The sequence below is a fragment of the Stenotrophomonas maltophilia group sp. Smal13 genome, assembly GCF_030236855.1.
Lineage (GTDB): Bacteria > Pseudomonadota > Gammaproteobacteria > Xanthomonadales > Xanthomonadaceae > Stenotrophomonas > Stenotrophomonas maltophilia_A.
This window is the reverse complement of the sequence record NZ_JASJSQ010000003.1, coordinates 1-56,785: the sequence shown is the minus strand read 5'-3', so window position 1 is coordinate 56,785 and position 56,785 is coordinate 1. Positions and strand designations below refer to the sequence as shown.

Below are 56,785 nucleotides of genomic sequence, written 5' to 3'. Positions count from 1 at the left end.
CGGCGCTGTCGCCCTTGTCGCTGCCGAACCAGCCCTTGCGCTTGGCCGGCTTCGGCTTGTTCTTGGCGATGTAGTCGGCGGCATCGATGAAGGCGGCGCGGTAGCCGGCCACGTTGCCCATGCGCGTGGCTGGGGTCACGCCCTTGCCTTCGCCATAGACCCGCTTGGGGTTCTCGCCGCAGGCCATTTTCAGGCCCCAGGGTGCACCGGGGAACTTCATCGCCTGGTAGGTCACCGCGGGTACGTTCTTGAGGGTCACGCCGCGGCCACCCACCAGATTGGCCGAGCCCGGCAGCACCTGCATGCTGGTCACGCCGCCGGCCAGCGCGGTGGCGAAGCCCGGGTCCTGCGGCCACACCGAGTGTTCGGCCCAGACGTTGGCGGTGACCGGTGCGGTCATCTCGTTGCCGTCGCTGTGCGCGCCGACGCCGGGGCTGGGGTACACGCCCAGGTGCGAGTGCACGTCGATCAGGCCAGGGGTGACCCACTTGCCCTGCGCATCGATGCGGGTGACACCGGCATCGGCCTGCAGTTGGCGGCCGACGGCGACGATGCGGCCCTCGCGCAGCAGCACGTCGGCATTGTCCAGGCGCTGGCCGGTGCCGGTCAGCACGGTGGCGTTCTGGATCAGCACCGGCGCATCGGGATGCGCCTGGTAGGTGCTGGGGTAGGGATCGGCGACGAAGCGCGAGGCGCCCACCGCCGGAGCCGTGCTCAATGAAAGCAGTGCCAGGGCTACCCCGGCGCGCAACAACGTCGATGCCATGCAGTTCCCCTTGCAGCTGGTCCAACCGCCGACGCTAGCCCGGAGGCGGCGGGCTTGCCAAGTGACCTTCTTCACAGGCCTGTCGACGGTGGCTCGACGGCACCGGCCGGGTGGCTGAAAATACCCGGTCCCCCGCCGTACCGGACTGCCCATGAAGAGCAAGCAGGAAATCGTCGACAACTGGCTGCCGCGCTATACCGGCGTACCGCTGGACCAGTTCGGCCAGCACATTCTGCTGACCAACTTCGGCGGCTACCTGCATACGTTCTCCGAGCTGACCGGCGCGCCGGTCATCGGCCTGGACCGGCCGATGGCCAGTGCCACCATCGATGGCATCACCATGATCAACTTCGGCATGGGCAGTCCCAATGCCGCGATCATCATGGACCTTCTGTCGGCGGTGATGCCCAAGGCGGTGCTGTTCCTGGGCAAGTGCGGTGGTCTCAAGCGCAAGAACCAGCTGGGCGACCTGGTGCTGCCGATCGCTGCGATCCGTGGCGAGGGTACCTCGGGCGACTACCTGCCGCCGGAAGTACCGGCGCTGCCGGCCTTCGCGCTGCAGCGTGCGGTTTCGACCATGATCCGCGACCTCGGCCACGATTACTGGACCGGCACCGTCTACACCACCAACCGCCGGGTCTGGGAGCACGACGAGGCCTTCAAGGAGCGGCTGCGGGCGATGCGCTGCATGGCCATCGACATGGAAACGGCCACGGTGTTCGCCGCCGGCTTCGCCAACCACATCCCCAGCGGCGCGCTGCTGCTGGTTTCGGACCAGCCGATGATCCCGGACGGGGTCAAGACCGAGGCCTCCGATGCCAAGGTCAGCTCCCAGTTCGTGGAAAACCATATCCAGATCGGCATCGAGGCGCTTAAGCTTATCCGGCGCAACGGCAAGTCGGTCCGCCACCTGCGCTTCGACGAATGATGATGAAGGCCGGGCGCGGGGCGTCCGGGCCTGGGAGTAGGTAATGGACGTTGCCGCGCAAGTGGTGGAATTCTGGAAGGAGGCGGGCCCTGCGAAGTGGTTCGCCCGCGACGACGCGTTCGACGCGCAGTTCCGCCAGTTGTTTCTGGATGAGCATTTCGCCGCCGCTTCGCGCGGGCGCGAGCATTGGCTGGGCAGTGCCGAAGGGGCGCTGGCCCTGATGCTGCTGCTGGACCAGTTCCCGCGCAACTGCTTCAGGGGCACTGCCCATTCCTACGCCACCGATGGCCTGGCCCGGCATTACGCCATGCGTGCCATCGAGGAAGGCCTGGACCTGCAGCTGGTGCCGAAGCTGCGCGCCTTCATCTACCTGCCGTTCGAGCACTCCGAGGATCCGCTGGACCAGGACCGCTCGGTGGCGATGTTCGACGTGCTGGGTGACAAGGAATACCTGCAGTACGCCGAACTGCACCGCGACATCATCCGCCGTTTCGGGCGCTTCCCGCATCGCAACGCCGTGCTGGGCCGCATCCCCACGCCGGAAGAACTGGATTACCTGGCCGAAGGCGGGTTCGCCGGCTAAGAAAAAGGGGACGGAGGGGATTAAGTCGTTTATGGCAAAAACGACTTAATCCCTCCGTCCCCTTTTTCAGTGCCGATCAGTACTTCGGCACGCCGTTGTCCACGTCTTCCGACCAGGCGTTGATGCCGCCGGTGACGTTGAACACCTTGGTGAAGCCGAGGGCGCGGAACTGCTCGGCGGCCTGCGCGCTGCGGCCACCGTGGTGGCACATGAAGGCCAGTGCGGTGTCCTTCGGCAGGGCTTCCAGCGCGGCGCGGCCGTTGCCGTCGAAGCTCTTGAACGGTACGCCGACGGCTGCGATGGCGCGCTCGTCGGCCGGGCGCACGTCCACCAGGGTGATGTTGCCGGCGCGCACCAGGTCGTCGGCATCGCGCACGCTGATTTCCTGTACCGGCTTCGGCGCGTTCGGGTTGTCGATGGCCAGGCCCTTGCCGCGGATGTCGTCCACCCAGTCGATGGTGATGCCGTTGGCGCGACGGGCGCTGGCCAGGTCGAACTGCACGCGCAGGCCGTTGGACTCGGCGGCAATCGCGCCTTCGTCGTGCGGGGCCAGCTGGAAGTTCGGCTGGAAACCGGCGTCGATGGACAGCTGCAGGGCCGCGCCCGGGGCATCGGCCAGCGCGCCCTTGAGCATTTCCACGGCTGCCGGGGTGACGGTGATGCTCGGCGGGGTACGGTCCGGCGCAGCCAGGCCCAGCACGCTGCTCAGCTCGCCGCTGGCGGCCATCTGCAGCACGATGTCGCTGCCGCCGACCAGTTCGCCGTCGATGTACAGCTGCGGGATGGTCGGCCAGTCGCCGTAGGCCTTGATGCCTTCACGGATTTCCTGGTCGGCCAGCACGTTGACGTGGGCGAACTCGACGCCGAGGTCCTGCAGGGCGCCCACGGCCTTGGCCGAGAAACCGCACTGCGGCATCGACGGCTGGCCCTTCATGAACAGCACGACGCGGTTGGCGTTGAGGATGGATTCGATGCGCGAACGCAGGGCGGGATCGAGGGACATGGACGTCGGGGTTCCGGGAATTCGAATCATCAATTCTAACCCCCATGGCATCATGGGGGATGAGCAACGCAGGAACATTGCATCGCATCCCGGCCCGCCCCTGGCGCTGGCTGCCCTGGCTGGTGGCGTCGCAGCTGGTCGTGATCCTGGTCTGGGCCCTGGACGGCTGGCAGTGGGGGCTGCCGCTGATGGTGGCCAGCCACGCATTGTTCATGGTGCCGGTGTTCCTGCCCAACAGCCGCTTCTATGCGCCGGTGCTGAGCCGACTGCCGGAGGCCGGTAACACGGTATGGCTGACCATCGATGACGGCCCCGGTCCGGAAACCCGCGCCGTGCTCGACCTGCTGGACCGCCACCAGGCACGCGCCACCTTCTTCCTGGTGGGGGAACGTGCGCTGGCACAGCCGGAACTGGTGCAGGAGATCCTGCGCCGTGGCCATGACCTGGGCAATCACAGCCACAGCCATCCGCAGGCACGCTTCTGGCGGCTGGGCCCGGCGGCGATGCGCGCCGAGATCGAGGGCTGCCAGCATGCCCTGCAGGCGGTAAGCGGCCAGCCGGTGCGCTGGTACCGCTCGGTGGTGGGCATGACCAATCCGTTCGTGGCGCCGGTGCTGCAGCGGTTGGGGCTGGTCCGGGTGGGCTGGAGTGCGCGCGGCTACGACGGCGTCGGCTGCACGCCGGACGGCGTGCTGGCACGGCTGCTGCCGGATCTGCGCCCGGGCGCGATCGTGCTGCTGCACGAAGGTGCCGCCCATGGGCACAACCTGGTGATCATCGAGCGCGTGCTGCAGGCGCTGCACGAGCGCGGGCTGAAGGCGCAGCTGCCGGCCGGATAACCGGTAGCGCCGGGCCATGCCCGGCGCTACCGGATGCGGTGCGCCACCAGCAGCCAGCTGTTGAACGGGGTACGCCCGTGCAGCGGCCGGGGCGACGTCACCTGCAATCCGGCCTCGATCAATGTCGCCTGCAGCACCTGCGGATCGGGATAGTGGCGCGGTCGTGTGCCCATCCAGCCGATCAGCCAGGCCAGCCGGTCGGCCACCCGTGTGGTGCGGTCGCGGCCATCGCCGGTGGCCAGCGGTGTACGCAGCAACAGGCAGCCGCCGTGGGCCACCTGTGCGCTGGCCGCGCGCAGCAGGGCCTGCTGTGGGCCCGCGTCCAGATACTGAAGCACGTCCAGCAGCAGGACGTGCCCGGCCTGCGCCGGCAGCGGCGCCTGCACATCCACGCAGTCGAAGCGCACGTCCTGCAGGTCGGCGGCAGCACGTTGCGCGCGGGTGATCTTGCCGGCATCCACGTCCACGCCCAGGTAATGCTGGGTACCGCCGCGCTGGCGCAGCACATGGGCGAACAGGCCCAGCCCGCAGCCCAGGTCCAGCACCGGCTGCCCATCGTCAGGCAGATGCTGCAGCACGCCGTCGTACAGCGGATCGCTGCCGAGCTTGCCGCGGGTGTAGTAGTAGTCGCGGCGGCTGCCCCAGGCCTGCGCTGGCCGGAATGCTTCTGCGATCAAGCGGGCCTGCGGGGCGGTCAGGGGCGTGCAGGGCAGGGGCGGGCCGTTCCGTGGCGTGCCGTCCATCACCTCAGTCCGTGCCGCCAAGCAGATGCGCGGCCACCGGCAGGGCGCGCGCGCTCCACAGCGCGTACATCCGCGCCGAAGGATGCAGGCCGTCCTCGGCAATCATCGTCGGGTCTTCGCCCTGCGCGCGGCTGATATCGGTGATGTCGACGAAGGCCACGCCCTGCTGGGTGCTGATCACCTCGGCAGCCGCATTGAATTCGTCGGTCTCGATCTCGATCGTGGCCAGGTCGCGGCCACTGCCGGCGCCGAACGGGGTCGCACCCCAATCGGGGAAGGACAGCACCAGCACGCGGCCGGCATCACCGCCAGCGAAACCGATGGCCCGCTGCAGCAGCGCCTGGAACTGGCTGCGGTATTCGTCCAGCGGACGCCCACGGTACTGGTTGTTGACGCCGATCAGCAGGCTGACGAAATCGAACGGCCCCTGCGGCGCGGCCGCATCGATGCCCGCATCGAGTTCGTCGGTGGTCCAGCCGGTAGTCGCAATGGTCTGCGGATCGGACAGCTCAGTGCCCTGTGCACGCAGCGCGGCAGCCAGCTGGTGCGGCCAGCGGCCTTCGACTGCAACCGCTTCACCGATGGTGTACGAATCGCCCAGCGCCAGGTAGGACAGGGTCACAGGTCAGGCCACCGAACGGCGCGGCTTCAGCGGCACGACCTTGGTCGCGTCCTCGGCACGCCGTGCCAGCACGCGGTCGATGCGCGCGAACACATCGCGCATCACCGAGGCTTCCGGCATCAGGGTCACGCGGAAATGGTGGCGGTAGGGCACGTTGAAGCTCGAGCCCGGCACCACCAGCACGCCCTCGTTGTTCATCAGGTCCAGCGCGAAGTTGTGGTCGTCGAAGCCCTTTGCCGCAGCGCCGACCACGGCCGGGAACGCGTACAGCGCACCGGCCGGCGCGACCAGCGACAGGTGTTCGCTGGCTTCGCAGGCTTCGATCACCGCACGGCGGGTTTCGTACAGGCGGCCGCCCGGCGTGCACAGCTCGGAAATGGTGTCCGGGCCGTTCACTGCGGCCTCGATGGCGTACTGGCCCGGCACGTTGGCGCACAGGCGCAGCGCACCGAGCAGGTCCAGCGCCGCGCGGAAGTCACCCAGGCGGGCATCGTCGCCGCTGAGGTGGGCCCAGCCCACGCGCCAGCCGCAGGCGCGGTGCACCTTGCTCAGGCCGCTGAAGGTCAGGCACGGATGATCACCGGCCAGCGGTGCGACCGGCTGGAACACCGCGTCGTCGTACAGGATCTGGTCGTAGATCTCATCAACCAGCAACAGCAGGTTGTGGCGGCGCGCGATCTCCACCACGCGCTCCAGCAGTTCGCGCGGGTAGCTTGCGCCGCTGGGGTTGTTCGGGTTGATCAGCACGATGGCGCGGGTGCGCGAGGACACCAGCGTCTCGATCTCGCTCGGGTCCGGCTGGAAGCCGTTCTCCGGTGCGCAGCGGTAGTACACCGGGCGGCCATCGTTGAGGATGGTCGAGGCCGACCACAGCGGGTAGTCGGGCGAGGGCACCAGCACTTCGTCGCCGGGATTGAGCAGCGCACGCAGCGACAGGTCGATCAGCTCGCTGACGCCATTGCCGAGGAAGACGCGGTCCGGGTGCGCATCGGGCGCGCCACGGCGGGCGTAGTAGCTGGCGATCGCTTCACGCGCGACCGGCAGGCCCTGCTGGTGCGTGTAGGGGTCGGTGCGGCCCATGTCGTCGGCGATCGCACGCTGAAGGTGCTCCGGCGCGCGGAAACCGAAGGCGCCGGGATTGCCGATGTTGAGCTTGATCAGCTTGCGGCCCTGCGCCTCCAGCTCCCGGGCTCGCCGCGCCAGTTCTCCGCGGATTTCGTAGCGCACTTCGGAAAGGCGCTCGCGGATGGCCAGGGGCTTGGGCGAGTTGGTGGACATGGGAGCTGGGCCGTCAAAAGGCATGGGGCTTCCATCCTACCGGAATTGCTGCAATGCATGGCAAGGGCTCCGGGCCCGTCATTGCTGGGCTGGCAGGGCGCCGGCACAGGTAGAATGGCGGCGATGACCCAGACCCCCGATTTCATCGCCCTGCAGACCATTGGCTGGCCCTGGCCGGGCCCGGCGCAGCAGGCCGACTGGCAGGCCGCGATGGCCGCACATCCGCAGGCCCGCCCGGCACGGGTGATCGAACAGCACCGCACCCACTACGTGGTGGCTGATGGCCCGGATGCGTCGATCAAGGCCGAGTCCCTGCCGGAATGGCAGCGCCCGCGCTTCCCCAGCCATGAACGGCCAGCGGTGGGTGACTGGGTGCTGCTCGATGGCATCCGCATCGTCGCCCTGCTGCCGCGGCGTACCGCGATCAAGCGCGGTGCGGCCGGCGAGCATTACCACCAGCAGGTGATCGCCGCCAACATCGATACGGTGTTCATCGTCTGTGGCCTGGATGCCGACTTCAATCCGCGCCGCATCGAACGCTACCTGCTGCTGGTCGGTGGTGGCGGTGCAGAACCGGTGGTGGTGCTGACCAAGGCCGACCAGACCGAGTACAGCGAAGACGCACTGGCGGTGCTGGAAGAGCTGGAGATGCAGGGCATCGCGCTGCATGCGATCAACGGCCTGGATGCCGACAGCGTGGCGGTGCTGCAGCCGTGGCTGGGCCCGGGCCGCACGGTGGTGCTGGTCGGTTCTTCCGGTGCCGGCAAGTCCACGCTGACCAACACCCTGCTCGGCGAGCAGCGGATGAAGACCAACGCAGTGCGCGCCAACGATTCGCGTGGACGCCACACCACCACGCACCGCGCGCTGATGCCGCTGCCGACCGGCGCCTGCCTGATCGACACCCCCGGGATGCGCGAGCTGAAGCCGACCGGCGAAGAGACCCTGTCCGAGGGTGGGTTCGCGGACATCGAAGCGCTGGCCGCACAGTGCCGTTTCAACGACTGCAAGCACCAGCAGGAACCGGGCTGTGCCGTGCGTGCAGCGATCGAGGCCGGCGAGATTGAAGAGAGCCGGCTGCTGAACTACTTCAAGCTGAAGGAAGAAGTGGCCGCCGCTGCCGCCAAGCTGGCGGTCCGCCAGGCCGAAACCGCGCAGGAACGCGGCGGCAAGAAGGGCAAGGGCCAGCAGTTCCGCCCGGCTGGCAAGCCGCGTAGGCGCTGATCGGTATCGCGGGGTCGGATCCCATTGCACCGCAATGGGCTCTGCCCCCTGCAATGAACCTGCGTCTGCCTGCTTCGGGTGGGTGCCAACTGCCCGTTCCTGGTAGGTGCCAACCTTGGTTGGCACGGATGTATCCGACGCCCGCCTTCGGCGGATGCCAACCAAGGTTGGCAGCTACCCGATCCATTGCACCTACCAACGTGCGGGCAGGGCGCTATAGTCCGCGCATGGAACCGACTGCGACGCTGGACCGTGACGTGGCCCACCATGCAGCGCTCGATGCGCGCCTGGTCGAGGCCGTGGGAGGCATCCGCCTGCTGGGCCTGACCAGCTGGCCAGCCACGGTGCAGGCACCGTTCCTGGACAGCGTGGCGCGTGGCCAGCCGGTACTGCCGAAGGTGGATTACCCGAAGCTGGATTTCAGCGAGGAACGTCGTGCGCTGGCCGCGATTGCCGCCGACTGCGACGACAGCCATCCACTGGGTCACTACGTGCGGCAGTCAGCGCAGAGCTGGGACCTGGCCGCACAGCTGCTGGAAGGGTTGGGCACGGCTGCGGTCGACTCCTGTTCGGTGCAGCTGTTCGGCGCCCCTGAGCAGCCGTTGCCGGGCAATGGCCCGAGCACGCGCGAAGCGGCGCGCCACTTCATCCAGATCGCCGCCGAGCTGGACCACGAACTGCTGGCACCGGAAGAACAGGTGCCGGTCTCGGCCATCGCGCTGCAACTGCAGCTGCAGAACGATCTGGACGCGTTCTTCGAATCGCGCATCATCCAGGTACAGCTCGACCCGGAGCTGGTGTCCAAGGCCGCCGCCGGCCCGACCCGCATCCGCCTGCGCACCAGTGCACGCTTCAGCGCCTACGACCGCGCGCAGCTGTTCCACCATGAAGCGCTGGTGCATTCGCTGACCGCCCTGAACGGCCGCGAGCAGCTTGTGCTGCCCAGCCTGGCACTGTCCTCGCCGCGGGTGACGGCAACCCAGGAAGGGCTGGCCACCTTCGCCGAGCAGATCACCGGCAGCATCGACATCGAGCGCCTCAAGCGCATCAGCCTGCGTACCGAAGCGATTGCGATGGCCCGCGAAGGCGCCGATTTCATCGAGGTGTTCCGCTACTTCTGCGATGCCGGGCAGAACGCCGAAGAGAGCTTCGCTTCGGCGCAGCGCGTGTTCCGTGGGGTACCGCCGAGTGGCGGCCTGGCCTTCACCAAGGACACGGTGTACCTGCGCGGCCTGGTGTCGGTGCACACGTTCTTCCGCCACATGCTGGCCGAGGACCGCCTGCAGGTCTGCCGTTGGTTGTTCGCGGGCAAGATGAGCCTGACCGATGCGATCGCGTTCGCGCCGTTGTTCGAGTCCGGTGTATTGAAGCCGCCGCGTTGGCTGCCGCACTGGATGAGCCGGGCGAACGGCCTGGCCGGCATGCTGGCGTTCTCGCTGTTCGCCAACCGGATACGGATGGACCAGCTGGCGCCGGAATGAAATGCGTTGGCGGACCCGCCAGCGCCTGCCTGCTATCGGTGGGGAGGAGGCGGGGCACCCTGGCCAGGACACGCAAAAGCCCCTCCATGGTGCTCGATGGCGCCTTGCTCGCGTGCGCTGTCCTGCGCACACGGCAAGACCGGGGTTGGGCGTCCTGCCCAACCCGCCAGTCGCATGCGACTGGCCCATGGCGCCAACGGTCCTGGCCAGGGTGCCCCGCCTCCTCCAGACAGTTTTCTGCGGGCGCGGTAGCAGGTCCACCAGAGGGATTGCGCTTGAAAAGCAAAGAGCCGGGCAATGCCCGGCTCTTTGCTTTTGCTCTTCTTTGCCCTCCGCACCGTGGCGCGGGAAACCGTCGAGCAGGGTTGGATGGGCCGGCGCAGGACCGTTGGCGCCATGGATGGCGCCATCGAGCCCCATGGATGGGTTCACGGCGTGTCCTGCGCCGGCCCATCCGGCCCTGCCCCCCGACGACAATCAAGACGCCGCGGGGCAACGCTTCTGACTTAGAACTCCGCCGCCACCGTCATGAACAACTGCCGCGGCGCGCTCGCATGGATCGCATAGCGCTTGCCCTCCGGATCGGTCGGTGCGAACGAACTCAACTGGCCCGCATAGCGCTTGTTGGTCAGGTTGGTCGCGTTCAACGACACCCGCACATTGCGCAGGCCCAGGCCCGGGCCGAAATCGTAGCCCGCACCGGCGTCGAAGGTGGTCACGCCCGGCACCGACTGGTCGTTGGTGTAGGTGTAGTAGCGCTTGCCGGTGTACTTGGCACGCAGGCTGGCGAAGAAGCCATCGCGGTTCCAGCTGATTTCACTGGAGGCCATGCGCTGCGGCGTATCCACGGTGATCTTGCCGGCCACCGGCACCACCGCGCCGCCGGACAGGTAGTCGTCCTCGTAGGTGGTCTTGTTCCAGGACAGCGCGTTGTACCACTGCAGGCCGTCGATCGGCTTGAGGATGAAGGTCAGTTCCGCGCCGTAGCTCTTCACCGAACCGACGTTGATGAAGCGCGTCACGCACTCCGGACGCGTGCCGACTTCGATGCTCGAGCACGGGTTCAGCGACAGCAGGCGGTTGTCGAACTTCACGTTGTAGCCCGCGATCGACGCCTGGTACTTCTCACCGAAAGTACGGAAGCCGGCTTCCAAGCTCTTGGACTTCTCCGGCTCCAGCCCGGCGCTGGCCGCGAACGATTCCGGCGACACCTGCAGCGGGCCGCCGCTGCCACCACCGACGAAGGCGGCGATGTTCTCGGCGTAGGAGGCGAACAGCTCGTTGTTGGCGTTGAGCTTGAAGCCCAGGCCCAGCTGCGGCAGCACCGATTCCTTGGCGGTCAGCGTGCCCGAGGCGATGCTGGTTTCCACGCCGGGGTTGGCGGTGGCGCGCATGCGGGTGTTCGGGCTCTTGATGCCCACATCCACGGTCAGGCGCTGGTCCAGGAAGCGCATGCGGTCCTGCACGTAGAACTGGCGCGTGCGGATGTCGAAGTCCTGGTTGAACAGCAGGCGGTCCGGGTTCTTCAGGTACAGGTCGTCCAGGAACGGGCCGCTGATGTAGTAGAAGTTGCGCGAAACGTTATGGTCGTTCTGCTCGTACCACAGGCCGGCTTCCAGTTCGTGGATGCCCACCGTCCACGACAGCGCGGCGGTCAGGCCATCGCGGTTGATCGTGTAGTTGGTGCTGCGGATCGAAATCGGCAGCATCTTGTCGGTGCCGGGGTAGGACGGCTGGCCCGGTGCCCACCAGTGGCCCTGGCCACGGTTGTCGTGGTGATAGGCCAGCAGCTTCAGGCGACCCTGCTCACCCAGGCGCAGGTCAGCATCGACCGAATAGAGGTTGTCGTCACGCAGTGCACGGCTCTGGTAGTACGCATCGTCGATGCTGGTGACGCCACCGCTGAACTTGCACTTGCTGCGGTCCAGAGTTCCCGGCGCGCAGTACGCAGCAGCCACGGCTCGATCCCAGTCCGGTGCGTAGATGTTCCAGTCATAGCCCAGGCCGCGGGCCAGCATGTCCTTGGACAGGTAGGCGTAGTTGGCCTGGCTGGCGCGCGAGGTGGCCACGAACGCACCGAAACGATGGTCGCCCACGTTCCACACCGCCTTGGCGTTGAACTGGCGAGTGGTCTGGTTCTGGTACGGCGCAGCCCACATGTCCTGGTCCTGGTGCACGCCGGACACGTAGGCCGAGAAGCCGTTGATGTCGCCGGTATCCACGCGCAGGTAGCCACGGCGCTGGCTGTTGTCGCCAACGGTGACGCTGGCGCGACCGCCGAATTCGGTGGACGGGTCCATCGAGAAGTACTGGATGGTGCCGCCCAGGTTGCTGGTCGAGGCCACGCCCAGCGAACCGATGCCCTGCGACAGCTCGGCACCGGCCAGGTTCTCGGCGATGATCGCGCGGGCGATGCTCAGGCCGTTGTAGTTGCCGTAGCTGTTGTCGCCCAGCGGGATGCCGTCCAGCGTGTAGCCCAGGCGGCTCTTGTCGAAGCCGCGCAGGCTGATGGTCTGCGATTCTTCGTTGGCGCCGAAGGCGTCGTTGGACTGCACCGACACGCCCGGCAGGCGATCGAGGATCTTCTGGCCGCTGGTGCCCGGCGGCAGCACCTGCTTGTCGACGGCGGTGATGCGCTGCACCTGGCGGGTCTCGCCCTGGCCGATCACGGAGACGGTATCCAGCGTCTGCGCGCTCAGCGCGGCATCGGTGCTGGTGCCGGCATCGGCGGCGGTGGCGGCATGGGCGCTGGCGGCGGCGGAGAGCGCGATCGCCACGGCGATCGTCAGGTGTCGGGTCTGCATGGTGGTCCGTTGCATTGGGGGTGGTCACCGGCACGCGTGCGCGGTGCATGGCCACTATGCGAACGGAACATGAAACCTTCTTTACGGAAAACCAACGAACGATGCGGGGCAGTGGTGTGCGTCCTGCAACATTCTTGTCATGGCGGCGATGCGTCTGCCGGCTTGAGGATCACCTCCGCGACGCACGTGTGATGCAATCCGGGAAAGAGGTAGCTCACCCATCGGTCCGGGGCCGGGTAGCTCAACGTCAATGCCTGCTCCGGGGCGTGGCCTGAAGGAGGAAGAACATGCGCTGGCGCGGCCTGGCGCTGGACGATCTGCCGACGCGTCACACAGACGCCTCCGACATCCAGGCGCACGGAGTGCACGTGCTGGCGATCGGCCTGCAGCAGGACTATGCCGCCGGTGATCCGAAGCGGTGGGGACAGGGCCACCGGCGGCAGCGTGATGCCCGGCAACGCATAAGGTGTTTCGATGACGGCCGCTGTCGCCGGCAGCATGGCGCGAAGGTCTTCCAGACGTGCCGCGCGTGGCAATGGTGCGCCCCAGCTGTGGGTCAGTTCGACCAGACGATCGGCCTGCACATCGTCAGCCATCGGCAACTGGTCGGGTGCGGCCGCCGCACACAGTGCAGGCAGCAGGATCGCAAGGTTTCCCCACCACAGACGCTGCATGGGCGAAGTCCCGGTGCACGGATGCTGCCGGTATAGCACGCAGCCGGTACAGGCAGAAAAAAGATGGGGCCGGATCCCCCTCGCAAGCGAAGGTTCACCGGCCCCGCGCACTCCGTGGGGGAGGCGGTCCACGCGCTGCCTGGAGACGGGCTCAACCCATGTACAGGCCACCGTTGACCGGATAATCGGCGCCGGTCACGTACGAGGCTTCGTCCGAGGCTAGCCACGCGCACAGGCCGGCTACTTCCTCCGGGCGGCCGAGGCGGCGCACGGGCACCGAGGCGGCCAGCCGGTCCAGCACATCCGGCGGGAAGCTGCTGATGGCCTGGCTGGCGATATAGCCCGGCGACAACGTGTTGACGGTGACCCCGCGTGAGGCCACTTCGGCGGCCAGCGCACGGCTGAAACCATGCATCGCGGCCTTGGCGGTGGCGTAGTTCACCTGGCCGATCTGGCCCTTGTGGGCGCTGACCGAACCGATGTTGATGATGCGGCCCCAGCCCCGCGTGGCCATGCCGTCCACCACCTGCTTGGTCAGGTTGAACAGCGCATTGAGGTTGGAGGCGATCACCGCGTTCCAGTCTTCCACCGTCATCTGCCGGAACAGCAGGTCGCGGCTGCCACCGGAGTTGTTGACCAGCACGTCCACTTCACCGACTTCGGCGCGGACCTTGGCAAACGCCGCGCTGGTCGAGGCCCAGTCGGTCGCGTTGCCTTCGGAGGCGATGAAGTCGAAGCCCTGTTCGCGCTGCTCGCGCAGCCAGTTGGCCTTGCGCGGTGAGTTCGGCGCGCAACCGGCAACCACGGTGTGGCCGCTGCGGGCCAGGCTCTGGCAGATGGCAGTACCGACACTGCCCATGCCGCTGGTGACGTAAGCGATTCGAAGCGTCATTGCAGAAGGCTCCTTGGTAAGGGGTCAGGCCGCGAGCGGGTACAGGCCGAACAGCAGGCTGCCGACCATCAGCAGCATCGAGATGGCGATGGCCCACTTCAGGGTGAACTTCTGGTGATCGGCGAACTCGACCTTGGCCAGGCCAACCAGCAGGTAGGTGGACGGCACCAGCGGGCTGAGCAGGTGCACCGGCTGACCGGCCAGCGAGGCGCGCGCCATTTCCACCGGGGTGATGCCGTAGTTGCCGGCGGCTTCGGACAGGATCGGCAGCACGCCGAAGTAGAACGCGTCGTTGGACATGAAGAAGGTGAACGGCATCGACGCTACTGCGGTGATCACCGCCAGGTACGGGCCCCACGATTCCGGGATCACCGCCAGGAAGCTGTGCGACATCGCTTCGACCATGCCGGTGTTGTTGAGGATGCCGGTGAAGATGCCAGCGGCGAAGATCAGCGACACCACCGACAGCACGTTGCCGGCGTGGTTGACCACGCGGCGGCGCTGCTCGGCCAGGTTCGGGTAGTTGATCACCAGGGCGATGGCGAAGCCGACCATGAACAGCACCGGCATCGGCAGCACGCCGATGATCAGCGCGGTCATCAGCGCCACGGTCAGGGCCAGGTTGACCCACAGCAGCTTCGGACGCTTGATGTCCTCGGCGTCTTCCACGGTCGGCAGCGGGTTGCTGTCGTCGGACACGCTGTTGTCCATCCAGCTGCCACCCTTGGGCAGGGTCACCACGCCAAGGCGACGGCGTTCCTTCAGGCCCAGGTACCAGGCCAGCAGCAGCACGCCGGCACAGGCGATCACCATCGACGGGATCAGCGGCACGAACACATCGGCCGGGTCCACGTGCAGCGCGGTGGCCGCGCGGGCGGTCGGGCCGCCCCACGGGGTCAGGTTCATCACGCCGCCGGCGAGGATGGTCACGCAGGTCATGTTCAGTGCGTTCATGCCCAGCCGCTGGTACAGCGGCAGCATCGCCGAGACGGTGATCATGTAGGTGGTCGAGCCATCACCGTCGAGCGAGATCAGCATCGCCAGCACGGCGGTGCCGAGCACGATCTTCATCGGATCGCCCTTCACGAAGCGCAGGATCACCCGCACCAGCGGATCGAACAGGCCGGCGTCGATCATCACCCCGAAGTAGAGGATGGCGAACATCAGCATCACACCGGTCGGCGCGATCTTCTTGATGCCCTCCAGCATCATCTCGTCGATGTTGGCGCCGAAGCCGCCGATCAGCGCGAACAGGATGGGGATGGTGATCAGGGCGACGAGCGGCGACAGGCGTTTGCTCATGATCAAGTACATGAACGTAATGACCATGCCAAAGCCGAGGATGCTCAGCATCATCTGCGGACTCCTTGCGAAAACAGGACGTGGGGGAGTGGAAGGGGCCCGGGCGGCATGCCCGGAATATCAGGTCTAGAAGTCGTACTGCAGGCGGCCGGTGACCGCACGCGTGCGGTCCACCGTGATCCCGGCGAGGCGGTCGCGGTTGCGGCTTTCGATCACGTTGAGCATGAAGCGCAGGTTGTCGCGCAGGTACCAGTTGCCACCCAGCGTCCACGCTTCGGTGCTGCCGCGGCGCAGGTCGGCTGCACCGTCGAGGTGCTGTGCGCCCCACATCTGGTCGTAGCGCAGTGCCACTTCGAAGGCACCGGCCTTGTGGCGGATGTCCTTCACCCGCGCGAAGCGGCCGGTCTTGCGGTCGTAGGCGCGGCTTTCGCCGGTGACGAACCAGCTGAGCATGCCGTAGGCGGCCATCACGTCACCGCGCTGCGCGCCGTCATCGAAGGTGGCACCACTGAACTCGCCCTGCCACGACAGCGGGCCGCGCACCTGCGCGTATTCCAGCGACCACTTGTTGACGTCGGTATCGCGGCCAGCGGAGAAGTCGACCAGGGTCAGGCGGCTCTCGTCGGACAGGTGGCCGGCCGGGCGCGGGCGGATCTTCAGGCCCGGGACGCCGTTGGCGCCCGGGTTGTCATAGGCCTCACGGGCCAGCGACAGGCCCAGGTGCAGCACGTCGCCATCGCTGGGCGAGGGCGCCCAGGTGACGCGGCCACCGGCGGCACGGCCCTTCACCTGCCAGGCGTCGATGCTTTCCAGGCTGTAGATGCTGGCCGCCCAGGTGAAGTCGCCGGGGTTGGCCTGCCACGATGCGCCCAGGCGATACAGCGGCGCCAGCGTGGTGCCGGCGTTGCCGCGCTCCAGGAAGCTGCCGTAGTTGGAGCTGGTGCGGTCATCCAGCGAGAAGTACTGCTTGAACTGGCCCACGGTGAGCTTGCCGGCCTTGCCGAAGCTGCGTGCCAGGTACACGTCCTTGGCCTCGACGCGGTCGCCGGAGAAATCGGCTTCCAGCTTGTAGTCGACCACGAAGAACTTGCCGGACACATCGACCCAGGCACGGCGGATCTCGGTGTCATCCTTGTTCGGCGTACCGCGGTTGTCGTTGTCGAAGGTGGCGAAGTCCAGGTGCAGGCGGCCTCCGAGCGAAGCCGTGACCGGACGATCGTCTTCGGCGGCAAAGGCCGGCGCCGACAGGGCAGCCAGCGCCATCATGGCGGCAGGGCGCCGCCAGGCAAACGTGAATTCCACAAACCCTCCCAGGTGCGCGCCAGGCGCGCGGCAATCGTGGGCACCGGACGGTGCGCGGCCGCAGTCTGGGTTGCCGTAGCTGTCATCGTCCTGTCAACGGATTGTGCGGTGCAGCGTAAAACCGGCCACTGCGCTCACTGGGCCACGCCCGGCAAGCGCGGCGGCGGCATGCGGTAGCATTCGTTTCCCCTCCCACCCCCGTGCCCATGCGCCTGCTGCTGGTCGAAGACAACCCGGATCTGGCCGATGCGATCATCCGTCGCATGCGTCGCAGCGGCCACGCCTTGGACTGGCAGGCCGATGGCCTGGCCGCCGCCAGCGTGCTGCGCTACCAGAGCTTCGACCTGGTGGTGCTGGATATCGGGTTGCCCAAGCTTGATGGCCTACGCGTGCTGGCCGGCATGCGCGAGCGCGGTGACAGCACACCGGTGCTGATGCTGACCGCGCGTGATGGCATCGAAGATCGCGTGCAGGCGCTGGACGTGGGTGCCGACGACTACCTGGGCAAGCCGTTCGATTTCCGCGAGTTCGAAGCGCGCTGCCGCGTGCTGCTGCGACGCGCGCGCGGCCAGGCCAGCGAAGTGGTGCAGATCGGCGGCTTCCAGTTCGACAATGCCGCGCACCGGGTCAGCCTCGACGGCGAACCGATCGAACTGCCGAACCGCGAGTACCGGCTGCTGGAGATCCTGGTCGGTCGTCTCGGCCAGGTGGTCGGCAAGGATGAGATCGGCAACGGGCTGTTCGGCTTCGATGATGAGGCCGGTCCGAATGCCATCGAATTGTATGTGGGGCGCCTGAGAAAGAAGCTGGCCGCCGCGCCGCTGCGCATCACCACGGTGCGCGGCGTCGGCTACCTGCTGGAAGCCAGTGACGGCAACACCGATGCCGATGGCTGACGCCCGCGCTGCGAACGCCGCACCGGGCTCGCTGCGGCGCACGCTGCTGCTCTACCTCGGCGCGTTGCTGGCGGTGTTCGCGGTGGCTCTGCTGTTTGCCGCGCGCGGCTATGGCCAGCGCGCCGCCAACCGTTCCTACGATCACCTGTTGGTGTCCTCGGCGTTGTCCATTGCCGATTCGGTGGCCCTGGTCGATGGCCAATGGCAGGTCGATCTGCCCTATGCGGCGCTGGACCTGCTGGCGATGGCCCCGGAAGACCGCGTGTTCTATCGGGTCGCCGACAGCCGTGGCAACCTGATCACCGGCTATGGCGACCTGCCGGCGCCGCCGCGCCGGCCCGGCACGCAACCGCAGCTGTTTGATGCGGCGTACAGTGGCGAGACCGTGCGCTTCGTGGTGGTCGGCCGCAGTTTCGCCGCCGCCTCGGCGCAGGGCGAAGTACAGGTGCAGGTCGGCCAGACCCGGCGTGCGCGTGAAGCGGTCGCGCAGGACATGGTCAACCGCGCACTGCTGGCGATCGGTGTGCTGTCCGGCCTGCTGCTGGCGCTGGTGGCCTTTGGCGTGCATCGCGCATTCCGGCCATTGGTGCGGGTGGAACGCGAGCTGTCACGCCGCGAGCCCTCTGACCTGAAGCCGCTGGATGCCCGTGTACCGCGCGAGATGGACCAGATGGTGGCGGCGTTGAACCGCTTCATGGAACGCCTGTCCAGCAGCAACGAGACCTTGCGTGCGTTCATGGCCGAGGCCGCGCACCAGATGCGCACGCCGTTGGCGGCATTGCGTGCGCAGGCACAGCTGGCGCTGGATGACGACGATCCCGAAGACATGCGGCGCAGCCTGCAGGCGATCGAGCGCAACGCCACCCACATGAGCCGGTTGTTGAATCAGTTGCTCAGCGATGCCAGCGTGATCCATCGTTCGCATCTGCAGCGCTTTGCTGCAGTGGATCTGGCCGAGACCGTGCACCAGGCCCTGCATGAAGCACTGCCGCAGGCCGGCCCGGCACCGCGCGTGCAACTGGCGATGACCGCCGAGCCGGTACAGGTGCATGGCGATGCACTGCTGCTGCGCGAGGCGATCAAGAACCTGGTCGACAATGCACTCAAGTACGGCGGCGACGGTCCGTTGCAGATCGCATTGACCGTGGAAGGCGGGCAGGCCGTGCTGACCATCGCCGACCACGGTGCCGGCATTGCCGCCGCCGATGCCGAACGCGTGTTCGAGCGCTTCGCCCGTGGCGAGGGCGCGCCGTCCGGCGGCGCCGGGCTGGGCCTGGCCATCGTCAAGCGCGTGGTCGACAGCCATGGCGGCCGCATCGATCTCAGCAATCGTCCTCAGGGCGGGCTGATCGCCACCATCCGCCTGCCCCGGAGCAGTCCATGATCCGCCTGTTCACTGCTGGCGTTGCCTTGCTGCTGGCCCTGCCGGTGCTGGCCGCGCCCGGCGATGTGCGCCGTTTTCCCGCACAGGCAAAGACCACGGCGCAGCTGCGCATCCACGGCACCACCGACATCGAAGTGTTCGCGGTGGTCATCGCCGACTACCAGCGGCTGCACCCGGGCACCGAAGTGGTGTACGAGGACATCATCACCCAGGACCTGTACGCGCGGTACCTGCACGACCGCGGCGGACCGGCATCGCCGGACCTGCTGATCTCCAGTGGCATGGACCTGCAGACCAAGCTGGTCAACGATGGTCATGCACTGCCGCACCGCTCCGCGCAGACCGCCGCGCTGCCGGCTTGGGCGCAGTGGCGCAACGAGGCATTCGGCATCAGCTACGAGCCGGTGGTGATGGTCTACAACACCCGCGCGCTGACGGCTGCGAGTGTGCCGCACACGCGCCGGCAACTGCTGGACCGGTTGCGCGCCGAAGGCGCACCCCTGCGGGGCAGGGTCGGCACCTATGACATCGAACGCAGCAGCGTCGGCTACCTGCTGTCTACGCAGGATGCGCAGCGTGGCAGCATCGCCGGTGCGCTGCTGGGCGCGCTGGGCGACAACGATGTGGTGCGCGAGGAGCGCACCGGCGTGCTGCTGGACAAGGTGGCCAGCGGACAGCTGTCGCTGGTCTACAACGTGCTCGGCTCTTACGCGCAGGCGCGCATCGACGCGGGTGCTCCGCTGGCGATTGTGGAGCCCGAGGACTACACGCTGGTGGTACTGCGTACCGCGGTGATTCCACGCACCGGCCCACACCCGGAAGAAGCCCGGCGCTTCCTCGACTACCTGTTGTCGCCGCGTGGCCAGCAGGTGCTGTCACGCGAGGCACGGCTGATGCCGATCGTCACCGGCAGCGCACGTGGCGACGATGCGCCCGGCCGCAGCCGCCGCCCGATCCAGCTGGGCCCGGGCCTGCTGGTGTACCTGGATGCACTCAAGCGCCGCCAGTTCCTCGATGCCTGGCGCAGCAGCGTGGAGCCGGCAGGGCGCTAAACCTAGGTGCCATTCCCGCCGATATCCTGTTTCCAGTCGTGTGAGGAATGATCATTGGGAAGGCTGAAGGACAACTTCGAAGACGTGGAAATGATTGGCTCAGGGGTCATGCGTAGCATTCACTGGGCCCGTACAACGGCGGTAAGGCGAGTCCTTCTAGTTATAGGCTCCTCGGTGGTTATGGTCGGCCTGTACCTTTTGCTAATCAATCATCTGAGCTCGTATCAATTGGAGCGAAGTGACTATCGAGCCAAAGCGGCTAGCCAGGACTATGACGCGATTCAATATGCGGAGTTGCTGGACCTGATCGATGAATGCCTGGCTCCACGTAATGCTGCGCTGGCGGGATTTGCCTGCAGGGCAGCGGACCTGAAGTACTCCGAGGTCCAGCGGGGATCGGCTGTGGTAAATCGAAAAGAGGTTCTGGAGAGAGGTGACTACCCTCGGATGCGGATTGACGTCCGGTCGGCGCAGCGATTGTTGGATCTTCAGCGCATTGGTAGCGTTCCTTCAACCCTGCGTGAGGATCTGTACGAGGTGATGCGCAGTACGTATGGCAAAGTTGGAACAGCCCTACTGATCGGTGTCCTGTATCTGACGATCTGGTTGGTGCCGCATTTTCTTAATTACAGAGAGTCTACACAGCAGTCGCGGCAGCCCTTTCTGGGGCATCGACTGGCCGGCGAAGCAAATGAAGAAGGTATTCCCTTTGGTGACATGCCAAACTTGCCCCATGAGCGAATACACCATCCTGATCGCCGATGACCACCCGCTGCTGCGTTCGGCGGTGGTGCAGTCATTGCGGCAGAGCCTGCCGCTGGCGCAGGTGCGCGAGGTCGCCAGCGCCGAGGCATTGGCCGAAGCCCTCGACGCGCACCCGGACGTGGACCTGGTGCTGCTCGACCTGACCATGCCTGGCGCACACGGTTTTTCCGCGCTGCTGCACGTGCGTGGCTCGCATCCGGACATTCCGGTGGTGATCCTCTCGTCCAACGACCACCCCCGTGTGATCCGCCGCGCCCAGCAGTTCGGTGCCGCCGGTTTCATTCCGAAATCTGCCCCGGCGGAGACCATCGGCGAGGCCGTGCAGACTGTGCTCGATGGTGGCCTGTGGTTCCCGGCGATGGCCGCCGAACGCTCCGAGGCCGACGCCCTGCTGGCCAGCCGCCTGGCGCAGCTGACCCCGCAGCAGTTCCGCGTGCTGCTGTGCCTGGCCGACGGGCTGCTCAACAAACAGATCGCCTACACGCTGGGGCTGGCGGAAAACACGGTGAAGGTGCATGTCACCGCGATCCTGAAGAAGCTCGAATGCCATAGCCGCACGCAGGCGGCAGTGCTGGTGAAGGCGCTGGAGCCGGAAGGCGACGCGGGCATCGGGTTGTAGTTTCCAGCCAACGGCGCAGCCCCTCGTGGGTGGACACGTAGAGCAGTTCATGGGTGAGGCCGGGCAGGTGGACTGCGCAGGGGCCGCTGCAAGTACGTCCATGTAAGCTCGGTCGCCGCTTGCTCGTGTGCGCAGTCCTGCGCACACGGCAAGACCGGGGTTGGGCGTCCTGCCCAACCCGCCCGAGGCATGCCTCGGGCCCATGCGGCTCACGCCCCTGCGCAGCCCACCTGCCCGGCCACGGACAGGTTCCGTGCGCATTCATCCACGGAAGAGAAAAGAAGATCAAAAGCAAAGGCAGCCTGGCAGGCCGCCTTATGTAGAGCCGAGCCCACGCTCGGCTGCTTTGCGGCCGGTCCGCGAAGCCGAGCATGGGCTCGGCTCTACACGAGCAAGCGCAGCGCGCGATCCGCTTTTGATCTTCTTTTTCTTCTCCGTGGGTGGCAGGCCACCGAAATCTGTCAGAGGCCGGTCGGGTTGGGTTCGCGGGGGTGTCAGCCGCATGGATGCGGCTGCCAAGCCTCCAGGGATGGATTCACGGCGTCCCCCGCGCACCCAACCCGACCGGCCCACCCACGGCTTCTGCTTTCCACGACCAACCAGGCACCACCCACGAGGGGCTGCGCCGTTGGCTGGAATCACCCGCGATGCCGGATCAGCAACTGACTCATCAGCGCCCGCAGCGCCGGCGGTTTCACCGGCTTGGCCATCATTCCCCAGCCACGCTCGGCAGCCATCTCACGCAATCCCGCATCGCGCTCGGCAGTGACCAGCACCACCGGCGGTCGGGCCCGCCACAGCTCTGCCAATGTCTCGTACAGCACCGGGCCGTGGTGGTCACCCATGCGCACATCCAGCAGCACCAGCTCCGGCACGGTTGCCGTCATGGCCAACTGCAGCGCTGCCTGCGGGCCATCGGCCAGCAGCACCTCGCAGCCCCAGCGCTCCAGCAGCGCGCGGCTGGCCGCGCACACGTGCGGATCGTCATCGATCACCCACACCCGGCGCCCTCGCAGCGGGTTGTCCGCTGCCGGTTCCTGCGCCAGCACCGGCGCGGGCGCGGTGGCGGGTATCGCGCTGGCGTCGCCGAACGGCACGCCCACGGCGAACACGCTGCCCTGGCCCAGCTGCGAGCGCAGTCGGATCGGGTGTCCGAGCAGGCGGCCGATGCGGTCGACGATGGCCAGGCCAAGCCCGGCACCGCGCTGCTGGCCATCATGCAGGCGGCGGAATTCCTCGAAGATCTCGCCCTGCAACGCATCGGGGATGCCGGGGCCCTGGTCGTGCACTTCGATCCACAGCAGGCCTTCGCGGCGACGGCAGCCCAGAAGCACGCGACCGCGCTCGCTGTAGCGCAGCGCGTTGGACAGGAAATTCTGCAGGATGCGGCGCAGCAGCGCTTCATCGCTGACCACCACCGCATCGGTATCGACCCAGTCCACCACCAGGCCACGTGACTGCGCGGCGATGCCGAATTCGCGCGCCAGTGTCTGCAGCAGCGGCCCGAGCCGGAACGCCTGCACACGGGTCGGCAGGCTGCCCGATTCCAGCCGCGCGATATCCAGCAGACTGTTGAGGATCGCATCCTGCGCGGCCAATGCAGCGTCGATGTGATCGCTGGTCTGCTGCTGCGCCGGGTCGCTCAGCTTGCCGCGCAGCACCGAGACGAACATGCGTGCTGCGTTGAGTGGTTGCAGCAGGTCGTGCACGGCCGAGGCGACGAAGCGGGTCTTGTAGCGGTTGGCCTGTTCGGCCTCGCGGCGTGCTTCGTCCAGGTCGTGGGTACGTTCGGCGATGCGGTGTTCCAGTGCATCGGCCAGCGAGCGCAGTTCGCGTGCAGCATTCTTGTAGCTGGTGATGTCGGCGTAGCTGGTGACGAAACCGCCGTCGGGCAGCGGGTTGCCGCGGATCTCCAGCACCGTACCGTCGTCCTTCTCACTTTCGCGCATGTGCGGACGGCCGCTGCGCAGGTGGTTGAGGCGACGCTCGATGGCCTCGTCGACCGGGCCGGGACCGAGCAGGCCACGGCGTGCGTTGAAGCGGAACAGTTCCTCGATGGGCCGCCCCACGCGCACCAGGTCCAGCGGGAAACGGAACAGTTCCAGGTAGCGCGAATTCCATGCGACCAGACGCAGGTCCCGGTCGATCACCACCACGCCCTGCGGCAGGTGTTCAAGGCTGCGGCTTAGGCCGCTGTCGGCATCGGTGGCGGCCTGCAGCAGGCCATCCTGTGCGGTGCGCAGTTCCTGTGCATGCTGCTTGAGCAGGGTTTCCAGCTCGCGGCGGCTGCGCAGGCGATGCTTGGCCAGGCGCCGGCGCTGCTGCACGAACAGCACCAGGAAGCCCAGCGCCAGCCACGCAGCACCTCCGGTAAGCGCGGCCGCACGGCCGGCGGCGGTGGCGGCACTGGCGTCGTGCAGCAGGTGCAGGTTCCAGTCTTCGGCCGGCAGCGCAAGGCTCTGCCACAGCATCGGCTGCGGCAATGCCGGATCCAGCAGGCGCACCATGCGGCCGCCATCGGCCAGTACATCCTCGGTACGTGCGCGCAGTGGCTGCAGGGTGCGATCGGCGTACTGGCGGGCGTCCAGCATTTCGCGGCGCTCATCGGCGCCCAGCGGTCGCAGCAGGCGGTAGCGCCAGCTGTCACGGTTGGCCAGGAACACCACGTCGTGGTCGTCACTGGCCAGCACCACGTCAGGGCTGCTCAGCCACTCCTGCTCCAGTGCCGACAGCTCGACCTTGATCACCACCACGCCGAGCCGCTTGCCGTCTTCCTCGATGGCCTGCGACAGGTAGTAGCCGGGCACACCGGTGGTCATGCCGATGCCGTAGAAGCGGCCGCGGCCCTGGGCCAGCGCCTGGCGGTAATAGGGACGATAGCTGTAGTTCTCACCGACGTTGGTGGTCGGCTGGTCCCAGTTGCTCGCCGCCACCGCCACGCCATCGTGACCGACCAGGGTCAGGGTCGAGGCACGGGTGACTTCATTGGCGCGTTGCAGCTTGAGGTTCAGCCGCTGCCGTTCGGTGGGCGAGGGCTGCACACGCAGGGCGTGCAGAAGATCCGGATCCAGTGCCAGTACCTGCGGCAGCGTGCCGAAGCGGTCGATGCGCTGCTGCAGGCCCTGGCCATACAACTGCAGCTGGCGTTGTACCTGGCTGCTTTCCTCACCGAGGGCGCGCCGCCAGGCGTAGTGGCCGGCGGCGACCGCACACAGCACGGTGCCGCCGACCATCACCGCGATGGTCAGCAACAGCATCCGGTGGCGGCTGAGCCAGTACATGGCGGCAGTCTACGCAGGGCCGGCGGGCGTGGCGTACACGCCCGCCGGGATCTGACGTGGAAGGGGTCAGAAGTGCATCTGCGCGCGCAGTTCGAAGATCTCCGGCGTGCTGTGCACGCCGCGACGGCTGGCGTCGACCTTGACGTAGTTGGCCTGGAACTTGAAGTGGCTGGTCAGGTACCAGTTCGCACCCAGAGTGAGGTCGTGCTGGCGGCCGCCGAGGATGCTGCCATCGTCGAGGTCCATGCGGCTGTAACGGGCCACCAGTTCCACCGCGCCGTAGTCGTGCGCCGGCTTGATGTTGGCCACCGCACCGGCGTTGTACGGGCGCGATTCGCCGGTCAGCACCCAGCTCGCCATCGCGTACTGGCCGCTGCCGGTGTAGTCGGGCTTGCCGTCATGGCGGGTGACCGTGGCGCGCAGGGCTTCGGCCTGCACCGAGAACGGGCCGCGGATCCAGATGCCTTCCAGGCCGGTGCGGCGGATCTGGTCGGCGGTGACCAGCGCGCCGGAATCGACATAGCGGATGTCGGTCAGGCCGGCTTCCGGACGTGCGCGCAGGCGCGCGCTGGCCTCGTGGTGCACGTCGCGGCCATCGCTGTAACCGCGCGGATTTTCCTGCGAGTAGGCCAGGCCCAGGTGGATCACGTCACCCGGCGCCTTCACCGGGGTCCACACCGCACGCACGGCCTGGGTGGTGCCCGGGTTGTCACCCTGCAGGTCCTTGCCGCCATAGGCGCCGGCCTGCAGCAGGTACTGCGGGCGCTCCAGCACCCATTCCACACCCGTGCGGCGGCCGGCGTAGAAGGCCTGCACCGGCAGTGCGGTTTCCAGGAAGCTGCCGGCGCGCGAGGACGTGTTCGCGTCCAGGCCGACCGGGGTCTTCATGTAGCCGAAGCGGAAGCGGCCGATGTCGCGGCCGAAGAAGGCCTTGCTTTCGAAGCGCACGAACACGTCCAGCCAGGTATCGGACTGGAAGTCGTAATAGACCATCGCGTCGTAGACGCCCTTCTTCTTCAGCGTCGCACCGAACTCCTTGCGGCGCACGGCGTCGTCGTCCTCAAGGCCACTGCCCGAGGAGAAATCGTTGTAGTCGTAGGCGATGTTGGCGGTAGCGGCCAGCTCGGTGCCGTCGCCGAAGGCGTACTTGGTCGGCCAGTTGTCGAAATCGGCAGCCGAAGCGAAGGCGGGAAGCGCGGCCAGCGACAGGGCCAGCAAGGTGGGAATCGGGCGCATGTTGGGTGCGGCTCTCTCAGATTGCGTGTGGACAGGACAACAACGGCCGCAAGGGCCGGAACTTTCGCAATGACGCGCCCGGCCGTTCAGCTCGGGCCACCGGCCTCCCCGTGATCGGGCGGTGCGGCGCCAGTGTAGGCACCGCGGCCACCTGAACCGGGGGGCTAGTACCAATAGGTTATCTGCGCCAGCGTGCCCGACGCGTACAAAGGCGTCCATTGGTCGCACCCCCTGCGCGTGCTGCACAGGGCCTGCGGTCAGTTTCCACGGTAACGGTTCCCGTGCAGTCCCGGGGCCGTACGTGCCTGAAAATGCCCCTTCCGGAGTCCGCCATGCACATCCCGACCGCAGCACCGGTGCCTGCAAAGCCGTTGCCGATCTATCGCCAGCTGTACTTCCAGGTGATCGTGGCGATCGTCCTGGGCGCCATCCTCGGCCACTACGAACCGTTGATCGGCGAGAAGATGAAGCCGCTCGGCGATGCCTTCATCAACCTGGTGAAGATGATCATCGCACCGGTGATCTTCCTGACCATCGTCACCGGCATCGCCGGCATGACCCACCTGCGCACGGTGGGCCGCGTATTCGCCAAGGCGATGGCGTACTTCCTGTTCTTCTCCACGCTGGCGCTGATCGTCGGCATGATCGTGGCGCACGTGGTGCAGCCCGGCGCCGGCATGAACATCAATCCGGCCGAGCTGGACCAGACCGCGGTGCACAGCTACGTCGAGAAGTCGCATGACCTGACCCTGGTCGGCTTCCTGATGGACATCATCCCGAAGACGCTGCTCAGCGCGTTCGTCGATGGCAACATCCTGCAGGTGCTGTTCGTGGCCGTGCTGTTCGGCATCGCGCTGGCATCGGTGGGCGAGAAGGGCAAGCCGATCGTGAACTTCCTGGAGGCGCTGGTCGCCCCGGTGTTCAAGCTGGTGCACATCCTGATGAAGGCCGCGCCGATCGGTGCCTTCGGCGCAATCGCCTTCACCATCGGCAAGTACGGCGTTGGCTCGCTGATCAACCTGGCCTGGCTGGTGGGTTCGTTCTACCTCACCGCCTTCCTGTTCGTGGCGGTCATCCTGGGCCTGGTCTGCCGCCTGTGCGGCTTCTCGGTGTTCAAGCTGGCGCGCTACCTGAAGGCCGAACTGCTGCTGGTGCTGGGCACCTCCTCGTCGGAGTCGGCGCTGCCGTCGCTGATGGAGAAGATGGAACGCGCCGGCTGCAGCAAGTCGGTGGTGGGCCTGGTGGTCCCGACCGGCTACTCGTTCAACCTGGACGGCACCAACATCTACATGACCCTGGCCGCGCTGTTCATCGCCCAGGCCACCAACACCGAACTGACCCTGGGCCATCAGATTGCCCTGCTGCTGGTCGCCATGCTCAGCTCCAAGGGCGCGGCCGGCGTCACCGGCGCCGGCTTCATCACCCTGGCCGCCACCCTGGCCGTGGTGCCGGAGGTGCCGGTGGCCGGCATGGCGCTGATCCTGGGCGTGGACCGCTTCATGAGCGAATGCCGCTCGCTGACCAACTTCATCGGCAATGCCGTGGCCACCGTGGTGGTCTCGCGCTGGGAGGGGGCGCTGGACCGCAACCGCCTGAAGCTGGCGCTGGATGGCCGCGAAAGCGAACTGCCGCCGCTGATCGATGCCGTGCCCGAGGCGCTGCCGGCCAGGGGCTGATCCAGGTGTGTGGTACCGCGGGGCCGATCACGACAGTGGTACGGCCCCGCGGCGTTTCAAGGCGTCCCATGGCTGTCATGGGACGCACCGAAGCTGGTGTCGCGGTACCGTCGCATACGGCACGGAATTGTGCGGTCGCAGCATGCCTGCGACAGGATAGCGACAGGTCCAGACGCTCCAACGGGGGTATCATCCCCTGTCCCTTCTGCCCATTCATGTAACCCACATCGATGTCCAACGAAGATTTCAAACAGGCCGCCCTCGATTACCACCGGATGTCCCCGCCGGGAAAGATCAAGGTTTCCGCTACCAAGCCCATGCTGACCCAGCGCGACCTGTCGCTGGCGTATTCGCCGGGCGTGGCGTACGCCTGTGAAGCGATCAAGGCCGACCCGCAGCAGGCCAGCGAGCTGACCGCCCGCGGCAACCTGGTGGCGGTGATCTCCAACGGCACCGCGGTGCTGGGCCTGGGCAACATCGGCGCGCTGGCCGGCAAGCCGGTGATGGAAGGCAAGGGTGTGCTGTTCCAGAAGTTCGCCGGCATCGATGTGTTCGACATCGAAGTGGATGAAACCGACCCGGACAAGCTGGTCGACATCATCGCCTCGCTGGAGCCGACCTTCGGCGGCATCAACCTGGAAGACATCAAGGCACCGGAATGCTTCGTGGTCGAGCGCAAGCTGCGCGAGCGCATGAAGATCCCGGTGTTCCATGACGACCAGCACGGCACGGCGATCATCGTCGGCGCAGCGGTGCTCAACGCCATGGCGATCACCGGCAAGAAGATCGAGGAAGTGAAGCTGGCGACCACGGGCATGGGCGCGGCCGGCATTTCCTGCGTGAACATGCTGGTGCAGCTGGGCCTGAAGCCGGAGAACATCCTGGCCTTCGACCGCGAGGGCGTGATCCACACCGGTCGTACCGACCTGGACCCGGAAAAGCAGCGCTATGCGCGCGACACCGACAAGCGCACCCTGGCCGAGATCGTCGACGGCGCGGACATCTTCCTGGGCCTGTCGGCGCCGGGCATCCTGACTGCCGACATGGTCAAGACCATGGCGCCGGATCCGGTGATCTTCGCGCTGGCCAACCCGACTCCGGAAATCATGCCGGAGCTGGCGCGCGCCGCCCGTCCGGACGCGATCATCGGCACCGGCCGTTCGGACTACCCGAACCAGGTCAACAACGTGCTGTGCTTCCCGTACCTGTTCCGTGGTGCGCTGGACGTGGGCGCGACCGCGATCAACGAGGAAATGAAGATCGCCTGCGTGCGCGCCATCGCGGCGCTGGCGCGTCGTGCGGCCACCGACATGGGTTCGGCCTATGGCGGCGAGACCCCGAGCTTCGGTCGTGAATACCTGATCCCGCGCCCGTTCGACCGCCGCCTGCTGGTGGAGCTGTCGGCCGCCGTGGCCCAGGCCGCGATGGACTCGGGCGTGGCCTCGCGCCCGATCGACGACATGGGCGCTTACCGCGACAAGCTGGCCCAGTTCGTCTACCGCACCAGCCTGATGATGAAGCCGGTCTACGACCGCGCGCGCAGCGACAAGCAGCGCGTTGTGTATGCCGAGGGCGAAGAGGAAGTGGTGCTGCAGGCGGTGCAGAACGTGGTCGATGACGGCCTGGCGCACCCGATCCTGATCGGCCGCCCGGAAGTGATCGAGTCGCGCATCGAGCGCCTCGGCCTGCGCCTGAAGATCGGCGAGAACGTTGAAGTCACCAACATCAACGACGACCCGCGCTTCAACGAATACTGGCAGTACTACCACGGCCTGACCGGCCGTCGTGGCGTGACCGTGGCCGCGGCGAAGAACCTGATGCGTTCGCGCCCGACCCTGATCGCTGCAGTGATGGTGGCCCGTGGCGAAGCCGATGCGATGCTGACCGGCATCGTCGGCCGTTTCCACAAGAAGCTGGGCTACGTGCGCAGCGTGCTGCCGCTGGAGCCGAAGGTCACCTCGACCTCGGCGATGACCGGCGTGATCAACCAGCAGGGCGTGTTCTTCTTCGTCGATACCCACGTGCAGGAAGACCCGACCGCCGAGCAGCTGTGCGAAGCGACCCTGCAGGCGGCCTACCGCATGAAGCTGTTCGGCATCGAGCCGAAGGTGGCGCTGCTGTCGCACTCCAACTTCGGCAGCCACGATTCGAAGGACGCGCTGAAGATGCGCCAGGTGCGCGAGCTGCTGCTCAAGCGCAACCCGCGTCTGAACGTGGACGGCGAAATGCAGGGTGACACCGCATGGGACGAAGCGCTGCGCCAGAAGCTGCTGCCGGGCTCGACCCTGCAGGGTCGCGCCAACTTGTTCGTGCTGCCGAACCTGGAAGCGGCCAACATCGCCTACAACCTGGTGCGTGTGTTCACCGACGGCGTGGCGATCGGCCCGATCCTGATGGGCGTGAACAAGCCGGTGCATATCCTGACCACCAGCGCGACCTCGCGCAGGATCCTGAACATGACCGCCATTGCGGCGGTGGATGCGCAGATCCGCAAGCAGCTGGAAGCGGAAAAGAAGGCGTAAGCCTTCTTTCCGATTCCAGCTGCAGAAGCGCGCCCCCCGGGCGCGTTTCTGTTTCCGCAAAGCGGAAACGGGTAGTGCCGGCCGCTGGCCAGCAACCGCAATCATGTCCACCACTACCGCAGCCGGCCAGCGGCCGGCTCTACCGCCCGCCGGCCTGTGCCACACGCGCTACGCCGCCCGGTCATGTCCCTGCAACGCCGTTGCGGCCCAATACGCCCACGCGGCCCGGCCGTGGGAAGGGACCGGACCGGCCTTCCCACCCTGGGCCCGACCAACTTTTCATGGGCGAGGGTGTCATGCGCAATCGAGTGACGCGGCGGTACTTTCAGCAGCTGTTCGCGCTCTACGCCGGCTTCGTGCGGTCGCGCTGAGGCAGCGATGTGGTAGCGCCGGGCCATGCCCGGCGAGCGCGCAGCGTGGCGAATCAGGCATTTCGCCGGGTGTGGCCTGGCGCTACTGAGCGAACGTGGCAACCAAGGTGTGCCGCAGTGGTAGCTATTGAGCTACCGAAATATCTCCGATGGTCACCCTTCCTCCGCCACCATATCCCCGGCTACATTGCAGGCCTTGCCGCAGTAGAATTTCCCAACCGACGCTGCGATTGCTGTGCCACCCAGGCACGCGACCACGATCATCAGCCAGCGATTGCGTTTCGACTTTCCTTTCATTTCATTTCTCCTTTTCTTCGATTCGATATCTCGATATGCCATCGGTTCGATTCCCGTTGCTGGTCCGGTGAGAGTTGGCTCCAGAGCCGCTCGGCATAGCGAAGCCCCTTGCCGCCACTGGCCTGGCTGAATGCGCGCGCATAGGCGTGTGCGCGTGCTGCATCGCGAGGCACATGCAGGCCATCCTCAAAGGTGGCCGCAAGAAGCATCAGGGCATTGCTGTCACCCGAGTCCGCGGCTTCGTTGAGGAATCTCACTGTCGCTTCCTTGAATCGCTTGACGAGCTCTTCATCGAACATGGAGTGCTCATCGTCGAACTGATGAGACGCCAGTCCCGAGAACATCAATTTCGCAGTGGAGTCGCCGTCTGACGCCGCGTAGTAGGCGAGGTCATAGATGGAGTGTTCTGATTCAAGAGCGGAGCAGTCTGAGTCACCCAGAACGTTTTCCCGGAACTCACGCTGCTGGTCGGGAGTCAGTCCCGTCGGAATGTCTGTTCCCGCCAAGCTTGCGGCGTTTGTGCAACGCGCTATGTCCTGCGCCAGCAGAAGGGCCTGCTGGGGCGACAACGTTCGGCGAATTGCAATCAACTGAGTCCCGGCGGCGGCAACGCTTGCGGCCTGCGTCGTCTCGATCGCAGCATCTTTTCCGTTGATACGAACCCGTACGGTCTGCTGCTCTTGGGGGGGCAACAGCGAGAACGCTCGGCGTGTTGCTTCTCGTCCAGATCGCGGTCGTGATCAGTGCAATGGCTGCTCCTGTCACCAGCACAACGACCGCTTTGCGCCTACCGACCTTGGTTCTGATTTTCATGCAAGCAAGGTTAGCGACCCTCGCTCAGTCACGATGTCGGTTGCTGCCGCGTGCTGTTGTGAACAGGCGCCTATCCGACTTGTCGGATTACTCCGCGTGAGATCGTAATGAGATCCCGTTGGGCAGGTCATGCCGGGCCATGCCAGGCGGGCGCGCAGCGCGGCGAAACAGGCGTTTCGCCGGGCAAGCCACGGTGCTACCTGCGGTCAGCGCTTGCCGCGCCGTGCCGGCGCCGGTGCATCCGAACGCGGCTTGGCGTACTGCGCCCACAGCGCCGGCAGTGCCTTGCCGGTGTGCTTCTGCCACAGCGCCGGTGCATAGCGGCCGTCGCGCAGGGCCTTGTCCAGTGCCAGCACCAGGCCGGGATGTTCCGCCTCCGCCCACTTCAGGAACGCACCGGTCACCCGGTAGCCGCTGTCGACGTTCTGCCCCTTCTCGACCTTCACCGGCAATGCCCAGCCAGCGGCGGCGTTGTCCATGCCGTAGCGGTCGCGCGCGTAGTCGGCGATGCCTTCCACCAGCCAGCCCGGTACCCGTGCATCGCCGTAGCCGGGATACCCCTGCACGATGTGCATCGCCTCGTGGGTGACCAGGTCGATGTCGTTCGGATGCTGCGCCAGCCAACCCGGATTGATGGTGATCGTCGCTGCCTGGTCCTTGTCGCCGACGAAGGCGATGCCGGTGTAGGCCGGATCGATCACGATGCGCACCATTGACGGCGCAGCGGGATGGAAGTCCGCACGTTCGCGCAGGTACGCGAAGAAGAACGTATCGATCACCCGCTTGCGCTGCGGTGCGGCCAGGGCGCCACGGGCGTCCTGGTAGTTCAGCGTCACGCCGTCGCGGGTCAGCTGCGTATCGAACGCCTGGGTCTGGCCGAAGCTTGAGAAGGACAGGGCAACAAGGGCCAGAGGCAGTAGACGGAAGCGCATGCAGCTCATTGTACGGTGCCGGCCGCCAGCAGTTCGATCTCCGCCAGCGGCAGCCGTGCCGGTGCCGCCAGGCGCAGGCGGTACTCGCTGTAACGACCGGGTTTGGCGATGCGGAACGGACGGGTCTGGCGGGCGGATTCGAAGTCTTCGCCGCTGCGCTGGTCGAGCACGGCCCAGCTGCCGCCACCGTTGCGCGCCTCCAGCGTCCACTCACCGCCCTGGATGCGGCCGTCACCGCTGGTCAGCGTGTACATCGTCGGGGTGCCCTCGGCCAGGCCGGTCAGCGAGATGGTTGCACCGGCGCCCAGACCCACCGTGGTGCCGGCATCGTCATCGACCAGCGCGGGCAGGGCACGGCCATCGGCCAGCGTCGCCTTCGCGCCGCTGCCGAGCAGGTCGTGCAGCAGCTGCGGGTGCTGGCCGCGCGCGGTCAACGAGCGCGGCACATCGTCCACGCCGCTGCCCCAGCGCGAGGGGCGGGGTCCCATCACGAAGTCGAGGGTCGCGCCCTTGGCGATCAGGTCGTGCGGCACCCAGGTCTTCGTCCACGGCGTACCGTTGATCTTCAGCGACTGCACGTAGACGTTCTCACGCGAGTTGTTGGCCGCGTTCACGGTCAGCACCGCGCCACCCTGCAGCTCCACCCGTGCATGCTCGAATGCCGGCGAGCCGATCACGTACTCCGGGGCGCCCATGCGCAGCGGGTACAGGCCCAGCGAGGCCAGTACGTACCATGCCGAGGTTTCACCGTTGTCCTCATCGCCCGGGTAGCCCTGGCCGATCTCGCTGCCGACGTACAACCGCGACAGGATCTCGCGCACGTGCTGCTGGGTCTTCCACGGCTGCCCGGCGTACAGGTACATCCACGGAATGTGGTGCGCCGGCTGGTTGCTGTGCGCATACATGCCCATGCGCACGTCGCGCGCTTCGGTCATCTCGTGGATGGTGCCGCCGTAGGAGCCGGCCAGTGCCGGGTCCGCGGTTTCCGGCGTGGCGAAGAAGGTATCCAGCTTCGCCGCCAGCTTTTCGCGGCCGCCATACAACGCGGCCAGGCCTTCGCCGTCATGGGCGGCGGTGAAGGCGAAGGTCCAGCCATTGGATTCGGTGTAGTCGTGGCCCCACACGCGCGGATCGTAGGCCTTTGCGTCCACGCGCCAGCGACCATCGGCCTTGCGGCCCTGGAAGAAGCCTGCCGCCGGATCGAACATCGTCGCGTAACTGGCGGCGCGATGGCGGAAGTAGTCGGCCTCGGTGCTGTAGCGCTCGCGTGCGGCGGGCGCGGTCGCGCGCTTGGCCAGGGCATCGGCCATGTTGGCGATGCCAAAGTCATTGAGTGCGCCTTCCATCGTCCACGACATGCCTTCGTGCACGTCGGCACTGGCATAGCCGCGGAAGGTCGAACGGTTCATGCCCTTGCGGCCGACATGGCGGTCCGGCGGCACCACGGTCGCGTTCTTCAGCGCGGCGGCATAGGCCTCGGCCGGATCGAACCCGCCGATGCCCTTCAGCCATGCGTCGGCGAAGGCCACATCGGAGCTGGTGCCGACCATCAGATCGGCGTAGCCCGGCGACGACCAGCGTGCAATCCAGCCGCCGGCGCGGTACTGCTCGATGAAGCCCTGCACCAGCTGCCCGGCATCGTCGGGCGTGAACAGCGCATAGGCCGGCCAGGTGGTGCGGAAGGTGTCCCAGAAGCCGTTGTTGACGAATACCTTGCCGTCGCGCACGGCGGCATAGCTGCGGGTCGCGCTGCCCTCGGTGTTGTCATCGCTGGCGCTGGCCTGGTTGGCGTAGCGCCACTCCGGTGCGGCGGCGCTGCCCACGTTCTCATGGCCGGAATTGGGGTACAGGAACAGCCGGTACAGGCTGGAGTACAGCGTGGTCTTCTGGTCGTCGCTGGCATCGCCGATGTCGAAACGGGCCAGGCGCGCATCCCATGCATCCTGCGCACGGCCGGCCACGCTTTCCAGTGTATCGGCGGCGGCCATTTCCAGGGCCAGGTTGTGCCGTGCCTGCTCCACCGAGATCAGCGAGGTGGCGATGCGCATGGTCACCCGCCGGTCGCTGCCGGCATCGAATTTGATGTAACCGGTCGGTCGGCCGGTGTTGAGGCGCCCACTGCTGCGCCACGGCCTGTCGAAGCTGGCCACCACGTACATGCGACTGGCGCCGTTGGACAGCCCGCTGCGCGTATCGGTGTAGCCGGACAGTGTCTGCGTGGCAGCGTCCAGGGTCAGGCCACCGCGTGCATCGACATTGTCGAACAGCAGGTTGGCGTCGCCGCCCTCGGGGAACTCGAAGCGGAACAGCGCGGCATGATCGGTCGGCGCGATGGCGGCCGCGATGCCGTTGTCGAAGCGCACGTCGTAGCGATACGGGCGCGCGCTTTCATGGCTGCGCTCGAATGACAGCGCGCGCTTGCGACGGTCGGCCTCCGGCACGCCACGGCTGGCCGAGGGCATCACCTGGAAGGTCTGGCGGTCGCCCATCCACGGGCTGGGCTGATGGCTCAGCGCAAGCGCCTGCAGCTGCGGGCGGTTCTGTGCGTCGTTCTGTTCGTTCCAGCGGTACAGCCAGTTCAGTGCGCCAGCATCGGTCACCGGGGTCCAGAAGTTGAATCCGTGCGGTACCGCGGTGGCCGGGAAATTGTTGCCGCGCGAGAAGGTGCCGTTGGCCTGGGTGCCACGGGTGGTCAGCACCCAGTCGGAGACGCGCGCTGGCTGCTGACGTGGCACTGTGTCCAGGCGCACGTCATCGATCCAGCCCGAGACCGGTGCACCGTCGGCACTGGCCACGTCCAGTTCGATCGCCACCACTCGGCGGCCCTTCAGCGCGGGCACGTCGCCCAGCCGCACCGCCTTGCGCGCCCACTGCTGCGGATACAGCGTCTTCGAATCGCCCTGCGCGCGCGCACCGATGGCCACGCCATGCTGGTCGCGTGCAGCGCTGGCCGAAACGCGGCTGCCATCGTCCAGCAGCAGGTCCAGTGACACATAGGTCGAGGCCACGGTGTCCTTGCCGACGATCTCCGGCAGCACCAGCCACGACAGGGTGGTATCGGCCTCGATCGGCAGGTCGGTCTTGAACAGCTCGCGTCGCGCGCTGCCGCCTTCGCTGCTGTAGCGCAGTGCATGCAGGCCGCTGTAGCCCGCATTGCGCTTGGCGGCGTAAGGCGCCGCAGGGCCGTTGCCGATCGTGACCTGCAGTGCGCCTGCGGCCGGTGCCGGAGCCGGCTGGCCCGGTTCGAACGAGGTCTGCAGTCCCTGTGCCAGCACCGGCATCGCGGTAGTCGCACAGGCCAGGGCCAGGGCGAGCGGAAGCAGGGCGCGGCGTGGATCGGACAGGGTCATGCAAGGGTCTCCCGGAAGGGCAGGCGGCGGGCAGAACCCGCATCGGCGGACACCACGGACAGCATCGCTCCGCCCGCCGGGATGGCAGTGGAAGAAGCGATACCGGTCCGGTGGGGGCGGGCCATGCGATCGGGTCGGATTGGAGTGGGCCGGTTTACGACCTGGCCCGATCCTGCAACAGCCGTGGCAACCTGACAAGTGCCATTTAGTTCGATCCAAATGCGGGAAATATCGTTGTCGGTGGATTTTCGGCGTGAACCTGCAGGATCGATCGGGAATTTCCGCCGGCACCCCGTCCCGAGGTGGCATGCAAGGCCGCAGGGAATCGGCCCGGTACGCGCAAAGACCCGTTGCGGCGCAATGTCGGGGCGGCCCAGATGCTAGAATCACAGGCCTCGCAACCCGTTCATCGACATCCGCCATGAGCCATACCGCCACTGCGCCCGCCAACGCCGAGAAGCGCTACACCGTGCACCGCAGCGATCTGCCGCTGAGCTGCCCGACCCCGGAAATGGCGCTGTGGAACTCGCATCCGCGCGTGTACCTGCCGATCGAAGACGAGCCCAACGGCGAAGCGCAGTGCCCGTACTGCGGTTCCGTGTTCGTGCTGGCCGACTAAGCGGCCGCCCCTTCGATGCGCCGATTGACCGTGGTGCAGTTGCTGCCGGCGCTGCACTCCGGCGGTGTCGAGCGCTCGACCCTGGAAATTGCTGCGGCCCTGGTCGCTGCCGGCCATCGTGCGCTGGTGGTCTCCGCCGGTGGCCGCCTGGTGCAGCCGCTGCTCGATAGCGGTGCCGAGCACCTCACCCTTGATATCGGCCGCAAATCGCTGCTGACCCTGCGCCACCTGCCGACCCTGCGCCGCCTGTTCGCTGAAGTTGGCGCCGACATCGTGCATGCCCGTTCGCGGCTGCCGGCCTGGCTGGGCCTGTACGCGATCCGCGCGATGCCTGCCGCACAGCGCCCGCATTGGGTGACCACCGTGCACGGGTTGAACTCGCCCAGCCGCTACAGCGCGGTGATGACCAGCGGTGAACGCGTGATCTGCGTGTCCAACACCGTGCGCGACTACGTGCAGCGGCACTACCCGTCGGTTCCCGAAGCGAGGCTGCAGGTGATTCCGCGCGGCGTCGATGTCGCACAGTTTCCCCGCGTGGCCCGCGCCGACCGTCGGCCACGACTGGCGCTGGCAGCCGATTATCCGTGGCTGGCGCAGGTTGAGGGCCCGCTGCTGCTGCTGCCGGGGCGTGGCACCCGGCTGAAGGGGCATGCTCATGCGCTGCAGTTGCTGGCGGATGTACGCGCGGCCGGTGTGCCGGCACAGCTGTGGATGCTGGGCACCGATGAACCCGGCCGTGAAGTCTACGTGGCCGACCTGCGCCGGCAGGCGGCTGCTTTGGGCGTGACCGACGCCGTGCAGATCAGCACGCCGACCGCGCGTATCGCCCAGGCCTATGCGGCCAGCGATCTGGTGCTGCAGCTTTCGGACAAGCCCGAAGCGTTCGGCCGCACCGTGGTCGAAGCGTTGTCGGTCGGTCGCCCGGTACTGGGCTGGGACCATGGCGGCGTCGGCGAACTGCTGCAGCAGCTGCAGCCGGCCGGCGCCGTGCCGCTGGGCGATGCACGGGCGCTGGGTGAACGTGCGCTGGCCCTGCTGGCGCAGCCGCCGTCCTTGCCGACCCGCATCCCGTTTACCCTGCAGGCCATGCAGCGCGACACCCTCCGCCTCTATGCCGACCTCGCCGGCTGACCCCGCAACCCTCGTGCGCGAGGACCGCGCCGGGCGCTGGGCGCCCTGGTGGGTGCTGGCCTACGTGGCGCTGTGGCCGTTGCCGGGCGTCGCCGAAACCGTGCTGGGTCTTGGCGCGCTGTATGCCGCGGTGCGCATGATCATGCGCCGCCTGCAGCGCCGCCCGCACCTGCTGACACCCGCCGCGTGGGCGCTGACCTCGATCCTGTTCCTCGGTTACTGGCTGCCGCAGGCGTTCTCCGCCTTCGATGCGATCGATCCGGCGGCGTCGTGGACCAAGGCGGCCGCCGGCCTGCGCTACCTGCCCTTCATGTGGCTGGTGGCGATCGCCGTGGCCACGCCGGAACGCCGGCGGCTGACCTTCGGTGGCCTCGCATTGATTACCGCTGCGTGGACGCTGGATGCACTGGTGCAGGCGGTTGTGGGTACCAGTCCGTGGTTCTGGTCACTTGAGCAACTGAAGTTTGCAGTAAGCGGTCACGCGTTGTGCCCGGCCAGCGAGGCAGCATGGGTCGATCGCCTCAGTGGCGCGCTGGGGCCGTGCAACCTGAAGTTCGGCCAGGTGCTGGCCAGCCTTTCACCGTTCCTGTTGCTGCCGCTGGCGCGCCGCTTCGGCAATCCAGGGTGGGTCCTGGCTGCGGCGGCGCTGGGCTGCGTGCTGCTGCTGGCCGGCTCGCGCGCGTCGTGGATCACCTTCGCGCTGGTGCTGGCCTACAGCGGCGTGCGCCAGTTCGGCTGGAAGCGGTTGGTGCTGCTGGGGCTGGTCGCTGTCCTCGGAGCGGGTGTGCTGACCGCCAGCGTGCCGCAGCTGCGTGAGCGCTTCGCACGTACGGCGATGGCCTGGGAGGGGAGCGAACGCGGTGTCGACGAGGCGTTGTCGGGGCGCGCGCGGATCTGGGACGCCGCGGCCTGCATGATTGAAGAGCACCCGATCAACGGGGTCGGCGCGCGCGGTTTCCGCGATGCCTATCCGGCCTGCGTGTCTGGCGACGAACCGGCGGTGTGGGGCGATGCCCCGGCGTTGCATGCCCATCAGATCGTGCTGGAGATCCTGGCGGAAACCGGTGTGATCGGCCTTCTGCTGTGGTTGGCTGCGGTGGCCCAGGCCTGGCGGGCCTGGCGATACGCACCGGCCGCCGCCCGTGAGCGTGCGCGCCCGGCGATGCTGGCGCTGGCGGTCACCGTGTTCCCGCTTAACACGCACCTGGCCTTCTATTCCGCGTTCTGGGGTGGCCTGACCGTGCTGTTGGCCGCGTTGTTCGCCGGCAGCCTGTTGGCCCGCGAAACGGATGACACGCCGACGGTGGTGTGATCGTCCATCCACGCATGGCGTGGCTCTACTCCACGTACTGAACAAACGTCCCCATGGTGGATCCACGCCATGGCGTGCATGGGGCGGTCACCGAACGAACGTCGCCGTAGTAGATCCACGCCATGCGTGGATGGGGCTTTACCGACGCAAACACGCGCCAACCTCCACTAGCCGTGCCTCCGTGTGTATCGCACGCTGAGGCCATGGCCAGCCCAAGACTCCGCTACGGTCGTTACTCCTGCACCGGTAACGTCTATTCATTGACTACGGTAACCCTCGATCGTGAACCCTTCTTTGCCGATGCTTCCAACGTAGCGATTCTGGTTGAAGCACTGCGCTTCGTAGAGCGCAAGGGCGTGAGCCACAGCTTCACCTGGGTGGTGATGCCCGACCATCTGCACTGGTTGATGGAATTGCGCGGGGGAACCCTGGCCGAGTGCATGGCCCTGCTCAAATCACGCAGCAGCCGGCTGCTGAATCGGCGATTGGAGCGGCGAGGGTCGCTGTGGCAGCACGGTTACCACGATCACGCCGTACGCAGCGATGAATCCCTTCACGAGAAGGCGATGTACATCCTGGCCAATCCGGTCCGTGCGGGCTTGGCGTGCGTGATGGGGGAGTACCCGTACGCCTGGTGCCGCTGGCCGTTGTGAATCCCGGCACGGAATCGAAGAGCATCCACGCATGGCGTGGATCTACTTCAGAATGCCCCACGTCATTGAATCCACGCCATACGCGGATGAAGCCGCACAAGGCAGTAGATCCACGCCATGCGTGGATGAAGCCATCCCTCCCACCGCTACTTGTAGAAATCGCTCCGGCCGCCGGGCTGGCGCTTGAACCGCCGATGGATCCACAGGTACTGGTCCGGGGCTTCGCGCACCATCTCTTCGATGGCCTGGTTGACCCGCGTGGTATCGGCTTCCACATCCTCGCTGGGGAAATTCTCCAGCGGTGCGCCGATCTTCAGGAAGTACTTCCCGCCCTCGCGGCGGTGGAAGTACGGAATCACCGCGCAGCCGGTCATCCGCGCCAGCTGGTGGGTGGCGGTAATGGTGGATGCGGTATGGCCGAAGAACGGCACGAACACGGTGTCCTTGCCACGCATGTCCTGATCCGGCGCATACCAGAGGAAGCCGCCCTTCTTCAGGTGGCGCACGGTCGCGCGGATGTCCTCGTTGGCGAACATCGCCTTGGCATAACGCAGGCGGCCGAACTTCACCGCCCATTCGTACACCGGGTTCTTGTGCTTGCGGTACATGCCTGAAAGATCGACGTAGTCGCACAGCAGGCGGCCGCACATCTCCAGGGTCATGAAGTGGCCGGACACCAGCAGCACGCCGCGGCCTTCGGCCTGCATCTGCCGCAGATGCTCGAGGCCTTCGATCTTCACCTGCGGGCGGATGCGGTCGATGCTGCCCCACCAGGCGCGGATGCACTCGAGCACGCCCACGCCCAGCGCGTCGAAGCTGTCGCGCACCAGGCGCTGGCGCCAGGCTTCGTCCTTCTCCGGGAAGCACAGCTGCAGGTTGACCTCGGCGGCGCGACGGCGGCTGCCGAGCAGGCGCCAGCTGATCCAGCCGACGCCCCGGCCGAGCGCACGCTGCAGCATCCACGGCAGGCGGGCGATGGCGAAGGCGCCGAGCATGGCGGCGAACATCGGCCAGTTGCGGGGATCGCGCAGCGACGGGCGGACGGCGGTGGTGGCATCTGACATGGCGCCATTCTACCAACCCGGCTGCGTGTCTTTCCCGGGGGGCTCCCGTATCCTTGCCGCATGCGTAAAGACCCTGTCGAATGGATCCTGCGCGGCCTGTACTCGGCCGTGCTCTACATCCTGCTGCCGATCACCGTGTACCACCTGGTCTGGCGCGGTTTCCGGGTCCGTGAATACTTCCGGCGCTGGGACGAGCGTTATGCCTCGTATCCGCAGCCGACCGGCCAGCCGCGGGTCTGGCTGCACGCGGTCTCGGTGGGCGAGGTCAATGCCGCCGCGCCGCTGGTGAATGCCCTGCGCCAGCAGCGTCCGGACATCCGCTGGGTCATCACCACCATCACCCCGACCGGTTCGGAGCGCGTGCGCGCGCTGTGGGGAGACGCGCTGGACCATGTCTATCTGCCGTACGACGTACCGGGCAGTGTCAACCGCTTCCTCGGCCATTTCCAGCCCAGCCTGGCACTGATCCTGGAAACCGAGCTGTGGCCGAACATGCTGTTCGGCTGCCGCGACCGTCGCATCCCGGTCTACATCCTCAACGCCCGCCTGTCCGCGCGTTCGCTGCGCGGTTACCGGGTGCTGGCGGCGCTGATCCGCCGTGCGCTGCGCACGGTCACCTGCGTGGCCGCGCAGTCGCAGGACGACGCCGAGCGCTTCGTGCAGCTGGGTGCTGCGCGTGAACAGGTGCAGGCGCTGGGCAACCTCAAGTTCGATATCGCCACGCCGGATGTGCAGGGCTTCGTCGAGCAGTTCCACGCCTGCGTGCCCGCCGGGCGCCCGGTGTGGATCGCGGCCAGTACCCACGATGGTGAGGAGCAGGCGGTGATCGACCTGCATCGGCGCCTGCGCCAGCAGCACCCCGACCTGTTGTTGCTGTGGGCGCCGCGGCACCCCGAGCGCTTCCCGAAGGTGGAGGCGCTGGCGCGCGAGCAGGGCTGGAACGTGACGACCCGTCGCGCGAAGCAATGGCCGGAGGCCGGCACGGATGTATTCGTCATCGACACCCTGGGTGAGCTGATGCCGTTCTATGCCTGCGCGCAGGTCGCTTTCGTCGGCGGCAGCCTGCAGCCGATTGGTGGCCACAATCTGCTGGAACCGGCGGCGATGGGCACTGCCGCTGTGACCGGTCCGCACCTGCACAACTTCGCCGAGATCTCACGGCGCATGCGTGAGGCCGGTGCCTTGCTGATCGGCGAGGACGTGCAGGCGGTAGGTGACCTGCTGCAGCACCTGCTGGGCGACGCAGCGGCGCGCGAGGACATGGCCCGTGCTGGATGCACGCTGGTCAGCAATGGCCGCGGTGCCCTGCAGCGCACGTTGGCGCTGGTCGCGCCACATCTGCCGCCGCCGCGCAGCTGAGCCGGGCAGCAACACCGCCAGGGCGGACACTACGTGGACCGACTGACGTGATCGACTGCATCAATTCTGCTTAGCAACCGGATTCCTGTCGCAGCAGGACCGGATGCGTGGCTGCGAACGTGTTTGTGGTCACATCGCGATGCGCACGGTACGGATTCTGATACCGCCCTTTGGCGCAGGCTGCCAGCCTGCTGTCGACCGCGCATGGGCGGAATCAAGAGGGCTTGCGATGGACAGCGACAACCGCCGTGGCCGGCACGCGCTGCTGGGAATGGATCACTTCGCGTTGGTGGCGTTGACCCTGTTGCTGGGGGGCAGCGTGATCGCCCTGGTCGGCCAGTACACCGCCGCCCAGGCCGGCCCGGCCATCGTACTGAGTCTGCTGCTGGCCGCACTGGGCACAGCGCCGATGCTGTATTGCCTGCACGTGCTGAACCAGCAGCAGCCGGAAGCCGATGGCCTGTACGGCCCGCTGCGGGCCGCTTGGGGCCCGGCAGTCGCGCGCCTGCTGGGTGCTGTGCTGCTGCTGGAGCTGGTGGTGACCAGCGCCGGCGTGGCGCAGTCCATGGCGGGCCACGCGCGTGCGGTGTTTGCCAGTCGCGGTATTGAAACCGGCAGCGCATTGCCGGATCCGGTGATGGCCGTCACCAGCCTGCTGGTGCTGGGTGCGTTCGTGTTGCTGCCTCCGCGTCGCATCGCGCTGATGGTCTGCGTGCTGTTGACGGCAAAGATCGGTGTAGGGCTGTTGCTGCTGGCGCTGGCGGTCCGCCATGTGCACTACGCGAACTGGATTCCGTGGCTGCCGGACGCCACCGCGCCCTATCGGTTCGGACCTGGCGGTGTGCTGGCGGCAAGCGTGCCCTTGCTGGCGGTGTTTGCCAGTGTGGGTCTGGCATTGGGGTTTCCTGGGCGTGGCCCGCAGGTGCGTGCGCAGTCACCAGGGCTGCTGGCGGCCGCGCTGCTGCTGGCAATGCTGCTGCTGATCGTGCTGGCGGCGTTGCAGGCCGGCCTGGTCGAGTTCCCGGCATTGGCCAGTACGCGGCCGTTGTCGGTGGCATTGCAGGGCCATCCGCAGTTGCAGTGGCTGCTGCCGTTGCTGCCGCTGGCGGGCATGGCCGGGTTGGCAGCACTGCTGCTGGTGCTGTTGTCGTTGGCCACACATCTGGCAGCGCAGCTCTGGCCTGTGGCCGCGGATGAAGCGCCCGGGTTCCGGACGCGGCTGATACCGGTCACCGTGGTGCTGGCGGCGCTGCTGGCGTTGGGAACACCCGTCGATGCATTGCCGGTGCTGCCGGGCCCGGCCACCCTGCTGGTGATGGCGGCTTTGTGCCTGGCAGCACTGCGTGTGCGCGCGCCTATGCCGGGGGCTGCGATGGTGCTTGCGCCCCTGGCCGCGGCGCTGTGCGTGCTGGCCGCAGTGGAGCGGGCAGGCGCGTGGCCGGGCTGACGGCCGGCGGATCTGCGCCATGCCTGGGTGGGGCCGTACGCGCTGCCCACAAAAAAGCCACCCTCCCGGGTGGCTTCTTCGTTGCCGGCAGGGCGACGACTCAGTGCGTGGTCGTCGACGGGTTGCCCGCGTCCTGGGTCAGCAGGCGGTTCACGTCCTGCAGCTCGGCCACGTCCAGCGCACCCAGCGACTGGCTCAGCAGCAAGCGGTTCTGCAGGAAGGTGTAGCGGGCCTGTGCATAATCCAGCTGCGCCGAGAACAGGATGCGCTGGTTCTGGATCACGTCCAGCACGGTACGGGTACCGACTTCCAGGCCGACCTGCGACGCGTCATACGCGCTCTGCGCCGAGACCACCGCCAGGCGGCGGGCTTCCACTTCGCTGATGCCCTGCACCAGAGTCTGGTAGGCATTGCGGGTGTTGCGGTCCAGGGCACGCTTCTGCTGCTCGTAGCCATCCTGGGCGATGTCACGCTGGGCCAGTGCCTGGCGCACGCCGGACTGGGTGGCGCCACCGGCGAAGATCGGCACGCTCAGGGTCAGCCCGATGCTGTTGGTGCGTGCATCCGGCGACAACGAGCCGGCACCGGTGCTGTCACCCCAGGTTGCGCTCTTGCCCCAGCTGCCGCCCAGCGACAGGGTCGGGTAATGGCCGCCACGAGCGGCCTGCACGCCAGCCTCGGCGGCGCTGACCTTCAGTTCCTGGGCCTTCAGCGCCGGATTCTGGTTGGTGGCCTGGTGCACCAGCTCATCGATGTTGCCACGGTTGGCCGGCACTTCCGGGCGGAAGTCCGCCGGCAGGCCGCGCAGGTTGACCACCGGCTGGCCGGTCAGTTCGGTCAGGGCCTGGTAGTTATCGGCCAGGGTGTTCTGCGCAACGATGGTGTTGGCACGCGCCTGGTCGTACTGGGCGCGTGCTTCGTGCACGTCGGTGATCGGCGCCAGGCCCACTTCCAGGCGCTTGTCGGCGAAGTCGAACTGCTTCTTCGCGGCCGCTTCATTGGTCTGTGCGGCGTTCAGCGATTCGATCGCCACCAGCACGTTGAAGTAGGCCGCCGAGGTGCGCACGATCAGGCTGTCGTTGGCCGAATCGAGGGTGAAGTCCGCCGCCTTGCTCAGCTCGCGCTGCGAACGCAGGTTGTTGATCTGGGTCCAGTTGAACAGCGTCTGGCTCCCTTCGATCGTGTAGTTGCGGCGCTTGCTGGTCACGGTGCCGGAGTTGGCGTCATGGTCCGCCTCGCTGCGCGAGCGGTTCAGCGTGGCCTGGCCGTTGATCTGCGGCAGCAGGGCAGCGCGGGCCTGCACGGCGCCTTCCTTGTCGTACAGCCGGGTGGATTCGGCGGCGGACAGCTGCGGATCGCCATTGCGCGCCATTTCGTAGACCTGCAGCAGGTCGGCGGCATGGGCGGACAACGGCAGCAGGGCAGTGGCCAGCGCAACAGCGAGGGATCGGCGGATCATTGCGGCTTCCTTGGACTCAGAGGTGGAACTGGGGGGCCGGGGCGGCACCACGCAGGTAATCAATATCGGTCTCGAACAGGGACTCGGTGCTGCCGTCGGCCTTGACCAGCAGGGCCTCCATCGCCGGCGAACGGCCATGGATCACGAACAGGCGACCACCCGGACGCAGCCACGAGGCGAACTGTGACGGCACCACGTCGACCGCACCAGTGACACAGATCACGTCAAAGCGGCGTTCGGTCTGCCAGGACAGGGCGTCGGCCACTTCCACGCGGACGTTGGTGCCCAGGCCGGAAGCGTCCAGGCGGGCACGCGCGGCGGCGGCCAGTTCCGGGTCGATCTCCAGGCTCAGCACGTCGCGCGCCAGCGCGCCGATGCAGGCTGCCAGGAAGCCGCTGCCGGTGCCGATTTCCAGCACTTCGTCACCCGGCTGCAGATCCAGTGCCTGCAGGGTACGGCCCTCGATGACCGGCTTCATCATCTTCTGGCCATGGCCGATCGGGAGTTCAACATCGGCATAGGCCAGTGCCCGGTGTGCATCGGCGACAAAGGCCTCGCGCGGCAGGCGGGCCAGGACGTCGAGCACCTTGATGTCCAGCACGTCCCAGGGACGGATCTGCTGTTCCACCATCAGTTCGCGGGCGTGGGCGTAATCAATCGTCATGAGGTTCAAATCCAGCGCAGTGGGCCGGCCATTTTACCGGTGCCGGAGGCCGGCGGCGCGCCCAGAGCATCAGCTGCCGGGTGGCCGGGGTCGCAGTGCCGGAAGTCATCGCGACCTCCGGTTCGTTCAGTTTTGGTTATCCGGCCGTCCCGGCCCCTCTTGGCGCGTAGGCGCGCAGGAAGAAGTCGATGCTGGCGGTCACATGGGCAAGAGGGTCGCACTCCACCGGTGACAGTGGCATGCCGCACATCATATGCATGTGCACTTCGCCCTTGACCAGGGTAAGGAACTGCTGGCCAGCCAGGTAATAGTCGGGGATGTCCAGTTCGCCGCGTTCGCCGCGCGCGCGCAGGAAATCGGCCAGGGCCTCGCAGGTACGTTCCGGGCCGGCCTGCCAGAACAGCTCGCGCAGGCGTTCGTCGGTCTCCGGCGCCATCATCATGCGCTGGATCGAGATCGCTGCGTCGGAGGTGATCAGCTCGAAGAAGGCCAGGCCGATGCCGATCAGCTGGTCGCGCAGGGGGCCGTCCGCGTCGGCCACGAACAGCGCATCAGGCAGCATTTCAATGCATTTTGACTGCACGGCCTCGGAGAACAGGGTCTCCTTGTCGCCGAAGTGGCTGTACACAGTCAGCTTCGAGACGCCGGCCTGAGCGGCGATGGTGTCCATGCTCACGCCGGTATAGCCCTGTTCGATGAACAGTGCCTTGGCTGCTTCAAGGATCGCCGCGCGCTTGCCGAGGTCCTTGGGACGCCCGGGTCCGGCGGCCTTGGCAGCGGGCTTGGCCGACGGCTTGCGGGAAGTGGGAGAACTCATCGCGACAATACTAGACCAAGCGGTTCGATATTTATACTATACCGGCCGGTTTATTAAATTGGGCCGGCAGTCGCGGCTCCCCCCTTAGTTGCAACCCTGCGTTTTCAGGACGTTGACCGATGAAGATCGTGCGCTGGATGGGCGGTATGGTGTGGGTGGCTGCGCTGGCAGCCTGTTCGGGACAGGAACAGGCGCCACAGGCGGCCGTACCGGTGCTGGTGGTTCACCCCGGCGAACAGGCCGGGCAGGCCCCGGCGGCGTTCCCGGGCACGGTGCGTGCCCGGCAGGAAAGCCCGCTGTCGTTCCGCGTCGGTGGCAACCTGGTCAAGCGCCATGTCGATGCCGGGCAGCGGGTCAAGAAGGGCGATGTGCTGGCCGAGCTGGACGTGGCCGACTTCGCGCTGCAGGCCCGCGCCTCGCAGGCGCAGCTGGCTGCGGCCGAAGCCGATCTGGTACGTGCCCGCGATGACCTCAAGCGCTACCAGGTGCTGGCCGACCAGCAACTGGTCAGCCGCTCGCAGCTGGACCAGCAGTCCGCCGCCTTCAAGGCCGCGCAGGGCCAGGCCAACGCCGCCCGCGCCAACCTTGATGTGCTGCGCAACCAGGCCGATTACGCCCAGCTGCGCGCACCGGCCGACGGCGTGATCGCCAGCCGCGAGGCCGAGGCCGGGCAGGTGGTGTCGGCCGGCCAGACCATCTTCAACCTGGCCGCCGATGGCGGGCGCGAAGTGCTGATCGACCTGCCCGAGGCCACCATCCGCGACTATGCGGTGGGCCAGCCGGTCGAGGTGGAGCTGTGGAACCGTCCTGGCCAGCGCCTGCCGGGCACGATCCGCGAGATCGCCGCCGCCGCCGATCCGCAGGCACGTACCTACGCGACCCGGGTCAGCCTGGCCGCCGATGCGCTGGCCGATGTCGAACTGGGCCAGAGCGCACGCGTCTACAGCAGCGCCGGCCGCCACGGCACCCTGCAGCTGCCGTTGGGCGCGCTGCAGCGTGGCGCCAATGGGGCCGCCAGCGTCTGGGTGGTCGATCCGGCCAACAGCACGCTGAAGTCCGCAGCGATCACCACCGGGGCTTACGGCAGCGAAACGGTGCCGGTGCTGTCCGGTGTGGGCGCGGGCGACTGGGTGGTCGCCGCGGGTGGCCATCTGCTGCGTGCCGGCCAGCCGGTGATTGCCGTGGATCGGCAGAACCGCCCGGTGCTGAAGCCGGCCGCGCCGGCCACTGCCGCCAAGGCCAAGGAGTAAGCCGGTGCGCCGCTTCAATCTTTCCGAGTGGGCGCTGGCCAATCGTCCACTGGTGCTGTTCGCGATGCTCGCCTTCGCCTTGATCGGCGCGTGGTCGTACAAGCATCTGGGCCAGTCCGAGGATCCACCGTTCACCTTCAAGGCGATGGTGGTGCGTACGCTGTGGCCGGGTGCTACCGCCGAGCAGGTCTCGCGGCAGGTGACCGAGCCGATCGAGAAGGCGCTGATGAACACCGGCGAGTACGAGTTCATCCGCTCGTATTCGCGCCCGGGTGAATCGCAGGTCATCTTCATGGCGCGCGACAGCCTGCGCTCCAAGCAGATTCCGGATCTGTGGTACCAGGTGCGCAAGCGCGTGGGCGACATCCGGCCGACGCTGCCGCGCGAGATCGTCGGCCCGTTCTTCAACGATGAGTTCGGCGACACCTACGGCAACATCTATGCGCTGACCGGCAAGGGCTTCGACTACGCGGTGATGCGTGATTACGCCGACCGCATCCAGCTGGAGCTGCAGCGCGTGCCCGACGTCGGCAAGATCGACCTGGTCGGCCTGCAGGACGAGAAGGTGTGGATCGAGCTGTCCAACACCCGCCTGGCCACGCTGGGCGTGTCGATGCAGCAGGTGCAGCAGGCACTGGCCGACCAGAACGCGGTCACCGGTACCAGCTTCTTCGAGACCGCCACCGATCGCGTGCAGCTGCGCGTGACCGGCCAGTTCAATGACATCGACGCCATCCGCCAGTTCCCGATCCGCGCTGGCGACCGCACCGTGCACCTGGGCGACATCGCCGAGGTCAAGCGCGGCTTCGCCGACCCGGCGTCGCCGAAGATGCGCTTCATGGGCGAGGAGGCGATCGGCCTGGCCGTGGCAATGAAGGACGGCGGTGACATTCTCAAGCTTGGCGCCAACCTTGATGCCGAGTTCGAACGCCTGCAGAAGACCCTGCCGGCCGGCATGCAGCTGCGCAAGGTGTCCGACCAGCCGCAATCGGTGGAGGAGTCGGTCGGCGAGTTCGTGCAGGTGCTGACCGAAGCGGTGGTGATCGTGCTGCTGGTCAGCTTCTTCTCGCTGGGCCTGCGCACCGGCCTGGTGGTGGGCGTGACCATTCCGCTGGTGCTGGCGATGACCTTCTTCGTCATGCACTACTTCGACATCGGCCTGCACAAGATCTCGCTGGGCGCGCTGGTGCTGGCGCTGGGCCTGCTGGTGGACGATGCGATCATCGCGGTGGAGATGATGGCCACCAAGATGGAACAGGGCTACGACCGCCTGCGTGCGGCCAGTTTCGCCTGGGAATCGACCGCGTTCCCGATGCTGACCGGCACCCTGATCACGGCGGCCGGCTTCCTGCCGATCGCCACGGCCGCATCGAGCACGGGTGAGTACACCCGCTCGCTGTTCCAGGTGGTGACCATCGCACTGGTGGTGTCGTGGATTGCCGCAGTGCTGTTCATCCCGTACCTGGGCGACAAGATGCTGCCGGACCTGTTCAATCCGCAGCCGCCGAAGCCGGGCAGCCTGTCCGCGCGCTGGCTGGCCAAGCGCCAGCAGTGGGCCGACCGCTATCCGGCGCTGGCCAACCTGATCGCACCGCCACAGCACGGGCACGACCATGATCCGTACCAGCGCCCGTTCTACCGCAGCTTCCGCCGCTTCCTGGATGCCTGCCTGCGTCATCGCTGGTGGGTGATCGCCGCGACCATCGGCCTGTTCGTGTTCTCGCTGATGATGTTCCGCTTCGTGCCGCAGCAGTTCTTCCCGGATTCGACCCGGCCGGAACTGATGGTGGACATCGAGCTGGCCGAGGGCGCGTCGCTGCGCTCGACCCAGGCCCAGGCCGAGAAGCTGGAGAAGCTGCTGTCCAACCGCGAGGGCATCGCCAACTATGTGTCCTACGTGGGCACCGGTTCGCCGCGCTTCTACCTGCCGCTGGACCAGCAGCTGCCGGCCACCAACTTCGCCCAGTTCGTGGTGCTGGCCAAGGACATCAAGTCGCGCGAGAGCACCCGTGACTGGCTGCTGCATGAGGTGATCCCGAAGTTCCCGGACGTGCAGATGCGTGTGACCCGCCTGGAGAATGGTCCGCCGGTCGGTTACCCGGTGCAGATGCGCATCTCCGGCGAGCACATCGAGAAGGTGCAGGCGATCGCACGCCAGGTCGAGGCCAAGGTGCGTGAGAACCCGCACGTGATGAACGTCAACCTGGACTGGAGCGAGCCGAGCAAGGTGGTGCGGTTGGTGATCGACCAGGAGCGTGCGCGCGCGCTGGGTGTGAGCAGTGCCCAGGTCAGCCAGTTCCTGTCCAGCTCGCTGGCCGGGCAGTCGGTGAGCGTTTATCGCGAAGGCAACCGCCAGATCGAGATGCTGCTGCGCGGGCCGGCCGATGAACGCAACCAGCTGGAGCTGCTGTCCAGCCTGTCGATGCCGACCGCCAACGGCGGCAGCATCACGCTGTCGCAGGTGGCGACGATGGAGTACGGCTTCGAGGATGGCATCATCTGGCACCGTAACCGTCTGCCGACGGTGACCGTGCGCGCCGACATCAGTGATGGCATGCAGCCACTCGACGTGGTGCATCAGATCCTGCCGACGCTGGATGGCATCCGTGCCGAGCTGCCGAATGGCTACCTGCTGGAAACCGGCGGTACCGTGGAGGATTCGGCACGTGGCCAGAACTCGATCAAGGCCGGCATGCCGCTGTTCCTGGTGGTGGTGGCCACGCTGCTGATGCTGCAGCTGCGCAGTTTCTCGCGTGCGGCGATGGTGCTGGTGACCGCGCCGCTGGGCATCATCGGTGCGACCCTGTTCCTGCTGCTGTTCCGCGCGCCATTCGGCTTCGTGGCGCTGCTGGGCACGATCGCGCTGGCGGGCATGATCATGCGCAATTCGGTGATCCTGATCGACCAGATCCAGCAGGACATCGATGCCGGGCATGACCGCTGGCATTCGATCATCGATGCGACTGTGCGCCGTTTCCGCCCGATCGTGCTGACCGCGCTGGCGGCCGTGCTGGCGATGATTCCGCTGTCACGCAGTGCGTTCTATGGCTCGATGGCGATTTCGATCATGGGTGGCCTGATCGTGGGCACGGTGCTGACCCTGGTGTTCCTGCCGGCGCTGTACGCGGCGTGGTTCCGGGTCAAGCCGGACGAATCCGGGGCGTAACGCCCCGGGTTCTGCGGCCACTGCCCTGGTAGGTGCCAACCTTGGTTGGCACTGATGCACGCATCCACGCATGGCGCGGATTTACCGCAGCTGGTCTTGGCCCTGGTAGGTGCCAACCTTGGTTGGCACTGATGCGTGCATCCACGCATGGCGTGGATCTACCGCAGCGGGTCTTGGCCCTGGTAGGTGCCAACCTTGGTTGGCACTGATGCACGCATCCAAGCATTGCGTGGATTAACCGCAGCGGGTCTTGGCCCTGGTAGGTGCCAACCTTGGTTGGCACTGTTGCACGCATCCACGCATGGCGCGGATTTACCGCAGCGGGTCTTCACCCTGGTAGGTGCCAACCTTGGTTGGCACTGTTGCACGCATCCACGCATGGCGTGGATTTACTGCAGCTGCAGGCCGCTCCGCAGCACCGGCAACAGCCATTCGATGAACACCTGCACGCGTTGCGCGCGGTGCTGCCGATGCGGTTGCAACAGGGTCACCGGCAGCGGTTGCGCCACGTGCTGTGGCATCACTTCCACCAGCGCACCGGATTGCAGTTCGGCCTGCACGTCGTAGCGCGGAATCTGCAGTAACCCCAGCCCCGCCACGCAGCACGCGATCGAGGCCTCGGCGCTGTTTACCCGTACCCAGCCAGGCATCGGCAGCGTGCGCAGCTGGCCACCGTCCTGCCATTCCCACGGTTCCACCCGCGCCGTGGTCGGCGATGCGTAGTTCACCGCGCGGTGCTGCTGCAGGTCGGCAGGATGCTGCGGTACGCCGTGTTCGCGCAGGTAGGCCGGCGCGGCGACGTTGACGAAGTCGAGCTGTCCCAGCATGCGGGCCACCAGGCTGGAGTCACCCAGCTGGCCGACCCGCAGCACCGCATCACAGCCGTCTTCGATCAGGTTCACCGCGCGGTCGGTCATGCCCAGGTCCACTTCAACCTGCGGATGGCGCGCGAAGAAGTCGGGCAGCGCCGGGGCAATGATGCGGCGGCCGATCCGGCTGGGCACATCGATCTTCAGCAGGCCCACCGGCTGCGCATCGTCTTGCAGGAACAGCGATTCGGCGTCTTCAACTTCGGCGATCAGGCGCAGGCAGCGGGCATGGAACACGTCGCCGTCGTGGGTGGTGGAGACCCGCCGGGTCGAGCGCTGCAGCAGGCGGGTACCGAGCCGCTGCTCCAGCTCGGCCACCGCCGCGGAAACGGTGGAGCGGGGCAGGCCGAGCTGGTCGGCGGCGCGGGTGAAGCTGGCGCATTCCACCACCCGGGTGAAGATGCGGAAGCGATCGATCCGGTCCATTGTTCGCCTACTCTGGAAAGTTAAGTCAATGTGGCGGGCTTTATCCGCATTTTCTGCACGATATCGTCGTCAGGGCAGGGTTGCCACCCCGGGCAGCCCCCTCCTGAGACAAACGCCATGACCGACCATTCCCTCAAGGGCAAGACCGTGCTGATCGCCGGTGGCGCCAAGAACCTGGGCGGACTGATCGCCCGCGACTTCGCCAGCCAGGGCGCCAAAGCCATCGTCATCCACTACAACAGTGCCGCCACCCAGGCTGATGCGGAAGCAACGGTCGCCGCCGTGCAGGCCGCTGGCAGCAAGGCGGTGGCGCTGCAGGGCGACCTGACGTCGGCCGCAGCGATGGAGCGCTTGTTCGCCGATGCCGTGGCTGCAGTCGGCCGGCCGGACATCGCCATCAATACCGTCGGCAAAGTGCTGAAGAAGCCGATGCTGGAGATCAGCGAAGCGGAGTATGACGAGATGAGCGCGGTCAACGCCAAGGCTGCCTTCTTCTTCCTGAAGGAGGCCGGCCGCCACGTCAACGACGGTGGCCGCATCTGCACCCTGGTCACCTCACTGCTGGGTGCGTTCACACCGTTCTATTCCAGCTATGCCGGCACCAAGGCGCCGGTGGAGCATTTCACCCGTGCGGCGTCGAAGGAGTTCGGTGAGCGCGGCATCTCGGTTACCGCGATCGGCCCTGGTCCGATGGACACGCCGTTCTTCTATCCCGCCGAGAGTGCCGATGCGCAGGCGTATCACAAGACCGCGGCCGCACTGTCGGCATTCACCCGCACTGGCCTGACCGACATCGCCGACATCGTGCCGTGGATCCGCTTCCTGGTCACCGATGGCTGGTGGATGACCGGGCAGACGATTCTGGTCAATGGTGGGTACACCACCAAGTAACGCAGCCACGCAGGGCGTGGCTCTACTGCGGTGGTAGGTGCCAACCTTGGTTGGCACGGCTGGCGCATCCACGCATGGCGTGGATCTACAGTAGAGCCCCCCCATGGGGGGGGCTGCGCACAATGTCCAAAGGGAGGGGCGCCACGCATGGCGTGGCGCTATCGGATCAGTTGAGTTTGGCCAGCACCGCGTCGGTGGCGGCAGCGGTGCTGACGGCCTGGCCCTTCGCCGCCAGATCGGCGGTGAACACACCATCATCCAGCACGGCGTGCACCGCCGCTTCAACCGCGGCGGCTTCCGCTTCCAGCCCCAGCGAATGGCGCAGCAGCATCGCGGCGCTGAAGATCGTCGCGTATGGGTTGGCGATGCCCTTGCCGGCGATGTCCGGCGCCGAACCATGGATCGGCTCGTAGATGCCGACTGCGCCCGGCTCACCCAGCGAGGCCGACGGCAGCAGGCCCAGCGAGCCGGCCAGCATCGAGGCTTCGTCGGTGAGGATGTCGCCGAACATGTTCTCGGTCACGATCACGTCGTACTCGCGCGGCTTGGCCAGCAGGTGCATCGCCATCGAATCGACCAGCTGGTGCTCCAGCGCAACGTCCGGGAACTCCTTGCGGCCGATGCGCGCGGCCACGTCACGCCACAGGCGCGAGGTTTCCAGCACATTGGCCTTGTCCACCGAGGTGACCTTGCCGCGACGCTGCTGCGCCAGGCGGAAAGCGCTACGCAGCACGCGCTCGATCTCGGCCACGGTGTAGCGGCACAGATCGCTGGCGCTGTCGGCGTCGCGGGTCTTGTCGCCGAAGTAAATGCCACCGGTCAGCTCGCGCACCACCACGAAGTCCACCCCCTGCAGCAGCTCGGCCTTGATCGGCGAGGCGTGCAGGGCGGCTTCATGGGTACGCACCGGGCGCAGGTTGGCATACAGGCCCAGCGCCTTGCGGATCGCCAGCAGGCCCTGCTCCGGGCGCACCTTGGCATTCGGGTCGGACCACTTCGGGCCGCCGACTGCACCCAGCAGTACGGCGTTGGCGGCCTGGCAGGCGGTCAACGTAGAGGCGGGCAGTGGCTCGCCATGGCGATCGATGGCGACGCCACCGATGTCGTGCTCGCTGAAGGTGAAGGTGTGGTTGAAGCGTTCGGCGACGGCCTTCAGGACGACGACTGCCGCGGCGGCCACTTCCGGGCCAATGCCATCACCGGGCAGGACAACAATTTCAGCGTGCATGCTCACTCTCGTAGCGTTCGATTTCAGGGACACGGCCCAACAGATACCCCAACTGGTCGACACCTTCCAGTAGGCAGGTCTGCGAGAAGCCATCCAGCGGGAAGGAATAGACGCGACCATCTGGCGTGCGCAGTTCGCGCGCGGCCACGTCGATGGTCAGCTCGTCGTCCGGGCGCTGCATCAGCGCCTGCACATCGGCCTCGTCCAGCACGATCGGCAGCAGGCCGTTCTTCAGCGAGTTGCCGCGGAAGATGTCGGCGATCTCGCTGCTGACGATGGCACGCAGGCCGAGGTCGGTCAGCGCCCATGGTGCATGCTCGCGCGAGGAACCGCAGCCGAAGTTGCGGCCCGCCAGCAGGATGCTGCGGCCGGCGTTGTGTGGCTGGTTGAAGGCGAAGTCGGCCACCGGGGAACCGTCGGCCTGCCAGCGCCAGTCATTGAACGCGTTGCGGCCTAGGCCGGCACGTTCGGTGGTGGACAGGAACCGCGCCGGAATGATCTGGTCGGTGTCGATGTTGGTCTGCGCCAGCACCACGCTGGACGAGGTCAGGGTACGGAAACCGGCCATCACGCAACCTCCTGCGCGAACAGTTCGCGGGTATCGGCGACGTGCCCGTTCACCGCGGCCCACGCCGCGCTCATCGGCGAGGCCAGCAGCGTGCGTGAACCGGGCCCCTGGCGGCCTTCGAAGTTGCGGTTGCTGGTGCTCACGGCCAGCTGGCCGGGCGCGACCAGATCGCCGTTCATGGCGATGCACATCGAACAGCCCGGCTCACGCCATTCGGCACCGGCCGCGCGCACGATCTCATGGATGCCTTCGGCCTCGGCCTCGCGCTTGACGATCTCCGAGCCCGGCACCACCAGCATGCGCACCCGCTCGGCAACCCGGCGGCCGCGCAGCACCTGCGCCACCTCGCGCATGTCGCTCAGGCGGCCGTTGGTGCATGAGCCGACGAACACCACGTCCACCGGTGTTCCGGCCAGCGCCTTGCCGGCCTGGAAATGCATGTAGTCCAGGCCTTTCTGTGCGGCAGCATCGTTGGCCGCCGGAATCGGCGCATCCACTGCGATGGCGGTGCCCGGATGGGTGCCCCAGGTCAGGGTCGGGCGGATGTCGGCAGCGTCGATGTGCACTTCACTGTCGAAACGCGCGCCCTCATCGCTGCGCAGCTGCTGCCAGCGCGCCACGGCAGCGTCGAAGTCGGCGCCCTTGGGTCCGCGCGGGGTCGCGGCGACGAAGTCGAAGGTGACCTGGTCCGGGGCCACCATACCGGCGCGTGCGCCGGCCTCGATCGACATGTTGCACAGGGTCATGCGCTGTTCCATGTCCATCGCTTCGATGGTGCTGCCACGGAATTCGATCACGTGGCCGGTGCCGCCGTTGACGCCGATCACGCCGATGATGTGCAGGACCACATCCTTGGCGCCAACGCCGGGTGCCAGCGGCCCATCAACGGTGATCGCCAGCGTCTTCGCCTTGCGCTGCAGCAGGCACTGCGTGGCCAGCACGTGGCCGACTTCACTGGTGCCGATGCCGAACGCCAGCGAACCGAACGCACCATGGGTGGAGGTGTGGCTGTCGCCACAGACGACGGTCATGCCGGGTTGGGTAAAGCCCTGTTCCGGCGCGATCACGTGGACGATGCCGCGGTTGTCCGAGGCCATGTCGAACAGTTCGATGCCGTGCTCGGCGCAGTTGCGCGCCAGCGTGGCGACCTGCGCCTCGGAAGCGGCGCTGGCGTAGGGCAGCGCGCCGTCGGCGGCGGCCGGCAGGGTCGGCGTGGAGTGGTCCATCGTCGCTTTGGTGCGGTCCGGCCTGCGCGGTGACAGGCCGCGCTCGCGCAGTTCGGTGAACGCCTGCGGCGAGGTCACCTCGTGGATCAGGTGCAGGTCGATGTACAGCACGGCGGGCGCGCTGTCGGATTCGGGAACCACCACGTGGGCGTCCCACAGTTTGTCGTACAGGGTGCGGGGTGCGGAAGTCATGCGTGTGCCTGGCAGAAGTACGAAGGTGCGGACATCAGGAAAGATAGCGAAAAGGTCAAGTCAGCGGCGACGGGCAAGCACCCGCAGCCGCACGTAGTCGGCCAGCGGCTGGCCGCTGGCGTTGCGCGGCAGCTCGGCCAGCAGTGCGGTGGCTGCCTCGCGCACGGTGGCGCGTGCCTCGGCCGGCAGATCGTCCAGCAGCGGTGCGGCGAACACACGCAGCCAGCCGGCCACGCCGGTCGGCAGTGCAGTCGGGCGCGGCGTGCACTCGATCAGCTGCACCTGGAAGCCATGCTGGCGCAGGCGGTCGGCGTAGGCATCGGCAGTGGGGAAGTACCACTGGAATGCGCTGGCGCCGTGGCCATGGGCCGCGCGTGCAGCCTGCACCGCCGCGATGATCGTGGCCACGTTGCCATGGCCGCCGAACTCGGCAACGAAGCGGCCGCCCGGGCGCAGGGCGCGGCGCACACCTTCCATCACCCGGTCGGGTTTGCTCATCCAATGCAGCGCCGCATTGCTGAATACCGCATCGAACTCACTGTCGAACGACAGCGCGTGGCCATCCATCACCTGCGCATCGACGCCGCGCGCACGCGCAGCGATCACCAGCTCCGGCGAGGCATCCACGCCGTGGATGTGCGCGCCGCTGAGCGCCAGCTCAGTGCTGAGCACGCCATCGCCACAGCCCAGGTCGAGGATGCGTTCACCGGCGCGCGGGTCGAGCAGGCGCGATACCGCGCCGCCGAGCAGCGGCACGAAGCCGGCGTCGATCGCATAATCCTGGGCGTTCCACTGCTGGCCAGCGGCGC

Annotated in this window: 46 protein-coding genes (1 of these 46 cut by a window edge); 21 read left to right on the top strand and 25 right to left on the bottom strand. The window is 67.0% G+C overall.

The features are described from left to right. Positions 1-766, bottom strand: partial view of an amidohydrolase gene (locus QRO95_RS02150; protein ID WP_049462465.1) — the 5' portion only. It extends 644 nt beyond the left edge of the window; only the first 766 of its 1,410 coding nucleotides appear in the window; its start codon is at positions 764-766; its stop codon lies off the left edge, out of view. 151 nt (positions 767-917) lie between these two features. Between QRO95_RS02150 and QRO95_RS02145 the strand changes: the two genes are divergently transcribed. Further along, a complete protein-coding gene (locus QRO95_RS02145) occupies positions 918-1,694 on the top strand; it encodes an AMP nucleosidase (protein WP_005414446.1) in 777 nt (258 codons plus the stop codon). Positions 1,695-1,737: 43 nt separating this feature from the next. Beyond that, a complete protein-coding gene (locus QRO95_RS02140; protein WP_006384394.1) occupies positions 1,738-2,277 on the top strand; it encodes a DUF924 family protein in 540 nt (179 codons plus the stop codon). Positions 2,278-2,353: 76 nt separating this feature from the next. Here the strand turns inward: QRO95_RS02140 and grxD are convergent, their stop codons facing one another. Then, positions 2,354-3,280 carry a Grx4 family monothiol glutaredoxin gene (gene grxD, locus QRO95_RS02135; protein ID WP_049421809.1) on the bottom strand — a complete coding sequence of 309 codons (927 nt, stop codon included), beginning with the start codon at positions 3,278-3,280 and terminating at the stop codon, positions 2,354-2,356. Between the two features lie 59 nt (positions 3,281-3,339). Between grxD and QRO95_RS02130 the strand changes: the two genes are divergently transcribed. Further along, a complete protein-coding gene (locus tag QRO95_RS02130; protein WP_285301557.1) occupies positions 3,340-4,119 on the top strand; it encodes a polysaccharide deacetylase family protein in 780 nt (259 codons plus the stop codon). A 26-nt stretch (positions 4,120-4,145) separates the two neighbouring features. On the opposite strand, the gene QRO95_RS02125 is transcribed toward QRO95_RS02130, so the two are convergent. Genes QRO95_RS02125 through QRO95_RS02115 form a run of 3 tightly spaced genes read right to left on the bottom strand, consistent with a single transcriptional unit; the run spans position 4,146 to position 6,762 of the window. Beyond that, positions 4,146-4,862, bottom strand: a complete 717-nt coding sequence (locus QRO95_RS02125) for a class I SAM-dependent methyltransferase (RefSeq protein WP_049400245.1) — start codon at positions 4,860-4,862, stop codon at positions 4,146-4,148. Between the two features lie 4 nt (positions 4,863-4,866). Further along, positions 4,867-5,484, bottom strand: coding sequence for an SGNH/GDSL hydrolase family protein (locus QRO95_RS02120; protein WP_032129868.1), 618 nt, complete (start codon positions 5,482-5,484; stop codon positions 4,867-4,869). Between the two features lie 3 nt (positions 5,485-5,487). After that, positions 5,488-6,762 carry a pyridoxal phosphate-dependent aminotransferase gene (locus QRO95_RS02115; RefSeq protein WP_005414441.1) on the bottom strand — a complete coding sequence of 425 codons (1,275 nt, stop codon included), beginning with the start codon at positions 6,760-6,762 and terminating at the stop codon, positions 5,488-5,490. A 114-nt stretch (positions 6,763-6,876) separates the two neighbouring features. Here QRO95_RS02115 and rsgA point away from each other — a divergent pair, with 114 nt between their 5' ends. Both rsgA and QRO95_RS02105 read left to right on the top strand, forming a co-directional pair. Continuing rightward, complete coding sequence (gene rsgA, locus QRO95_RS02110; RefSeq protein ID WP_032129866.1) at positions 6,877-7,986, top strand: ribosome small subunit-dependent GTPase A; 1,110 nt, start codon at positions 6,877-6,879, stop codon at positions 7,984-7,986. A 227-nt stretch (positions 7,987-8,213) separates the two neighbouring features. Then, on the top strand, positions 8,214-9,467 hold the full coding sequence (locus QRO95_RS02105) for a flavohemoglobin expression-modulating QEGLA motif protein (RefSeq protein ID WP_285301556.1): 1,254 nt from the start codon (positions 8,214-8,216) through the stop codon (positions 9,465-9,467). 506 nt (positions 9,468-9,973) lie between these two features. On the opposite strand, the gene QRO95_RS02100 is transcribed toward QRO95_RS02105, so the two are convergent. The 5 genes from QRO95_RS02100 to QRO95_RS02080 form a co-directional block, all read right to left on the bottom strand. Continuing rightward, positions 9,974-12,271 carry a TonB-dependent receptor gene (locus tag QRO95_RS02100; RefSeq protein ID WP_285301555.1) on the bottom strand — a complete coding sequence of 766 codons (2,298 nt, stop codon included), beginning with the start codon at positions 12,269-12,271 and terminating at the stop codon, positions 9,974-9,976. Between the two features lie 137 nt (positions 12,272-12,408). Further along, positions 12,409-12,945 carry a hypothetical protein gene (locus tag QRO95_RS02095; protein WP_121504408.1) on the bottom strand — a complete coding sequence of 179 codons (537 nt, stop codon included), beginning with the start codon at positions 12,943-12,945 and terminating at the stop codon, positions 12,409-12,411. Between the two features lie 151 nt (positions 12,946-13,096). After that, positions 13,097-13,837 carry an acetoacetyl-CoA reductase gene (phbB, locus tag QRO95_RS02090; RefSeq protein ID WP_005419193.1) on the bottom strand — a complete coding sequence of 247 codons (741 nt, stop codon included), beginning with the start codon at positions 13,835-13,837 and terminating at the stop codon, positions 13,097-13,099. 24 nt (positions 13,838-13,861) lie between these two features. After that, positions 13,862-15,190, bottom strand: a complete 1,329-nt coding sequence (locus tag QRO95_RS02085; RefSeq protein WP_032130486.1) for a CitMHS family transporter — start codon at positions 15,188-15,190, stop codon at positions 13,862-13,864. Positions 15,191-15,265: 75 nt separating this feature from the next. After that, entirely contained in the window at positions 15,266-16,405 is a 1,140-nt protein-coding gene (locus QRO95_RS02080) for an OprO/OprP family phosphate-selective porin (RefSeq protein WP_032130484.1), read from the bottom strand. A gap of 242 nt (positions 16,406-16,647) precedes the next feature. Here QRO95_RS02080 and QRO95_RS02075 point away from each other — a divergent pair, with 242 nt between their 5' ends. The 5 genes from QRO95_RS02075 to QRO95_RS02055 all read left to right on the top strand — a co-directional run bounded on the left by QRO95_RS02075 (position 16,648) and on the right by QRO95_RS02055 (position 21,157). Then, on the top strand, positions 16,648-17,337 hold the full coding sequence (locus tag QRO95_RS02075; RefSeq protein WP_285301554.1) for a response regulator transcription factor: 690 nt from the start codon (positions 16,648-16,650) through the stop codon (positions 17,335-17,337). After that, complete coding sequence (locus QRO95_RS02070) at positions 17,330-18,721, top strand: sensor histidine kinase (RefSeq protein ID WP_285301553.1); 1,392 nt, start codon at positions 17,330-17,332, stop codon at positions 18,719-18,721. The genes QRO95_RS02075 and QRO95_RS02070 overlap by 8 nt, the downstream gene beginning before the upstream one ends. Next, the gene (locus QRO95_RS02065; RefSeq protein ID WP_285301552.1) at positions 18,718-19,773 is read left to right on the top strand and encodes an ABC transporter substrate-binding protein; all 1,056 of its coding nucleotides are present in this window, start codon (positions 18,718-18,720) and stop codon (positions 19,771-19,773) included. Before QRO95_RS02070 ends, QRO95_RS02065 begins: the two co-directional genes overlap by 4 nt. A gap of 180 nt (positions 19,774-19,953) precedes the next feature. Beyond that, positions 19,954-20,538, top strand: a complete 585-nt coding sequence (locus QRO95_RS02060; protein WP_146257004.1) for a hypothetical protein — start codon at positions 19,954-19,956, stop codon at positions 20,536-20,538. Further along, positions 20,507-21,157, top strand: coding sequence for a response regulator transcription factor (locus QRO95_RS02055; RefSeq protein WP_061479578.1), 651 nt, complete (start codon positions 20,507-20,509; stop codon positions 21,155-21,157). Before QRO95_RS02060 ends, QRO95_RS02055 begins: the two co-directional genes overlap by 32 nt. A 638-nt stretch (positions 21,158-21,795) precedes the next feature. Here QRO95_RS02055 and QRO95_RS02050 read toward each other — a convergent pair. Beyond that, positions 21,796-24,438 (bottom strand): PAS-domain containing protein, encoded by a 2,643-nt coding sequence (locus QRO95_RS02050; RefSeq protein ID WP_285301551.1) that lies wholly within the window; start codon positions 24,436-24,438, stop codon positions 21,796-21,798. A 66-nt stretch (positions 24,439-24,504) separates the two neighbouring features. Next, on the bottom strand, positions 24,505-25,674 hold the full coding sequence (locus QRO95_RS02045) for an OprO/OprP family phosphate-selective porin (protein WP_071228137.1): 1,170 nt from the start codon (positions 25,672-25,674) through the stop codon (positions 24,505-24,507). Between the two features lie 332 nt (positions 25,675-26,006). Between QRO95_RS02045 and QRO95_RS02040 the strand changes: the two genes are divergently transcribed. Together QRO95_RS02040 and QRO95_RS02035 are read left to right on the top strand one after the other, a co-directional pair. Continuing rightward, positions 26,007-27,350, top strand: coding sequence for a dicarboxylate/amino acid:cation symporter (locus tag QRO95_RS02040; RefSeq protein WP_049398388.1), 1,344 nt, complete (start codon positions 26,007-26,009; stop codon positions 27,348-27,350). A gap of 230 nt (positions 27,351-27,580) precedes the next feature. Beyond that, the gene (locus tag QRO95_RS02035; protein ID WP_032129106.1) at positions 27,581-29,872 is read left to right on the top strand and encodes an NADP-dependent malic enzyme; all 2,292 of its coding nucleotides are present in this window, start codon (positions 27,581-27,583) and stop codon (positions 29,870-29,872) included. A gap of 524 nt (positions 29,873-30,396) precedes the next feature. On the opposite strand, the gene QRO95_RS02030 is transcribed toward QRO95_RS02035, so the two are convergent. From QRO95_RS02030 to QRO95_RS02015, 4 genes are all read right to left on the bottom strand, one after another. After that, complete coding sequence (locus tag QRO95_RS02030) at positions 30,397-30,540, bottom strand: hypothetical protein (protein ID WP_180845221.1); 144 nt, start codon at positions 30,538-30,540, stop codon at positions 30,397-30,399. After that, a complete protein-coding gene (locus tag QRO95_RS02025; protein ID WP_285301550.1) occupies positions 30,537-31,232 on the bottom strand; it encodes a hypothetical protein in 696 nt (231 codons plus the stop codon). Before QRO95_RS02025 ends, QRO95_RS02030 begins: the two co-directional genes overlap by 4 nt. 327 nt (positions 31,233-31,559) lie before the next feature. Then, positions 31,560-32,294, bottom strand: coding sequence for a basic secretory protein-like protein (locus QRO95_RS02020; protein WP_049421780.1), 735 nt, complete (start codon positions 32,292-32,294; stop codon positions 31,560-31,562). Beyond that, positions 32,291-35,635: a GH92 family glycosyl hydrolase gene (locus QRO95_RS02015; protein ID WP_285301549.1), complete on the bottom strand. Its 3,345-nt coding sequence runs from the start codon at positions 35,633-35,635 to the stop codon at positions 32,291-32,293. The genes QRO95_RS02020 and QRO95_RS02015 overlap by 4 nt, the downstream gene beginning before the upstream one ends. A 421-nt stretch (positions 35,636-36,056) precedes the next feature. On the opposite strand from QRO95_RS02015, the gene QRO95_RS02010 reads away from it, so the two are divergent. The 4 genes from QRO95_RS02010 (at position 36,057) to QRO95_RS01995 (ending at position 39,350) form a co-directional block, all read left to right on the top strand. After that, positions 36,057-36,254 carry a zinc-finger domain-containing protein gene (locus QRO95_RS02010; protein WP_005410967.1) on the top strand — a complete coding sequence of 66 codons (198 nt, stop codon included), beginning with the start codon at positions 36,057-36,059 and terminating at the stop codon, positions 36,252-36,254. Between the two features lie 15 nt (positions 36,255-36,269). Beyond that, a complete protein-coding gene (locus QRO95_RS02005) occupies positions 36,270-37,385 on the top strand; it encodes a glycosyltransferase (protein ID WP_279912275.1) in 1,116 nt (371 codons plus the stop codon). Next, entirely contained in the window at positions 37,366-38,697 is a 1,332-nt protein-coding gene (locus tag QRO95_RS02000) for an O-antigen ligase (protein ID WP_253143935.1), read from the top strand. Before QRO95_RS02005 ends, QRO95_RS02000 begins: the two co-directional genes overlap by 20 nt. Before the next feature lie 203 nt (positions 38,698-38,900). Beyond that, entirely contained in the window at positions 38,901-39,350 is a 450-nt protein-coding gene (locus QRO95_RS01995) for an REP-associated tyrosine transposase (RefSeq protein WP_121504416.1), read from the top strand. A 146-nt stretch (positions 39,351-39,496) separates the two neighbouring features. Here the strand turns inward: QRO95_RS01995 and QRO95_RS01990 are convergent, their stop codons facing one another. After that, positions 39,497-40,414 carry an LpxL/LpxP family Kdo(2)-lipid IV(A) lauroyl/palmitoleoyl acyltransferase gene (locus QRO95_RS01990; protein ID WP_049398382.1) on the bottom strand — a complete coding sequence of 306 codons (918 nt, stop codon included), beginning with the start codon at positions 40,412-40,414 and terminating at the stop codon, positions 39,497-39,499. Positions 40,415-40,474: 60 nt separating this feature from the next. Here QRO95_RS01990 and waaA point away from each other — a divergent pair, with 60 nt between their 5' ends. Continuing rightward, entirely contained in the window at positions 40,475-41,773 is a 1,299-nt protein-coding gene (gene waaA / locus QRO95_RS01985; RefSeq protein WP_049398381.1) for a lipid IV(A) 3-deoxy-D-manno-octulosonic acid transferase, read from the top strand. A 229-nt stretch (positions 41,774-42,002) separates the two neighbouring features. After that, on the top strand, positions 42,003-43,220 hold the full coding sequence (locus QRO95_RS01980; protein ID WP_253143937.1) for an amino acid transporter: 1,218 nt from the start codon (positions 42,003-42,005) through the stop codon (positions 43,218-43,220). 100 nt (positions 43,221-43,320) lie between these two features. On the opposite strand, the gene QRO95_RS01975 is transcribed toward QRO95_RS01980, so the two are convergent. The 3 genes from QRO95_RS01975 to QRO95_RS01965 all read right to left on the bottom strand — a co-directional run bounded on the left by QRO95_RS01975 (position 43,321) and on the right by QRO95_RS01965 (position 46,160). Continuing rightward, entirely contained in the window at positions 43,321-44,679 is a 1,359-nt protein-coding gene (locus tag QRO95_RS01975; RefSeq protein ID WP_049460783.1) for a TolC family outer membrane protein, read from the bottom strand. Between the two features lie 16 nt (positions 44,680-44,695). Then, positions 44,696-45,343 carry a protein-L-isoaspartate O-methyltransferase gene (locus tag QRO95_RS01970; RefSeq protein ID WP_049398378.1) on the bottom strand — a complete coding sequence of 216 codons (648 nt, stop codon included), beginning with the start codon at positions 45,341-45,343 and terminating at the stop codon, positions 44,696-44,698. 136 nt (positions 45,344-45,479) lie between these two features. Further along, complete coding sequence (locus QRO95_RS01965) at positions 45,480-46,160, bottom strand: TetR/AcrR family transcriptional regulator (protein ID WP_049398377.1); 681 nt, start codon at positions 46,158-46,160, stop codon at positions 45,480-45,482. A gap of 119 nt (positions 46,161-46,279) precedes the next feature. Here QRO95_RS01965 and QRO95_RS01960 point away from each other — a divergent pair, with 119 nt between their 5' ends. After that, on the top strand, positions 46,280-47,410 hold the full coding sequence (locus QRO95_RS01960) for an efflux RND transporter periplasmic adaptor subunit (RefSeq protein WP_125895090.1): 1,131 nt from the start codon (positions 46,280-46,282) through the stop codon (positions 47,408-47,410). Between the two features lie 4 nt (positions 47,411-47,414). Then, positions 47,415-50,576 carry an efflux RND transporter permease subunit gene (locus tag QRO95_RS01955; protein WP_285301548.1) on the top strand — a complete coding sequence of 1,054 codons (3,162 nt, stop codon included), beginning with the start codon at positions 47,415-47,417 and terminating at the stop codon, positions 50,574-50,576. A 389-nt stretch (positions 50,577-50,965) separates the two neighbouring features. On the opposite strand, the gene QRO95_RS01950 is transcribed toward QRO95_RS01955, so the two are convergent. Further along, positions 50,966-51,871 carry a LysR family transcriptional regulator gene (locus QRO95_RS01950; RefSeq protein ID WP_285301547.1) on the bottom strand — a complete coding sequence of 302 codons (906 nt, stop codon included), beginning with the start codon at positions 51,869-51,871 and terminating at the stop codon, positions 50,966-50,968. A 117-nt stretch (positions 51,872-51,988) separates the two neighbouring features. Here QRO95_RS01950 and QRO95_RS01945 point away from each other — a divergent pair, with 117 nt between their 5' ends. After that, entirely contained in the window at positions 51,989-52,762 is a 774-nt protein-coding gene (locus QRO95_RS01945) for an SDR family oxidoreductase (RefSeq protein WP_285301546.1), read from the top strand. Positions 52,763-52,928: 166 nt separating this feature from the next. On the opposite strand, the gene leuB is transcribed toward QRO95_RS01945, so the two are convergent. From leuB to QRO95_RS01925, 4 genes are all read right to left on the bottom strand, one after another. Next, positions 52,929-53,990 (bottom strand): 3-isopropylmalate dehydrogenase, encoded by a 1,062-nt coding sequence (gene leuB, locus QRO95_RS01940; RefSeq protein WP_285301545.1) that lies wholly within the window; start codon positions 53,988-53,990, stop codon positions 52,929-52,931. Further along, on the bottom strand, positions 53,980-54,558 hold the full coding sequence (leuD, locus tag QRO95_RS01935; RefSeq protein WP_006390726.1) for a 3-isopropylmalate dehydratase small subunit: 579 nt from the start codon (positions 54,556-54,558) through the stop codon (positions 53,980-53,982). The genes leuB and leuD overlap by 11 nt, the downstream gene beginning before the upstream one ends. Continuing rightward, positions 54,558-55,976 (bottom strand): 3-isopropylmalate dehydratase large subunit, encoded by a 1,419-nt coding sequence (gene leuC, locus QRO95_RS01930; RefSeq protein WP_285301544.1) that lies wholly within the window; start codon positions 55,974-55,976, stop codon positions 54,558-54,560. The genes leuD and leuC overlap by 1 nt, the downstream gene beginning before the upstream one ends. Before the next feature lie 60 nt (positions 55,977-56,036). After that, positions 56,037-56,785, bottom strand: a 749-nt coding sequence (locus QRO95_RS01925) for a trans-aconitate 2-methyltransferase (protein ID WP_285301543.1), incomplete at its 5' end; no start/stop codon positions are given.

What these genes read in the sequence shown, in the direction of transcription:
- QRO95_RS02070 (WP_285301553.1), top strand. Translation starts at nt 17,330, where the DNA reads ATGGCTGACGCCCGCGCTGCGAACGCCGCACCGGGCTCGCTGCGGCGC.
- QRO95_RS02015 (WP_285301549.1), bottom strand. Translation starts at nt 35,635, where the DNA reads ATGACCCTGTCCGATCCACGCCGCGCCCTGCTTCCGCTCGCCCTGGCC.
- waaA (WP_049398381.1), top strand. Translation starts at nt 40,475, where the DNA reads ATGCGTAAAGACCCTGTCGAATGGATCCTGCGCGGCCTGTACTCGGCC.
- QRO95_RS02100 (WP_285301555.1), bottom strand. Translation starts at nt 12,271, where the DNA reads ATGCAGACCCGACACCTGACGATCGCCGTGGCGATCGCGCTCTCCGCC.
- QRO95_RS02045 (WP_071228137.1), bottom strand. Translation starts at nt 25,674, where the DNA reads ATGCGCCCGATTCCCACCTTGCTGGCCCTGTCGCTGGCCGCGCTTCCC.
- rsgA (WP_032129866.1), top strand. Translation starts at nt 6,877, where the DNA reads ATGGCGGCGATGACCCAGACCCCCGATTTCATCGCCCTGCAGACCATT.
- QRO95_RS02030 (WP_180845221.1), bottom strand. Translation starts at nt 30,540, where the DNA reads ATGAAAGGAAAGTCGAAACGCAATCGCTGGCTGATGATCGTGGTCGCG.
- QRO95_RS02055 (WP_061479578.1), top strand. Translation starts at nt 20,507, where the DNA reads ATGAGCGAATACACCATCCTGATCGCCGATGACCACCCGCTGCTGCGT.
- QRO95_RS02115 (WP_005414441.1), bottom strand. Translation starts at nt 6,762, where the DNA reads ATGTCCACCAACTCGCCCAAGCCCCTGGCCATCCGCGAGCGCCTTTCC.
- QRO95_RS01945 (WP_285301546.1), top strand. Translation starts at nt 51,989, where the DNA reads ATGACCGACCATTCCCTCAAGGGCAAGACCGTGCTGATCGCCGGTGGC.
- QRO95_RS02040 (WP_049398388.1), top strand. Translation starts at nt 26,007, where the DNA reads ATGCACATCCCGACCGCAGCACCGGTGCCTGCAAAGCCGTTGCCGATC.
- leuB (WP_285301545.1), bottom strand. Translation starts at nt 53,990, where the DNA reads ATGCACGCTGAAATTGTTGTCCTGCCCGGTGATGGCATTGGCCCGGAA.
- QRO95_RS02140 (WP_006384394.1), top strand. Translation starts at nt 1,738, where the DNA reads ATGGACGTTGCCGCGCAAGTGGTGGAATTCTGGAAGGAGGCGGGCCCT.
- QRO95_RS02085 (WP_032130486.1), bottom strand. Translation starts at nt 15,190, where the DNA reads ATGCTGAGCATCCTCGGCTTTGGCATGGTCATTACGTTCATGTACTTG.
- QRO95_RS02080 (WP_032130484.1), bottom strand. Translation starts at nt 16,405, where the DNA reads ATGATGGCGCTGGCTGCCCTGTCGGCGCCGGCCTTTGCCGCCGAAGAC.
- QRO95_RS02065 (WP_285301552.1), top strand. Translation starts at nt 18,718, where the DNA reads ATGATCCGCCTGTTCACTGCTGGCGTTGCCTTGCTGCTGGCCCTGCCG.
- QRO95_RS01950 (WP_285301547.1), bottom strand. Translation starts at nt 51,871, where the DNA reads ATGGACCGGATCGATCGCTTCCGCATCTTCACCCGGGTGGTGGAATGC.
- QRO95_RS01980 (WP_253143937.1), top strand. Translation starts at nt 42,003, where the DNA reads ATGGACAGCGACAACCGCCGTGGCCGGCACGCGCTGCTGGGAATGGAT.
- QRO95_RS02125 (WP_049400245.1), bottom strand. Translation starts at nt 4,862, where the DNA reads ATGGACGGCACGCCACGGAACGGCCCGCCCCTGCCCTGCACGCCCCTG.
- QRO95_RS02060 (WP_146257004.1), top strand. Translation starts at nt 19,954, where the DNA reads ATGGTCGGCCTGTACCTTTTGCTAATCAATCATCTGAGCTCGTATCAA.
- QRO95_RS02105 (WP_285301556.1), top strand. Translation starts at nt 8,214, where the DNA reads ATGGAACCGACTGCGACGCTGGACCGTGACGTGGCCCACCATGCAGCG.
- QRO95_RS02145 (WP_005414446.1), top strand. Translation starts at nt 918, where the DNA reads ATGAAGAGCAAGCAGGAAATCGTCGACAACTGGCTGCCGCGCTATACC.
- phbB (WP_005419193.1), bottom strand. Translation starts at nt 13,837, where the DNA reads ATGACGCTTCGAATCGCTTACGTCACCAGCGGCATGGGCAGTGTCGGT.
- QRO95_RS02005 (WP_279912275.1), top strand. Translation starts at nt 36,270, where the DNA reads ATGCGCCGATTGACCGTGGTGCAGTTGCTGCCGGCGCTGCACTCCGGC.
- leuD (WP_006390726.1), bottom strand. Translation starts at nt 54,558, where the DNA reads ATGGCCGGTTTCCGTACCCTGACCTCGTCCAGCGTGGTGCTGGCGCAG.
- QRO95_RS02020 (WP_049421780.1), bottom strand. Translation starts at nt 32,294, where the DNA reads ATGAGCTGCATGCGCTTCCGTCTACTGCCTCTGGCCCTTGTTGCCCTG.
- QRO95_RS01965 (WP_049398377.1), bottom strand. Translation starts at nt 46,160, where the DNA reads ATGAGTTCTCCCACTTCCCGCAAGCCGTCGGCCAAGCCCGCTGCCAAG.
- QRO95_RS02050 (WP_285301551.1), bottom strand. Translation starts at nt 24,438, where the DNA reads ATGTACTGGCTCAGCCGCCACCGGATGCTGTTGCTGACCATCGCGGTG.
- QRO95_RS02000 (WP_253143935.1), top strand. Translation starts at nt 37,366, where the DNA reads ATGCCGACCTCGCCGGCTGACCCCGCAACCCTCGTGCGCGAGGACCGC.
- QRO95_RS02010 (WP_005410967.1), top strand. Translation starts at nt 36,057, where the DNA reads ATGAGCCATACCGCCACTGCGCCCGCCAACGCCGAGAAGCGCTACACC.
- QRO95_RS01975 (WP_049460783.1), bottom strand. Translation starts at nt 44,679, where the DNA reads ATGATCCGCCGATCCCTCGCTGTTGCGCTGGCCACTGCCCTGCTGCCG.
- leuC (WP_285301544.1), bottom strand. Translation starts at nt 55,976, where the DNA reads ATGACTTCCGCACCCCGCACCCTGTACGACAAACTGTGGGACGCCCAC.
- QRO95_RS01960 (WP_125895090.1), top strand. Translation starts at nt 46,280, where the DNA reads ATGAAGATCGTGCGCTGGATGGGCGGTATGGTGTGGGTGGCTGCGCTG.
- grxD (WP_049421809.1), bottom strand. Translation starts at nt 3,280, where the DNA reads ATGTCCCTCGATCCCGCCCTGCGTTCGCGCATCGAATCCATCCTCAAC.
- QRO95_RS01970 (WP_049398378.1), bottom strand. Translation starts at nt 45,343, where the DNA reads ATGACGATTGATTACGCCCACGCCCGCGAACTGATGGTGGAACAGCAG.
- QRO95_RS02035 (WP_032129106.1), top strand. Translation starts at nt 27,581, where the DNA reads ATGTCCAACGAAGATTTCAAACAGGCCGCCCTCGATTACCACCGGATG.
- QRO95_RS01990 (WP_049398382.1), bottom strand. Translation starts at nt 40,414, where the DNA reads ATGTCAGATGCCACCACCGCCGTCCGCCCGTCGCTGCGCGATCCCCGC.
- QRO95_RS01995 (WP_121504416.1), top strand. Translation starts at nt 38,901, where the DNA reads ATGGCCAGCCCAAGACTCCGCTACGGTCGTTACTCCTGCACCGGTAAC.
- QRO95_RS02095 (WP_121504408.1), bottom strand. Translation starts at nt 12,945, where the DNA reads ATGCAGCGTCTGTGGTGGGGAAACCTTGCGATCCTGCTGCCTGCACTG.
- QRO95_RS02075 (WP_285301554.1), top strand. Translation starts at nt 16,648, where the DNA reads ATGCGCCTGCTGCTGGTCGAAGACAACCCGGATCTGGCCGATGCGATC.
- QRO95_RS02130 (WP_285301557.1), top strand. Translation starts at nt 3,340, where the DNA reads ATGAGCAACGCAGGAACATTGCATCGCATCCCGGCCCGCCCCTGGCGC.